The 54,935-nt window shown below is 68.1% G+C and carries 57 protein-coding genes and 1 pseudogene (1 of these 58 running past the window's edge); 24 read left to right on the top strand and 34 right to left on the bottom strand.

The window, feature by feature from the left end; genetic code table 11:
- Positions 1–1,135, bottom strand: the 5' portion of a protein-coding gene (locus KDH83_RS04610) for an acyltransferase family protein (RefSeq protein ID WP_212313093.1). It extends 56 nt beyond the left edge of the window; only the first 1,135 of its 1,191 coding nucleotides appear in the window; its start codon is at positions 1,133–1,135; the stop codon falls past the left edge of the window.
- A gap of 44 nt (positions 1,136–1,179) precedes the next feature.
- Positions 1,180–1,578, bottom strand: a complete 399-nt coding sequence (locus tag KDH83_RS04605) for a hypothetical protein (protein WP_212313091.1) — start codon at positions 1,576–1,578, stop codon at positions 1,180–1,182.
- Between the two features lie 117 nt (positions 1,579–1,695).
- Between KDH83_RS04605 and KDH83_RS04600 the strand changes: the two genes are divergently transcribed.
- Positions 1,696–1,986 carry an antibiotic biosynthesis monooxygenase family protein gene (locus tag KDH83_RS04600; protein WP_212313089.1) on the top strand — a complete coding sequence of 97 codons (291 nt, stop codon included), beginning with the start codon at positions 1,696–1,698 and terminating at the stop codon, positions 1,984–1,986.
- Positions 1,987–1,989: 3 nt separating this feature from the next.
- Here KDH83_RS04600 and KDH83_RS04595 read toward each other — a convergent pair whose 3' ends face one another.
- The 5 genes from KDH83_RS04595 to KDH83_RS04575 all read right to left on the bottom strand — a co-directional run bounded on the left by KDH83_RS04595 (position 1,990) and on the right by KDH83_RS04575 (position 6,221).
- On the bottom strand, positions 1,990–2,349 hold the full coding sequence (locus tag KDH83_RS04595) for a nucleotide pyrophosphohydrolase (RefSeq protein ID WP_212313087.1): 360 nt from the start codon (positions 2,347–2,349) through the stop codon (positions 1,990–1,992).
- A 29-nt stretch (positions 2,350–2,378) separates the two neighbouring features.
- Positions 2,379–2,945 carry a 3'-5' exonuclease gene (locus KDH83_RS04590; protein WP_349291600.1) on the bottom strand — a complete coding sequence of 189 codons (567 nt, stop codon included), beginning with the start codon at positions 2,943–2,945 and terminating at the stop codon, positions 2,379–2,381.
- Positions 2,942–3,163 carry a DUF1653 domain-containing protein gene (locus KDH83_RS04585; protein WP_212313083.1) on the bottom strand — a complete coding sequence of 74 codons (222 nt, stop codon included), beginning with the start codon at positions 3,161–3,163 and terminating at the stop codon, positions 2,942–2,944. The genes KDH83_RS04590 and KDH83_RS04585 overlap by 4 nt, the downstream gene beginning before the upstream one ends.
- Before the next feature lie 108 nt (positions 3,164–3,271).
- A complete protein-coding gene (locus tag KDH83_RS04580; RefSeq protein ID WP_212313082.1) occupies positions 3,272–4,735 on the bottom strand; it encodes a methyl-accepting chemotaxis protein in 1,464 nt (487 codons plus the stop codon).
- A 403-nt stretch (positions 4,736–5,138) separates the two neighbouring features.
- The gene (locus tag KDH83_RS04575; protein ID WP_249204838.1) at positions 5,139–6,221 is read right to left on the bottom strand and encodes a GlxA family transcriptional regulator; all 1,083 of its coding nucleotides are present in this window, start codon (positions 6,219–6,221) and stop codon (positions 5,139–5,141) included.
- A gap of 123 nt (positions 6,222–6,344) precedes the next feature.
- On the opposite strand from KDH83_RS04575, the gene KDH83_RS04570 reads away from it, so the two are divergent.
- The 6 genes from KDH83_RS04570 (at position 6,345) to KDH83_RS04545 (ending at position 11,823) form a co-directional block, all read left to right on the top strand.
- Entirely contained in the window at positions 6,345–7,397 is a 1,053-nt protein-coding gene (locus KDH83_RS04570) for an ABC transporter substrate-binding protein (RefSeq protein ID WP_212313080.1), read from the top strand.
- Between the two features lie 14 nt (positions 7,398–7,411).
- Positions 7,412–8,470 carry an ABC transporter ATP-binding protein gene (locus tag KDH83_RS04565; RefSeq protein ID WP_212313079.1) on the top strand — a complete coding sequence of 353 codons (1,059 nt, stop codon included), beginning with the start codon at positions 7,412–7,414 and terminating at the stop codon, positions 8,468–8,470.
- Entirely contained in the window at positions 8,467–9,315 is an 849-nt protein-coding gene (locus KDH83_RS04560) for an ABC transporter permease (protein WP_212313078.1), read from the top strand. The genes KDH83_RS04565 and KDH83_RS04560 overlap by 4 nt, the downstream gene beginning before the upstream one ends.
- Positions 9,312–10,103: an ABC transporter permease gene (locus KDH83_RS04555; protein WP_212313077.1), complete on the top strand. Its 792-nt coding sequence runs from the start codon at positions 9,312–9,314 to the stop codon at positions 10,101–10,103. The genes KDH83_RS04560 and KDH83_RS04555 overlap by 4 nt, the downstream gene beginning before the upstream one ends.
- Positions 10,104–10,138: 35 nt before the next feature.
- Positions 10,139–11,152, top strand: a complete 1,014-nt coding sequence (locus KDH83_RS04550; RefSeq protein WP_212313075.1) for a proline racemase family protein — start codon at positions 10,139–10,141, stop codon at positions 11,150–11,152.
- A 230-nt stretch (positions 11,153–11,382) separates the two neighbouring features.
- Positions 11,383–11,823 (top strand): CBS domain-containing protein, encoded by a 441-nt coding sequence (locus tag KDH83_RS04545; RefSeq protein ID WP_212313073.1) that lies wholly within the window; start codon positions 11,383–11,385, stop codon positions 11,821–11,823.
- A gap of 14 nt (positions 11,824–11,837) precedes the next feature.
- Here KDH83_RS04545 and KDH83_RS04540 read toward each other — a convergent pair whose 3' ends face one another.
- The gene (locus KDH83_RS04540) at positions 11,838–12,602 is read right to left on the bottom strand and encodes a sulfite exporter TauE/SafE family protein (RefSeq protein ID WP_212313071.1); all 765 of its coding nucleotides are present in this window, start codon (positions 12,600–12,602) and stop codon (positions 11,838–11,840) included.
- Positions 12,603–12,901: 299 nt separating this feature from the next.
- On the opposite strand from KDH83_RS04540, the gene KDH83_RS32445 reads away from it, so the two are divergent.
- A complete protein-coding gene (locus tag KDH83_RS32445; RefSeq protein WP_249204835.1) occupies positions 12,902–14,533 on the top strand; it encodes an FxLYD domain-containing protein in 1,632 nt (543 codons plus the stop codon).
- A gap of 175 nt (positions 14,534–14,708) precedes the next feature.
- Positions 14,709–17,300, top strand: a complete 2,592-nt coding sequence (gene acnB, locus KDH83_RS04525) for a bifunctional aconitate hydratase 2/2-methylisocitrate dehydratase (RefSeq protein WP_212313070.1) — start codon at positions 14,709–14,711, stop codon at positions 17,298–17,300.
- A gap of 144 nt (positions 17,301–17,444) precedes the next feature.
- Here the strand turns inward: acnB and KDH83_RS04520 are convergent, their stop codons facing one another.
- Entirely contained in the window at positions 17,445–18,008 is a 564-nt protein-coding gene (locus KDH83_RS04520; RefSeq protein ID WP_212313069.1) for a hypothetical protein, read from the bottom strand.
- A gap of 399 nt (positions 18,009–18,407) precedes the next feature.
- Here KDH83_RS04520 and KDH83_RS04515 point away from each other — a divergent pair, with 399 nt between their 5' ends.
- A complete protein-coding gene (locus KDH83_RS04515; protein WP_212313068.1) occupies positions 18,408–19,004 on the top strand; it encodes a hypothetical protein in 597 nt (198 codons plus the stop codon).
- A 22-nt stretch (positions 19,005–19,026) separates the two neighbouring features.
- On the opposite strand, the gene KDH83_RS04510 is transcribed toward KDH83_RS04515, so the two are convergent.
- The 7 genes from KDH83_RS04510 to KDH83_RS04480 form a co-directional block, all read right to left on the bottom strand.
- Positions 19,027–21,255, bottom strand: coding sequence for a TonB-dependent receptor (locus tag KDH83_RS04510; protein WP_212313067.1), 2,229 nt, complete (start codon positions 21,253–21,255; stop codon positions 19,027–19,029).
- 381 nt (positions 21,256–21,636) lie between these two features.
- Complete coding sequence (locus KDH83_RS04505) at positions 21,637–22,686, bottom strand: L-threonylcarbamoyladenylate synthase (RefSeq protein WP_212313066.1); 1,050 nt, start codon at positions 22,684–22,686, stop codon at positions 21,637–21,639.
- Positions 22,687–22,695: 9 nt separating this feature from the next.
- Complete coding sequence (locus tag KDH83_RS04500) at positions 22,696–23,886, bottom strand: 5-(carboxyamino)imidazole ribonucleotide synthase (RefSeq protein WP_212313064.1); 1,191 nt, start codon at positions 23,884–23,886, stop codon at positions 22,696–22,698.
- 5 nt (positions 23,887–23,891) lie between these two features.
- Positions 23,892–24,413: a 5-(carboxyamino)imidazole ribonucleotide mutase gene (gene purE / locus KDH83_RS04495; RefSeq protein ID WP_212313062.1), complete on the bottom strand. Its 522-nt coding sequence runs from the start codon at positions 24,411–24,413 to the stop codon at positions 23,892–23,894.
- An 81-nt stretch (positions 24,414–24,494) separates the two neighbouring features.
- Positions 24,495–25,067 carry a disulfide bond formation protein B gene (locus tag KDH83_RS04490; RefSeq protein ID WP_212313060.1) on the bottom strand — a complete coding sequence of 191 codons (573 nt, stop codon included), beginning with the start codon at positions 25,065–25,067 and terminating at the stop codon, positions 24,495–24,497.
- A 10-nt stretch (positions 25,068–25,077) separates the two neighbouring features.
- A complete protein-coding gene (locus KDH83_RS04485) occupies positions 25,078–25,236 on the bottom strand; it encodes a DUF5993 family protein (RefSeq protein WP_212313058.1) in 159 nt (52 codons plus the stop codon).
- A gap of 369 nt (positions 25,237–25,605) precedes the next feature.
- Positions 25,606–26,487: a phosphoribosylaminoimidazolesuccinocarboxamide synthase gene (locus KDH83_RS04480; protein WP_103275802.1), complete on the bottom strand. Its 882-nt coding sequence runs from the start codon at positions 26,485–26,487 to the stop codon at positions 25,606–25,608.
- A 310-nt stretch (positions 26,488–26,797) separates the two neighbouring features.
- Here KDH83_RS04480 and KDH83_RS04475 point away from each other — a divergent pair, with 310 nt between their 5' ends.
- Positions 26,798–27,256 (top strand): GFA family protein, encoded by a 459-nt coding sequence (locus KDH83_RS04475; RefSeq protein WP_212313056.1) that lies wholly within the window; start codon positions 26,798–26,800, stop codon positions 27,254–27,256.
- Positions 27,257–27,369: 113 nt separating this feature from the next.
- On the opposite strand, the gene fba is transcribed toward KDH83_RS04475, so the two are convergent.
- A complete protein-coding gene (fba, locus tag KDH83_RS04470) occupies positions 27,370–28,434 on the bottom strand; it encodes a class II fructose-bisphosphate aldolase (protein WP_212313054.1) in 1,065 nt (354 codons plus the stop codon).
- A 221-nt stretch (positions 28,435–28,655) separates the two neighbouring features.
- Complete coding sequence (locus KDH83_RS04465) at positions 28,656–29,555, bottom strand: SMP-30/gluconolactonase/LRE family protein (RefSeq protein WP_212313052.1); 900 nt, start codon at positions 29,553–29,555, stop codon at positions 28,656–28,658.
- Positions 29,556–29,884: 329 nt separating this feature from the next.
- Here KDH83_RS04465 and KDH83_RS04460 point away from each other — a divergent pair, with 329 nt between their 5' ends.
- The gene (locus KDH83_RS04460) at positions 29,885–31,195 is read left to right on the top strand and encodes a dicarboxylate/amino acid:cation symporter (protein WP_212313050.1); all 1,311 of its coding nucleotides are present in this window, start codon (positions 29,885–29,887) and stop codon (positions 31,193–31,195) included.
- 69 nt (positions 31,196–31,264) lie between these two features.
- Here the strand turns inward: KDH83_RS04460 and KDH83_RS04455 are convergent, their stop codons facing one another.
- The 9 genes from KDH83_RS04455 to phnG form a co-directional block, all read right to left on the bottom strand.
- The gene (locus tag KDH83_RS04455) at positions 31,265–31,699 is read right to left on the bottom strand and encodes a hypothetical protein (RefSeq protein WP_212313048.1); all 435 of its coding nucleotides are present in this window, start codon (positions 31,697–31,699) and stop codon (positions 31,265–31,267) included.
- A 134-nt stretch (positions 31,700–31,833) separates the two neighbouring features.
- Positions 31,834–32,382, bottom strand: a complete 549-nt coding sequence (locus tag KDH83_RS04450; protein WP_212313046.1) for an MOSC domain-containing protein — start codon at positions 32,380–32,382, stop codon at positions 31,834–31,836.
- A 17-nt stretch (positions 32,383–32,399) separates the two neighbouring features.
- Positions 32,400–33,587 carry an alpha-D-ribose 1-methylphosphonate 5-triphosphate diphosphatase gene (locus tag KDH83_RS04445; protein WP_212313108.1) on the bottom strand — a complete coding sequence of 396 codons (1,188 nt, stop codon included), beginning with the start codon at positions 33,585–33,587 and terminating at the stop codon, positions 32,400–32,402.
- Positions 33,587–34,321, bottom strand: a complete 735-nt coding sequence (gene phnL / locus KDH83_RS04440) for a phosphonate C-P lyase system protein PhnL (protein ID WP_212313044.1) — start codon at positions 34,319–34,321, stop codon at positions 33,587–33,589. The genes KDH83_RS04445 and phnL overlap by 1 nt, the downstream gene beginning before the upstream one ends.
- A gap of 3 nt (positions 34,322–34,324) precedes the next feature.
- Complete coding sequence (gene phnK, locus KDH83_RS04435) at positions 34,325–35,101, bottom strand: phosphonate C-P lyase system protein PhnK (protein WP_212313106.1); 777 nt, start codon at positions 35,099–35,101, stop codon at positions 34,325–34,327.
- Positions 35,102–35,157: 56 nt separating this feature from the next.
- On the bottom strand, positions 35,158–36,051 hold the full coding sequence (locus KDH83_RS04430) for an alpha-D-ribose 1-methylphosphonate 5-phosphate C-P-lyase PhnJ (protein WP_212313042.1): 894 nt from the start codon (positions 36,049–36,051) through the stop codon (positions 35,158–35,160).
- Positions 36,048–37,163, bottom strand: a complete 1,116-nt coding sequence (locus KDH83_RS04425) for a carbon-phosphorus lyase complex subunit PhnI (RefSeq protein WP_212313041.1) — start codon at positions 37,161–37,163, stop codon at positions 36,048–36,050. Before KDH83_RS04425 ends, KDH83_RS04430 begins: the two co-directional genes overlap by 4 nt.
- A gap of 1 nt (position 37,164) precedes the next feature.
- Complete coding sequence (gene phnH / locus KDH83_RS04420; protein ID WP_249204843.1) at positions 37,165–37,788, bottom strand: phosphonate C-P lyase system protein PhnH; 624 nt, start codon at positions 37,786–37,788, stop codon at positions 37,165–37,167.
- Positions 37,789–37,991: 203 nt separating this feature from the next.
- Positions 37,992–38,459: a phosphonate C-P lyase system protein PhnG gene (gene phnG, locus KDH83_RS04415; protein ID WP_212313040.1), complete on the bottom strand. Its 468-nt coding sequence runs from the start codon at positions 38,457–38,459 to the stop codon at positions 37,992–37,994.
- Between the two features lie 167 nt (positions 38,460–38,626).
- Here phnG and phnF point away from each other — a divergent pair, with 167 nt between their 5' ends.
- The 4 genes from phnF (at position 38,627) to phnN (ending at position 42,025) form a co-directional block, all read left to right on the top strand.
- The gene (phnF, locus tag KDH83_RS04410) at positions 38,627–39,349 is read left to right on the top strand and encodes a phosphonate metabolism transcriptional regulator PhnF (protein ID WP_103275813.1); all 723 of its coding nucleotides are present in this window, start codon (positions 38,627–38,629) and stop codon (positions 39,347–39,349) included.
- 122 nt (positions 39,350–39,471) lie between these two features.
- Complete coding sequence (locus KDH83_RS04405) at positions 39,472–40,677, top strand: alpha-D-ribose 1-methylphosphonate 5-triphosphate diphosphatase (RefSeq protein WP_212313039.1); 1,206 nt, start codon at positions 39,472–39,474, stop codon at positions 40,675–40,677.
- 5 nt (positions 40,678–40,682) lie between these two features.
- A complete protein-coding gene (locus KDH83_RS04400; RefSeq protein WP_212313038.1) occupies positions 40,683–41,426 on the top strand; it encodes a DUF1045 domain-containing protein in 744 nt (247 codons plus the stop codon).
- Complete coding sequence (gene phnN, locus KDH83_RS04395) at positions 41,423–42,025, top strand: phosphonate metabolism protein/1,5-bisphosphokinase (PRPP-forming) PhnN (RefSeq protein WP_212313037.1); 603 nt, start codon at positions 41,423–41,425, stop codon at positions 42,023–42,025. The genes KDH83_RS04400 and phnN overlap by 4 nt, the downstream gene beginning before the upstream one ends.
- On the opposite strand, the gene KDH83_RS04390 is transcribed toward phnN, so the two are convergent.
- Positions 42,022–42,984: a LysR family transcriptional regulator gene (locus KDH83_RS04390; protein WP_212313035.1), complete on the bottom strand. Its 963-nt coding sequence runs from the start codon at positions 42,982–42,984 to the stop codon at positions 42,022–42,024. The genes phnN and KDH83_RS04390 overlap by 4 nt on opposite strands.
- Positions 42,985–43,091: 107 nt before the next feature.
- Between KDH83_RS04390 and KDH83_RS04385 the strand changes: the two genes are divergently transcribed.
- The 3 genes from KDH83_RS04385 to KDH83_RS04375 all read left to right on the top strand — a co-directional run bounded on the left by KDH83_RS04385 (position 43,092) and on the right by KDH83_RS04375 (position 46,482).
- Positions 43,092–44,927: a gamma-glutamyltransferase gene (locus tag KDH83_RS04385; RefSeq protein WP_212313033.1), complete on the top strand. Its 1,836-nt coding sequence runs from the start codon at positions 43,092–43,094 to the stop codon at positions 44,925–44,927.
- A gap of 68 nt (positions 44,928–44,995) precedes the next feature.
- Positions 44,996–45,973 carry a tripartite tricarboxylate transporter substrate binding protein gene (locus KDH83_RS04380; protein WP_212313031.1) on the top strand — a complete coding sequence of 326 codons (978 nt, stop codon included), beginning with the start codon at positions 44,996–44,998 and terminating at the stop codon, positions 45,971–45,973.
- Positions 45,970–46,482, top strand: a complete 513-nt coding sequence (locus KDH83_RS04375; RefSeq protein WP_212313029.1) for a GAF domain-containing protein — start codon at positions 45,970–45,972, stop codon at positions 46,480–46,482. The genes KDH83_RS04380 and KDH83_RS04375 overlap by 4 nt, the downstream gene beginning before the upstream one ends.
- Before the next feature lie 30 nt (positions 46,483–46,512).
- On the opposite strand, the gene phnE is transcribed toward KDH83_RS04375, so the two are convergent.
- The 3 genes from phnE to phnC form a co-directional block, all read right to left on the bottom strand.
- Positions 46,513–47,307 (bottom strand): phosphonate ABC transporter, permease protein PhnE, encoded by a 795-nt coding sequence (phnE, locus tag KDH83_RS04370; protein WP_212313027.1) that lies wholly within the window; start codon positions 47,305–47,307, stop codon positions 46,513–46,515.
- A 113-nt stretch (positions 47,308–47,420) separates the two neighbouring features.
- Positions 47,421–48,407 (bottom strand): phosphonate ABC transporter substrate-binding protein, encoded by a 987-nt coding sequence (gene phnD, locus KDH83_RS04365; RefSeq protein WP_212313025.1) that lies wholly within the window; start codon positions 48,405–48,407, stop codon positions 47,421–47,423.
- A 30-nt stretch (positions 48,408–48,437) separates the two neighbouring features.
- Positions 48,438–49,277, bottom strand: a complete 840-nt coding sequence (phnC, locus tag KDH83_RS04360) for a phosphonate ABC transporter ATP-binding protein (protein ID WP_212313102.1) — start codon at positions 49,275–49,277, stop codon at positions 48,438–48,440.
- Between the two features lie 203 nt (positions 49,278–49,480).
- On the opposite strand from phnC, the gene KDH83_RS04355 reads away from it, so the two are divergent.
- The 3 genes from KDH83_RS04355 (at position 49,481) to KDH83_RS04345 (ending at position 50,910) form a co-directional block, all read left to right on the top strand.
- The gene (locus KDH83_RS04355) at positions 49,481–49,900 is read left to right on the top strand and encodes a GFA family protein (protein WP_212313023.1); all 420 of its coding nucleotides are present in this window, start codon (positions 49,481–49,483) and stop codon (positions 49,898–49,900) included.
- 112 nt (positions 49,901–50,012) lie between these two features.
- On the top strand, positions 50,013–50,378 hold the full coding sequence (locus KDH83_RS04350; RefSeq protein WP_212313021.1) for a metalloregulator ArsR/SmtB family transcription factor: 366 nt from the start codon (positions 50,013–50,015) through the stop codon (positions 50,376–50,378).
- On the top strand, positions 50,371–50,910 hold the full coding sequence (locus tag KDH83_RS04345) for an SRPBCC family protein (RefSeq protein WP_212313019.1): 540 nt from the start codon (positions 50,371–50,373) through the stop codon (positions 50,908–50,910). The genes KDH83_RS04350 and KDH83_RS04345 overlap by 8 nt, the downstream gene beginning before the upstream one ends.
- Before the next feature lie 37 nt (positions 50,911–50,947).
- Here KDH83_RS04345 and KDH83_RS04340 read toward each other — a convergent pair whose 3' ends face one another.
- On the bottom strand, positions 50,948–52,441 hold the full coding sequence (locus tag KDH83_RS04340) for a hypothetical protein (protein ID WP_212313017.1): 1,494 nt from the start codon (positions 52,439–52,441) through the stop codon (positions 50,948–50,950).
- Positions 52,442–52,489: 48 nt separating this feature from the next.
- Entirely contained in the window at positions 52,490–53,410 is a 921-nt protein-coding gene (locus KDH83_RS04335; RefSeq protein WP_212313015.1) for a hypothetical protein, read from the bottom strand.
- A gap of 662 nt (positions 53,411–54,072) precedes the next feature.
- On the opposite strand from KDH83_RS04335, the gene infA reads away from it, so the two are divergent.
- A complete protein-coding gene (infA, locus tag KDH83_RS04330) occupies positions 54,073–54,339 on the top strand; it encodes a translation initiation factor IF-1 (RefSeq protein WP_103275827.1) in 267 nt (88 codons plus the stop codon).
- Positions 54,340–54,469: 130 nt separating this feature from the next.
- Positions 54,470–54,790, top strand: coding sequence for a hypothetical protein (locus KDH83_RS04325; protein WP_212313013.1), 321 nt, complete (start codon positions 54,470–54,472; stop codon positions 54,788–54,790).
- 33 nt (positions 54,791–54,823) lie between these two features.
- Here KDH83_RS04325 and KDH83_RS04320 read toward each other — a convergent pair.
- Positions 54,824–54,935, bottom strand: a pseudogene (locus tag KDH83_RS04320) (M23 family metallopeptidase); the annotation flags it as partial.

Below are 54,935 nucleotides of genomic sequence, written 5' to 3'. Positions count from 1 at the left end.
ACGGTCGCAGCGGACCGCTGCGCAGCGCCAACACATAGGCCGCCCAGCATCCCGCCAGCGTCAACGACATGACCAGCGCGGGCTCCAGCACCGGCCCCGGCTGCCAGCGCTGCACCAGCCACCAGGCGCCGATGATGAAGGTCTGGTGAAACAGATAGAACGTGAAGATGGCCTGATTGACCGGCGCGCGCCAGGCGCTGTCGTGATCCAGGCCCGCGCGGGCATAGGCCAGGATGACGCAGATGACGGTCCAGGCATAGGCTTCACGCGCAAACGCCTCGCCCCAAACGGACGCGGACAGAGCCGGCCAGAGCTTGAGCACCACGATCAGCCGCAGCGCGAAACACGCCAGGGCAACGGCAAGGATCAGCCGCCGCAACCGGACCAGTTCCGGCCACAGGCGGTCGGCGCCCGCCGCCGCCAGCCCCAGCGCGTAGGCCAGGCCATAGTGCAGATGGGCATGCCAATCGTCGACCAGCAGATGCGTTTCCGGATAGGCGCGTCCCAGCCACGCGCGGGCCAGACCCAGCGCCACCACCGGCACGATCAGGAAAACCCAGGCGCCGATGCCCGCCGTCCAGCGCGCGCAGGCCTGCGTGAGCCGGCGCGGCGCCGCGGCCAGCACGGCGGCCGCCACCAGCGCGTAGGCCAGCACATACAGCACGAACCACATGTGGTTGTAGGTCGGCAGATAGAAACCCGCGGCCTCGGGCCCGTAGATCGGCGCCAGGTTGCCGAAGGTCAGGTAGCGCTCGACATAGAACGTCAGGAAATCGCCGCGGTAGTCAACCTTGTGCCACAGCTCCGCATACGATTGCAAAGGCACGACGATGAAGATCGCGAACAGCAAGGGCAGCGCCAGCCTGTAGCTGCGCTCGCGCGCAAAGCCTGCCGCGCCGAATTTGCGCAAGGCGTGGGCGGAAACCGCGCCGGACACGAAGAACAGCAGGGTCAGCCGCCACGGATTGAGCAGCAGCATCGGCGCCTGCAGGGCCGGCGTGGTCCAGCGGCTCTTGACATGCCACCCCCACCCCTGCACGTACAGCATGCCCAGGTGGTAGAGGATCAGCAGCGCGAAAGCGCCGGCGCGTATCCAGTCCAGGTCATGGCGTCGCGAGGCGAAGGCGGCAGGCACGGCGTCGGAGGCGTCGGGAGAGGATCTGGCCGGGAAAGGAAATGTCAGCCGGCGAGGGCCAGGAAGTACGCCGACTCCTTGCGAACCAGCCACAGATCGGCCGCCACCAGCAACAGCAGGATGCCGCATTCGGCCAGGTACGGCGCGGCCGCCACATGATAGCCGGCCAGCATGACAATGCCGGTCGTGGCGGCCAGGTATCCGGGCCAGCCCGGCGCGGCTTCCGCGCCCGCTCGCCCGGATCCGCGCCGGCGGCCGCACAGCCAGGCCAGGACGGGCAGGAAGGACAGGGACAAGGGCACGTAGGCGGCGATCGCCGTCAGCAACACGTCGGCCCCGAACTGCGTGTGCAGCTTGAAGGCGACCAGCGCAACCGTGCCAACCGCCGCATACCACAGCAGTCGGACAGCGATGAGGCGCGGCAAGGTGGCGACTCGGGTCATCGATGGGGCCGGAACGGGGTTGGCGCGCCTGCCCTCGGGCGACGCGTGCGGAGTTTTTCAGCCATACTACTCCGGCCGGCGGGATTGCGCCCGGCCCCATTCCTACGGAGACCCAGAATGATCCAGGAGATCGCCAGCATTCACGTCCGCGAAGGCCAGGAGGCGCTGTTCGAGGCCGGCGTGGCCCAAGCCAAGCCCCTGTTCCTGCGCGCCCGCGGCTGCCACGACATGCAGCTCTACCGCAGCATCGAACAGCCGCAGCGCTACACGCTCGTGGTCGATTGGGAAACCGTCGAGAACCACATGGTGGACTTCCGCGAATCCAGCGATTTCCAGGAATGGCGCAAGCTCGTGGCGGGCTTCTTCGTCGAGCCGCCCCAGGTGCATCACGAGCAGAAGGTGCTGTAGCGTTCAGTCCGTTTCGGGCGGATCGTCATACTTGCGCGCGCTGCCGCGAAAGCGATCCGCCGGATATTTCAGCGCGTTCTTGGCCATCTTCGCCGAGACCGCGCCGGCGATGTCGATGCCCAGCTGATCGGCCAGCGCAGCCAGGTACATCTGCACGTCGGCGATCTCGTCGGCCACCTCGGCCAGCCGCGCGGGCGACAGGCCGCGGGACTCTTCGGCGGTCAGCCACTGGAACAGGGCCAGCAGCTCGCCCGCCTCGCCGGCCAGGGCCATCGCCAGGTTCTTGGGCGTATGGAAGGGCTGCCACTCCCTTTCCTCGGTGAATCGCCGCACCGCCGCCGTGATCTCCCGCAAATCGCTCATGTCGCGCTCCCGCAGTCATCGGGCGGGCATCAAGCCCGCGCCAGCCTGGCCCCGGCGGCCAGCGCCACCGCCACCGTCGTGCGCACGTCGGCCAAGGCGCGGTGCGTCGGATCCGACGCGCCCACATGGCGGGCCAGGATATCCAGTTTATGGGACGGCAGTTCCGGCCAGGCGCGACGCGCCAGCGCCAGCGTGCAGTGCACCGGATTGGCGAAGGCCAGCCCGGTCTGGTCCGAGGCGGCCGCCAGGAAACGCCGGTCGAACGAGGCGTTGTGAAAGAACACCGGCAGGTCCTCGACGAAATCCAGGAAGGACGAGAACGCCTGCCTCACGGGGACGCCGAACCGGTCCACTTCGGCCTGCGTGATGCCGGTCAGCTGGCTGATGAACGGCGGCACCCGGCCCCGTGTGCGCACCACCTGCGCATATTCCCGCTCGCAAGCGCCATCGGCCTGCACGCGCACCGCGGCGATTTCAAGAATCTCGCAACTGGCGGTGGACAGGCCGGTGGTTTCCAGGTCGGCCACGACGAAAGGGCCGCGCAGCGCATGCAGCGCGGCGGCCAGGGTCGCCGGCAAGGCGCGCGCGCCGCTCACTTGGCGTCCAGCGGCGCGAAGCGCGGCGAACCGTCGGCCAGCTGGCCGAAGAACATCTCCGCCGGCCGCACCCACAAGCCGCGCGCATGCGGCCACAGGTGTTCGTACACCACCATGGTTTCCAGCGTTTCGGAATGGCGGGCTTCGCCCACATAGCGGTACAGGCCGCCCTTGTAATGGCGGTGCGAGGCAAGGGCCAGGGCTTCGGATTCGGTCATGGGCGTGGCAATGGCGGCGGGCCCGGACGGCGATCTTGCCGCCCGGGCCCGCGAAGTTCAGGCAAGACGCACTTTATAGCGCATCCCGCCCTCTGCCCGCCGCGCCCCTCAGTAGCGGACGTACTCCAGCACCGGCTTGGACGGCATGGGCGTATTGGCCGCGGGGCGCGCCCGCACGCCCTGCGCCACCGGCTTGACCACGGAGACCGGCCGCACCTCGCGCTCGGCCGTCGATTGCCTGAGCACCTGGGCGGCGTCGGCGGTCATCGCAGTGATGTCTTCGGTCACGTCGCCGAGCTTGGACGACTGCGCCAGCGACGCCTGGACCACCTCGCCCATGATCTCGGTGACCCGGTGCGACGACGTGACGATGTCATCCATGGTGCTGCCGGCCGACTGGACCTGTACCGCTCCCGCCTGGATCTGCTCCACCGATGTGGTGATCAACCCCTTGATCTCCTTGGCCGCCGCGGCGCTGTTCTGCGCCAGGCTGCGTACCTCGGCGGCAACCACTGCAAAACCCTTGCCGTGCGTGCCGGCCCGGGCCGCCTCGACCGCGGCGTTGAGCGCCAGGATGTTGGTCTGGAAGGCGATGCCGTCCATCACGCCGATGATTTCGGAAATGCGGCGCGAGCTGTCGGTGATGGCGGACATCGTGCGCACCACGTCCTGCACCGTGCGGCCGCCCTCTTCGGCCACCTTGCAGGCATCCTGCGCCAGCGAGTTGGCCTGGGACGCGCGTTCGGCATTCTCGGTCAAGCCCTGCACCGTGACCCGCAGCGTCTGCGCGGCGGTGAAGCGCTTGGTGATGTCGGTGGCGTACTTGACCACCTTGAAGGGCCGACCCTCGGCATCGAGGATGGGGTTGTAGCTGGCCTCGATCCAGACCTGCCGGCCGCCCTTGCCGATACGCAGATACTGCCCGGCGTCATGGCGGCCTTCGCGCAGCTTGCGCCAGAACTCCTGGTAGGCGGCGCCGCGCGCCTCCTCCGGCGTGACGAACATGCTGTGATGACGGCCCACGACCTCGTCGGCGCGGTATCCCATCGCGTCCAGGAACAGTTCGTTGGCGCGCAATATCGTGCCATCCAGCTCGAACTCGATAATCGCCTGGACTTTGGAAATCGCCGCCAGCTGGCCTTCGAAATCGGCCTGCCGCTGCTGCTGTTCGCTGATATCGGTCGCGTACTTGATCACTTTCAACGGGCGACCGCGCTTGTCACAGATCGGACTGTAGGTGGCTTGCAGCCAGATATCGCTGCCGTCCTTGCGCACGCGGCGATAGCGGCCGGAGTCGTAGGCGCCCTGCCCCAGTTTGTCCCAGAACTCGGCGTAGGCCGCGGAATCACGTTCTTCCGGGCGTATGAACATGCGGTGATGCTGCCCCAGGACTTCGTCCAGGGAATAACCCATGGTGTCCAGGAAATTCTGGTTCGCCATCAGGACATGACCCTGAAGATCGAACTCGATGACTGCCTGGGCCTTGTGGATTGCCGCGATCTGACCGTATAGATCCGCTTTCTGCATGCCGCGTTCAGCGCGGAGCAGGCGGTTGAGGGTAAGCCAATGCATTATGACGCCTCCTGCGAGGGATGGACGAAACTGCTGACACCGACAAACAACCGCAAAACAATCAGGAAAACCGTCTGCGCGCCCGCGATCCGGCTGTGCGCGCCGCGCCGCGCCACAGGCCGCCTACGTTTTCCGCCATCCCCGCGATGACGGTAGGTCTACTGAAAACAAAAAACAGCAGAATGTATCCAGTCGAAAATATTTAATCTCAAAAAGGCGCCATTCTCAATATTTTCCAGGCCATGGATTCCAAAAAAATATCAACGGGTTACAAAAATAGGAAAACCGGCCGCGCGAGGCTTGCGACAAGCTGAAAATACATTAATTTCCTAGGGTTATCACGGGTACGCCCCGTATATGCCGGCGAGCAACCGGCATGCGCGCCAGGTAAAACCTGATTGATTCAGACCGTCGCCAGACCGCCCATGGAATCGGGTTCGCGCGCGACGGCCGACCCGGATTGCAGATATTGGCGCGGGGACACGCCAAAATGCGCGCGGAAGTCCCGCGAGAAATGCGCGCCGTCGGCAAAACCGCAATCCAGCGCAACCTGGGTAATGCTGCCGGGTTTGTTCAGCAGCAACCAGCAGCCATATTCCAGGCGCAACTGGCGCTGGAATGCCATCGGCGATAAACCCGTGGCCATGCGGAACGCCCGCTCCAGCTGCCTGCGCCCGACGCCGACATAACGGGCGATGGCGTCCAGCGGCGGCGGATTGTCGATGCGCTGCTCGATGAAATGCGCGGCCTGCCTGACGCGCAGATCCTGGATGCCGGACAGGTCGCTGCGGAAATGCGCCTGTGGCACGCGCGCCGGCCGCACGCCCTGCAGCATCATGTGCCGCATGGCCTGCTGCGCCTTGTCGCGGCCACAATGGCGCGCCACCAGATACAGGCCCAGGTCGATCGCGGCAGTCGAGCCCGCGCAGGAAATCAGGTCGCCCTCGTCGATGAACAGCCGGTCGACCACGGCGCGGGTCTGCGGAAAGCGTTCGCGAAAGGCTTCCAGCACGTTCCAGTGCACGCAGACCGTGCGCGGCCCGACCACGCCGGCCTGCGCCAATGCGAAGGTGCCGGTGCAGATGCCCAGCAACCGCACGCGCCGCTCGGCGGCCAGCCGGAGCCAGTCCCGCAAGGGCTCCGGCATGTGCCCGTTGATGTAGTCGTTGCCGCCGCAGACCGCCACGTAGTCGAACTGCTCGGGATCGTCCGGCAGGCCTGCCGCCACGTCGATGGTCAGGCCCGCGCTGGAGCATCGCGGCTTGCCGTCCCAGCTCATCACCCGCCAGGACGTGTGGATCTGCCGGCTGCGTCCGCCGTGATCGCCGGCCAGGCGCAAGGCGTCGACGAAACCCGCGAAGGCGGCCAGCGTGAACTGGTCCAGCAGCACGATGCCGACCGCGAGCGCGGGTTTTCCCCGAGCCGGGGCATCGGCATCGTCTTCATAGGGAACGGGCTCGGTAGGGGCGGAAAGCGGCGGCTGCATGACGCAATTATTCAAATTTATGTCCCGCGCCTTCAAGCTGGTTTTCCCGGGCATCCACCAAGATGTTGATGTGGCTAGACAGTGTCCAGATCACGGATCGACAAACTACAAGGGGAATCCGACATGGCAACATTCGTCCGCGGCGCCGCTGGCGCCGCCTTGCTCGCCGCGGGGCTGATCACGGCCCCGCTGGCTGGCGCGCAGCAGCAGAAGATCACCGTCGCCTGGTACGGCGGCAACTGGGGCGACGCGTTCCGCGCCTGCGTCGCCGAGCCCTACACCCAGGCGACCGGCGTGCAGGTGTCGCCGGAGGTCGGCACCTCGACCACGACGCTGGCCAAGCTCCAGCAGCAGAAGGCGGCGCCCACCATCGACGTGGCCTGGCTGGACGGCGGCATCAGCGAGCTGGCCGAGCAGGCCGGCGTGCTGGACACGCTGGACCCGGCCGCCATCCCGAACCTGAAGAACGTGATCGACCAGGGCGTGTACCGCAAGGACGGCGCCGCCTACGCGGTCAGCTCCGGCTATTACTCGCTGGGCATCGTCTACAACACGCGCGAGGTCAAGCAGCCGCCGGCCAGCTGGAAGGATCTATGGCGGCCCGAATACGCCGGCGCGGTGGCCCTGCCCTCGCCCGCCAATTCCTCGGGCGTGCCCTTCGTGTTCTTCCTGGCGCGCGTCTGGTCGGTGGATCCGTCCAACCTGGCTCCGCTCTACGCCAAGCTCGCCACGCTGGACACGGCGCTGTACTTCGACAGCTCGGGCGCGGCCACCAATGCCTACCAGAGCGGCGAAGCGGTGATCGGCGCGCATTTCAACGTGGGCGCCTGGGACCTGATCGACAAGGGCCTGCCGATCGGCTTCGCCGTGCCCAAGGAAGGCGCCTGGGCCACCGACGCCCGGCTGCACCTGGTCAAGGGCGCGCCGAACAAGGCCGCCGCGCAGCGTTTCATCGACACCGCGCTCACGCCGCAGGCCGCGGCCTGCCTGGCGCAGCGGCTCTACCTGGGTCCGGCCGTCAAGAACACCCAGGTGCCGCCCGACGTGGCGCGCAAGCTGCCCTGGGGCGCCGAGGGCTCGGTGCAGAACCTGAGCCTGTTCGACTGGAACCTGATCAACAGCCGCCGCGCCGAAGTCACCGAGGCCTGGAACCGCCAGGTCGCCCGCAAGCGCTGAACGCAGGAACCGTCATGTCCGCTTTGCTATCCATAGAAGGCGTGTCGACGCGCTTCGGCGCCTACCAGGCGCTGGACCGCATCGATCTGGCCATCAACCAGGGCGAGTTCGTCGCGCTGCTGGGCCCCAGCGGCTGCGGCAAGACCACGCTGCTGCGCTCGATCGCCGGCTTCCTCACGCCGGATGCCGGCCGCATCCTGATCGAAGGCCGCGACGTCAGCCGACTGCCGCCCCATCATCGCCCGCTGAACACGGTGTTCCAGAACTACGCGCTGTTCCCGCACATGAGCGTGCTGGACAACGTGGCCTACGGCCCGCGCCGCCAGGGCGCGTCGCGCGCCGAGGCCGCCGAGCGCGCGCGGGCGGCGCTGGACATGGTGGGCCTGGCCGAGTTCGGGCCGCGCTATCCGCGCGAGATGTCCGGCGGACAGCAGCAGCGCGTGGCGCTGGCGCGCGCCATCGTCAACCGGCCCAAGCTGCTGCTGCTGGACGAGCCGCTGTCGGCGCTGGACCTGAAGCTGCGCAAGCGCATGCAGCTGGAGCTCAAGCACCTGCAAGCCAGGCTGGGCATTGCCTTCGTCTTCGTCACGCACGACCAGGAAGAAGCCATGACCATGGCCGACCGCGTGGTGGTGATGCGCGCCGGCGCCATCGAACAGGCCGGCGCGGGCGCCGACATCTACCGGCGTCCGGCCTCGCGCTTCGTGGCCGAGTTCATCGGCGACGCCAACCTGATCCCCTACGCCATCGAGGCGAACGGCTCGCTGCGGCTGCAGGCACAGGGCTTGCATGTGACGCGCGCGGCCGGCGACGCGCCGGCCAGCGGCCTGGCGCTGCTGCGTCCGGAAGACCTGCGCCTCGCGCAAGACGGCTCCGGCGCGGACTGCGCGCTGCGCGGCACGGTGCGCGACGTGATCAACGTGGGCAGCCACTGCATGATCCATGTCGACGTGGACGGACAGACGTTGGTGGCGCGGCACGGCGGCTCCGCGCCGGCGGGGCTGCGCGCGGGCGACGCCGCCACGCTGGCCTTCGCGGCCACGGACCTGCACCTGATCGGCGGCCAATCATGACGCGCCGCTCCCTGCGCGCGCCCGCCCTGCTGCTGGCTGCGCCCGCGCTGTTCTTCGCCGCCTTCTTCCTGGCCCCGCTGGCCGTGGTGGCGCTGGCCAGCATCACCGGAGGTCCGTCGGGCACGGCCTTGACGCCGGCCAACTACTTGCGCGTGCTGGCCGACCAGTACCACTGGGACGTGATCCTGGTGACGTTCCGGCTGGCCTTCTACACCACCGTGATCTGCGTGGCGCTGGGCTATCCGCTGGCCTGGTATCTGGTGCGGGTGGTGCGCTGGCGGGCATGGCGCAGGGCCTGCGTGATCCTGCTGGTGGTGCCGCTGTTCACCAGCAACATCGTGCGCGCCTTCGGCTGGATGGTGCTGCTGGGCCGCAACGGGCTGGTCAACCAGGCGCTGATGGCGACCGGCGCCGCCGACCGGCCGGTGCGCTTCATCGGCGCCGAGCTGGGCATCCTGATCGGCATGGTCTACGTGCTGCTGCCCTTCGTGGTGCTGGCCGTGGGCAATGCGCTGGCGCGCGTCGATCCGGCCTGCGAGCAGGCCTCGGCGGACCTGGGCGCCAGCCCTGCGGCCACCTTCGTGCACGTCACCTGGCCGCTGACGCTGCCGGGCGTGATATCCGGCGCCATCATCGTCTTCACGCTGGCGGTCAGCGCCTATGTGACGCCGGCGCTGCTGTCCGGCGGACGCGTCACGGTGCTGTCCATGCTGATCTTCCAGCAATACAGCACGGTGTTCGACTTCCATTACGGCGGCGCGCTGAGCATGGTGCTGCTGGTCCTGACCCTGATCCTGGTGGCGCTGGCCAACCGCGCCGCCGTTCCGCCCGGAGGCGCACGATGATCGCCCGCTGTCTGATCCGCCTGTCCGCCCTGGGCGTGCTCGCCTATCTGGCCTTGCCGCTGCTGGTGATCCTGGGCGCGTCCTTCACCGCCACGCCCTACCTGGCTTTCCCGCCGCAGGGATGGACGCTGGACTGGTACCGCGCCATGCTGGCCGAACCCGGCTACGCGGCGGCCTTCGCCACCAGCACCGTGCTGGCGCTGGCCGCCACCGCGGCGGCGGTGCTGCTTACGGTGCCCGCCGCCCTGGCGCTGGCGCGCCACGAATTCCCGGGCAAGGCGGAGCTGTCGTCGGTGCTGATGTCGCCGCTGGTCCTGCCGCACATCGTGCTGGGCGCGGCGCTGCTGCAGTACGGCGCGTACTTCGGCCTGACGCGCAGCTTCCTGTCGCTGCTGATCGGCCACGTCGTCATCATCGCCCCCTTCGTGCTGCGCGCCACGCTGGGCCTCCTGACGCCGGAGCAGCGCGCGCTGGAGGAAGCCTCGGCGGACCTGGGCGCCAATCCCTGGACCACATTCTTCCTGGTGACGCTGCCGCAGATCCGGCCCGGCATCGTGACTGGATCGATCTTCGCCTTCATCTCGTCGTGGATCAACGTGGAGCTGTCGATCTTCAACACCACGGCGGACCTGAACACCATTCCCGTCAAGCTTTTCAACTACGTGCAGTACACGATCGATCCGACCATCGCCGCCGTCTCGGGCGCCACGATCGCGGTAGCGGTGATCGCCATCGTCATCCTCGATTTGACCGTCGGGCTGGACATGCTGTCCGAACGCGGCAAATGAACCCTTACCCTACCCCCAAGCCTGGAGCACACGCCATGCGCAAGCAAGACGCGTTCGACGTCATCTATACCCACACCGAAGGCGAGCCCCTGTGCATCGTCCACAGCGGCATCCCCTATCCCGCCGGCTCGACCATCCTGGAAAAGCGCGCCTTCCTGGAGCAGCGCTATGACTGGCTGCGCAAGGCGCTGATGCGCGAGCCACGCGGCCACAAGGACATGTTCGGCGTGTTCCTGACGCCGCCGTCCAGCCCCGAGTTCGACGCCGGCCTGATCTATATCGACGGCACCGAGTATTCGCACATGTGCGGCCACGGCACCATCGCGGTCAGCATGGCGATGGTGGCCAACGGCCTGGTGCCGCGCGGCCCCGACGGCATCACCCGCATCCGCTTCGAGACCACCGCCGGCCTGGTCGTGTCGGAAGTCGCCTCGGAAGGCGAGCAGGTGCTGTGGACGCGCTTCGAGAACGTGCCCGCCTACGTGGCCGCGCAGGACATCCCGGTGGAACTGCCCGGCTACGGCACGCTGTCGGCCGACATCGTCTGGGGCGGCAACTACTTCGGCATCGTCGACCTGTCGCGCTGCGGCCTGCGCATCTCGCCGGACAACGGCACCGAGCTGTCGCGCATGGGCCTGATCGTGCGCGACCAGCTCAATGCCCGCCAGCGCATCCAGCACCCGACCGAGGCCCATATCAACAACCTGAACTTCATCACGTTCTGGCACGAGCCCACCATCGAGGGCGCCTTCTACAAGAACGTGCACGTGTTCAGCGCCGGCCAGCTCGACCGCTCGCCCGGCGGCACCGGCACCAGCGCGATGATGGCCATGTTCGAGGCCCGCGGCAAACTCGGCCTGAACCAGCCGATCCGCTCCGAGGGCCTGCTGGGCAGCGGCACCTTCGAGGGCTGCCTGCTGGGCGAGGTCGACCTGAACGGCACGCGCGCGGTGCGTCCCACGGTCAAGGGCACGGCCAGCATCCTGGGCACGGCGCGCTGGGTGATCGACCAGAACGATCCGGTCGGCGCCGGCTTCCTGATCCGTTGAGCCGGAGCAGGCGTCGGCGGGTCGCTACCCGACCCGCCGACGCCCAGACGCGCGATGTTGCCGCCGGATGACAGGTCCGAGTCGCCCGGACGCCCGGCTCCGCCGGCGCGCTTGCGGCAAGTCGGGGCTCGGGCTTAGGATGGAGCCAGGACCGCGCCTCGCGGCGATGACGGCATCAGCCGCGCGGGGCGGCCAGGGTTTGAACCCAGGCAGCGATTCGGGAGCGCATCGTGAAGAAAGTGGCTGAGATTCTCAGGGAAAAGTCCAACCCGGCGGTCGTGACGGTGGCGCCGGAATCCTCCGTCTACGACGCCATCCGCACCATGGCCGAACGCGGCATCGGCGCCGTGGTCGTGGTGGATGGCGAGACGGTGCTGGGCATGCTGACCGAACGCGACTACGCCCGCAAGATCGTGCTGCAGGACCGCTCCTCGCGCACCACCAAGGTCCGCGACATCATGACTGAATCGGTCTATTACGTGCGACCGGAAGACACCCGCGAGCACTGCATGGCGCTCATGACCGAACGCCATTTCCGGCACCTGCCGGTCATCCATGAACAGAAGCTGGTCGGCTTGGTCTCGATCGGCGACCTGGTCAAGGACGTCATGAGCGAGCAGAAATTCATCATCACCGAGCTGGAGCGCTACATCAGCGGCGAACACCGCTAGCGCGCCCGCATCGCCTATCCGCCCGCCAGCTGGCGGGCGGCGGGCACGACCAGCCCTGCTCCGGCCGCCAGCAGCAGCACGAACACCATGCGCCTGACGGTTTTCATCGATCCGGCGCTGCCGTAGCGGCGCGCCGCCCAGGTCACGGCGATCACCAGCGGCAATGCCTGCGCGCTCAGCCAGAAGGATGAGGCCTGGAACTGGCCCTGGCTTGTCACCAGGCCCAGCCTCGCGAGGGCGTTGAACGAAAACAGGATCAGCAGGCTGTTGCGGATGGACGCCAGCGGCAGCGGCTGGCGGTACAGATGATAGACCATGGGCGGCCCGGCGCTGGAGAACAGGCCGCCCAGCAGGCCGGACACGCTGCCGAAGAAGACGAAGGAGCCGCGCGAGGACAGGCGCGGCAAGGGTTCGGCGCGCGCCACCAGCAGGACGGCGCAGGCCATGATGGTCACGCCCAGCAGCAATTGCAGCGCCACGGCCATCGAACCGCTGATCCAGGCCAGCGCGAACACGCCCGCGACCACGCCGACAAGGCTGCTGCCCAGCGCCGGCGCCAGCAACCGCCAGTTGACCTGCGGCTTGGCGCGGGCCAGCGTGACGGCCGCGTTCACCAGCGACAGCACGCTCACCACGTTGGCCACCTCGGACACCGACGCCAGCTGGAACACCCCGGACAGGCCCAGCAGCACCAGGCCGAAGGCGAAACCGGTCATGGTCTGCGCATAGGTGGCGAGTGCCACGCAGGCCAGGAACAGCAGATGTTGGTAGATGCTCATGCGGGGAAAGAGCCTGACCTGCCTCGGCTCTGCCCGCCGCGCGGCGCGGCCAGGTAGGAAACGATTGGGAACGGCGGACGCGCTTGCCAGATGGCGTGTGGAAGACGGACGCGATGATAGCACCGGGCCTTGCCCGGCCCCTTCAGCAGACAGCTCCACATCTTTTGTCACAAATGGATGCGAGCGTCCATGTCTGATGGCCGCTCCACCGCTATCCTTGCCGGCCAGCGCAGCCGCCGCGCCCGCCCTCCCAGGCTCCGCGTGCGCACCAGACACCCATACGCCCGCAGCCCGCGTCCATGACAGCCAAACACGCCACCATCAATACCGTGACCCTGACCTGCTCGAACTGCGGCAGCGGCCACTTCACCAAGCTGGACCAGAACGAATACCGCTGCACCCACTGCCAGGCCGTGACGCTGGTCGAGGACAACGTCGCCGAGCGGCTGGAACAGATCCTGCGCGGCATGCAGGCGCCGGCAACGCCGCGCGTCAAGCCCAATCTGGCCATCACCGCCGCCGCGATCGCGGTGGCCGTGATCTCGATTCCCGTGGTCATCTCGCTGATGAACGGTTCCTCGCGCACCTCGTATCAGGCGGCGCCACGCATCCCGCCCATCGACGCCTCGCTGGTGAAGCTGACGGACACCCGGGAAATCGGCAACGGCAGCCGCAAGCAGCTGCTGATGATGATGCGCAACGAGACCGGCAAGGCCATCAACGCGCCCAGCGTCAGCGCGCAGTTCTACCAGGGCGACCTGGCGCAGAACTCGGCCAGCGGCTCGCCGCTGTCGCGCACCCTGCTGCCCGGCGAGTACAGCCCGGTGCTGATCGACCTGCCCAGCCAGCCCTACAGCCGCTACGAGCTGCGCATCGGCTCGGTCAGCCCCGCGATGAGCGCCATCACCCGGCAGGTCGCCGCCAGCAAGGTGCAGCTGGTCCAGAACGACGGCGCGCACCGGCTGGTCGGCATCCTGAAGAATGAAGGCGCCAGCGCCATCTCCACCGCGCAGGTCACGGTGATGCTGTACGACGCCGGCGGCAAGCTGATCGGCAGCGGCAACGGCTACGGCGCGGCGAGCTCGCTGGCGGCCGGCGCCGCCACCACCTTCGACGTGCGCTGCGAGCTGTACGGCGATGGCGCGGTCGCGTCCTATGAATACATGGTCCAGACCACGGCGTCCGGCGGCCAGGACGCCAGCGCGCAGGCCAACGCCGCCAGCCGGATGCAGCGCATCAGCCCGGCGGCCATCCGCGCGATTCCAAAGCCCCGGCTGACCGCGCTGGAACTGCTGGACGAGAATTTCGCCCTGTTCGATCCCGCGCAGCTCAAGCTCAGCGCGCCGCGCCGGCTGCTCGACGAGATCGACCGCCCCCGGCTCTACGCCGAAGCCAGCAACACCAGCGACCGCTATGTCGCGCTGTCCCCGCGCGCCTCGATCGCGGTGTTCGACGGCTCGCAGCCGCTGGAGCTGCGCCAATCCTGGGAGCTGCCCGCCTATCTGTATCCGGGCGAACGCGTGCCGGTGGAGCTGGTCGGGCGCGACTTCGCGCGCTATACCGAGGTCAAGACGGACTGGAATCCCGCCAAGCGCACCGAACTGCCCGGCCCGCGCCCCAAGCTGGCGGTGACGGTCGAAAACACCGAGGCCGCGGTCGGCACCGGCACGCTGAACTTCAGCTACCGCTTCCGCTACAAGTATGTGGTGGTCCACGGACGCGTGCGCAACGACGACCAGGCCGCGGTCAAGAAGGTCAAGGTCTGGATCAGCCTGTACGACGCCCAGGACCAGCTGACCGGCGCCCGTTCCGAGGAGCTGCGGCTGCCGCGCCTGGCGCCCGGCGACAGCGCGCCATTCCAGCTGGACGTGAAACAATACGGCGCCAATTTCAAGCGCGTCGCGGTGGTCTACGACGCCGTGCCCGAGTAAGGGCGACGCCTGAATCAACCGGGGTCGGATCGGCGGCGGCCATGCCGTCGCCTGCTGGCAACAGTCGCGTCGCCGCAAGTCTTATATAAGATATAAGACATTTGCGAGCGGCCGGCCTTGCCTCTACAATCCGTCCGGTAACCCTTCTTCCAACCCGACTTTGAGCAGGCCTTCCATGCTGGATACTTATCGTCAACACGTCGCCGAGCGCGCGGCCCTGGGGATCCCCCCGCTGCCCTTGACGGCCAAACAAACCGCCGAACTGATCGAACTGCTGAAGAACCCGCCCGCCGGCGAAGAGCAGAACCTGGTCGAGCTGCTGACGCATCGCGTGCCTGCCGGCGTGGACGACGCCGCCAAGGTCAAGGCCTCGTACCTGGCCGCCGTGGCGCTGGGCAAGGAAGCTTGTGCGCTGATCAGCCGCGCCAAGGCGACGGAACTGCTGGGCACCATGCTCGGCGGCTACAACATTGGCCCGCTGATCGAACTGCTGGACGACGCTGAAATCGGCACCATCGCCGCCGAGGCGCTGAAGAAGACCCTGCTGATGTTCGACTCCTTCCACGACGTGAAGGAAAAGGCCGACAAGGGCAATGCCAACGCGCGCGCCGTGCTGCAGAGCTGGGCCGACGCCGAATGGTTCACCAGCCGCCCCGAGCTGCCCGAGAGCCTGACGATCACCGTCTTCAAGGTGCCCGGCGAAACCAACACCGACGACCTGTCGCCGGCCCCGGACGCCACCACCCGCCCCGACATCCCGATGCACGCCCTGGCGATGCTGAAGAACAAGCGCGAAGGCGCCGCGTTCCAGCCGGAGGAAGACGGCAAGCGCGGCCCGGTGAAGTTCATCGAATCGCTCAAGGAAAAGGGCCACCTGGTCGCCTACGTCGGCGACGTGGTCGGCACGGGTTCGTCGCGCAAGTCCGCGACCAACTCGGTGCTGTGGTTCACCGGCGAAGACATCCCCTTCGTGCCGAACAAGCGCTTCGGCGGCGTGTGCCTGGGCAGCAAGATCGCCCCGATCTTCTACAACACCATGGAAGACGCCGGCGCCCTGCCGATCGAGCTGGACGTGTCCCAGATGGAAATGGGCGACGTGGTCGAACTGCGTCCCTACGACGGCAAGGCCATCAAGAACGGCGCAGTCATCGCTGAATTCGAAGTGAAGTCCGACGTGCTGTTCGACGAAGTGCGCGCCGGCGGCCGCATTCCGCTGATCATCGGCCGCGGCCTGACGGCCAAGGCGCGCGAAGCGCTGGGCCTGGCGCCTTCGACGCTGTTCCGCCTGCCCAAGGATCCGGTCGATTCCGGCAAGGGCTACACGCTGGCCCAGAAGATGGTGGGTCGCGCCTGCGGCCTGCCGGAAGGCAAGGGCGTGCGCCCGGGCACCTACTGCGAACCGAAGATGACCTCGGTCGGCAGCCAGGACACCACCGGCCCCATGACCCGCGACGAGCTGAAGGACCTGGCCTGCCTGGGCTTCTCGGCCGACCTGGTGATGCAGTCGTTCTGCCACACCGCCGCCTATCCCAAGCCCGTGGACGTGAAGACGCACCACACGCTGCCCGAGTTCATCAGCACCCGTGGCGGCATTTCGCTGCGTCCGGGCGACGGCGTGATCCACTCGTGGCTGAACCGCATGCTGCTGCCCGACACCGTCGGCACCGGCGGCGACTCGCACACCCGCTTCCCCATCGGCATCTCGTTCCCCGCCGGCTCGGGCCTGGTGGCCTTCGCCGCCGCCACCGGCGTGATGCCGCTGGACATGCCGGAATCGGTGCTGGTCCGCTTCAAGGGTAAGATGCAGCCCGGTGTCACGCTGCGCGACCTGGTCAACGCCATTCCGCTGTACGCGATCAAGCAGGATCTGCTGACCGTGGCCAAGCAGGGCAAGAAGAACATCTTCTCCGGCCGCATCCTGGAAATCGAAGGCCTGCCGGACCTGAAGGTCGAGCAAGCCTTCGAACTGTCGGACGCTTCCGCCGAACGTTCGGCCGCCGGTTGCACGGTGCGCCTGAACAAGGAACCGATCATCGAGTACATCAACAGCAACATCGTGATGCTGAAGTGGATGATCGCCAACGGCTATGAAGACGAGCGCTCGCTGGGCCGCCGCATCAAGGCCATGGAAGCCTGGCTGGCCGATCCCAAGCTGCTGCAGCCGGACGCCGACGCCGAGTACGCCGCCGTGATCGAGATCGACCTGGCCGACGTGCACGAGCCCATCGTGGCCTGCCCGAACGACCCCGACGACGTCAAGACGCTGTCGGACGTGGCCGGCGCCAAGATCGACGAAGTGTTCATCGGCAGCTGCATGACCAACATCGGCCACTTCCGCGCGGCGTCCAAGCTGCTGGAAGGCAAGCGCGACATCCCGGTCAAGCTGTGGGTGGCCCCGCCGACCAAGATGGACGCCACGCAGCTGACCGAGGAAGGTCACTACGGCGTGTTCGGCACGGCCGGCGCGCGCACCGAAATGCCGGGCTGCTCGCTGTGCATGGGCAACCAGGCGCAGGTGCGCGAAGGCGCGACGGTCATGTCGACCAGCACCCGCAACTTCCCGAACCGCCTGGGCAAGAACACCAACGTGTACCTGGGCTCGGCCGAACTGGCCGCCATCTGCTCGAAGCTGGGCCGTATTCCGACCAAGGAGGAATACATGGTGGACATGGGCGTCATCAATAAGAGCGGCGACCAGATCTATCAATACCTGAACTTCGACAAGATCGCGGACTACAAGGACGTGGCCGACGTCGTCGAGCTGTAAGCGCCGCCCTCCAGGCCCTCGGGCCTGGACCAAGCGAAAAGGCCCTGGAGCAATCCAGGGCCTTTTTTCATCTTGCGCGTCGCACGTCCCGCTGGCGGCCTGTCCGCTGCGCCGCGTGGCGCGATGGACAGTGGCCCGGCAGGCTTAGTAGTAGACGTCCACGTAGTCGGTCAGGCCGCCGCAGGCTTCCATCTTCTGCATGCGCCAGTACTTGCGCTTGCCCGTCGCGCGGAATTCGTAGTCGCCCGTGCGCTCGCAGCGGCGGCCCTTGTCCGGCGCGTCCAGGATCAGGATGGTGCCGCGCAGGACGAAGCGGTCGCTGCCGATGGACACGACCTCGCCCTTGATCTTCAGCGTGCCTTCGAAATTGGACTGCGTCCCTTCCAGGCGCACCACACCGTTCTCGTCCTTGGCGGTCAAATGGCCGCGCGAGGCCGACCAGAGCCATTGCAGCGTGATGCCGCTGTTGCCCAGCAGCCGCTCATACGCGGCCTGGTCCTTGACGTCGGTCTTCTGTACCGGCGCCAGGGCGCCGGCGCTGGCGGACTGTTCGGCGCGGGCGGCGGCGGCGGGCGCGGGCGCCGGCAGCGTCGCGGGGGGCTGGATCGCCGCGGGTTGGGCCGGCTGGTGTCCATGAGCCGATTGCGCGGCGCTGATGCCCGGCACGGCGACGAAGGCCAGGGCCGCGCTCAACGCCAGGGCGAGCATGCCCGGAGCCCATGTTTTCCGGAGAGAGACAGCCAGGGCGCGATCAACGTTCGTGTGCATGGTGTTCGACGAGTAGGAAGGGTGGGACCAAACGGCCCAAGCGCTTGCGCTCGGGCGCATAAATTAACACGTGTATCTGGCCCCGATAACATCGGACGCCGACGTCGTGTGTCCATCTGTTAGAGCGAGCCGGGTCGCCGCGCCCGACGCGAGCTTGTCGCCGAGGATCCGGCCGCAATCGTGCGCTGTCTGATGAGAAATGACAGTCCGAGCGATCTTTTTCACGATTTTTCACCGAGCCGGCGCATTTAAGACGAAACGTTTTTATACAATCCGGGCACACATTGACACAGATAGCCCGCCGGGACGCCGGCGGAGCGCCTGGAGGAACCCCCGCCAATGACCCGGCTCCTGATGCCGCCCCTGCTGCTGGCGCTCGCCGGCTGCGCCACCGCGCCGCCCTCGAACCCCGACAACATCTGCGCCATCTTCCGGGAAAAACCGGACTGGCACGACGCCGCCCTCAAGGTGCAGAAGAAATGGGGCGCGCCGGTCCCGATTCCCATGGCCATGATGTACCAGGAGTCCTCCTTCAAGCAGGACGCGGTGCCGCCGCGCTATTACTTCCTGGGCCTCATTCCCTGGGGCCGCGTCAGTTCCGCCTACGGCTACGCCCAGGTCAAGGACGAGACCTGGGACGACTACAAGAAGGACGCCGGGGGTTGGGGCTCCAGCCGCGACAACTTCGCCGACGCGATCGATTTCATGGGCTGGTACATGCACAAGACGCAGCGCCTGAACGGCGTGGCCAAGTCCGATGCCTACGGCCAGTACCTGAACTATCACGAAGGCTGGACCGGCTACCGCAACCGCAGCTACGACCGCAAGGCCTGGCTCAAGACCGTGTCCCAGAAAGTCAGGGCGCGCGCCGAGCGTTACACCGCGCAGTACAAGAGCTGCGAACAGGACCTGACGCGCGGCGGCTGGTTCTGGTAGGCCCGCCGCCGCGCATGCGGCCTTAGAAGTCCATGCTGGCGCTCAGCATGAAGGTGCGCGGGCCGCCCAGCACCAGATAGCCGTTGCCGGGATAACCGCCCACCGAGGACCAGTAGTTGCGGTTGGCGATGTTCTCGACGCGGGCGCGCAGCGTCACCACGTGGCCGTCCACGTCCATCATGTAGCGCAGGCCCGCGTCCAGGCGGGTCCAGCCGGGCACCTTGAGCGTGTTGGCATCGTCCGCGTAGGACGCGCCGGTGTACACCACCCGGCCATCCAGCGTCAGGCCCTGCACGCCGGGGATGTCCCATTCCGCGCCCAGGTTGGCCTGGAAGCGCGGCACGCCGATGACGCGGTTGCCGTCGATGGCGGCGTTGCCGGTGGCGCGCTGCTTGGCATCCAGCCAGGTCAACCCGCCCAGCACGCGCACGCTCTTGCTCGCCTCGCCGAAGACAGTCAGTTCGACGCCCTGGTGGCGGTCCTTGCCGGACGCCGTGAAGTTGTTGTTGGCGTCATACGCGGCGCGCGGCTTGTCGGTCGAGAACAGCGCCAGGCCGGCGCCCAGGCCATCGCCGTCGTACTTGACGCCGATTTCCTTCTGCTTGGAGACATAGGGCGACAGACTGGTGCCCACGTTGGGCACCGGCTTGCCATTGGCATTGGCCGGCGCGGTGTCGCCCGCGACCAGCGCCTCGATGTAGTTGGCATACAGCGAGACGCTGGGCGCCACCTTCACCACCAAGCCAGCCGCGGGGGAATTGCGGCTGTCGTCATAGGCGCCGTTTTCCTTGCCCGTGTTGTATGCATAGCTGCGCGAGGACAGCCGCTGATGGCGCAGGCCCAGCGTCAGCATCACCTTGTCGTCCAGGAAGGACATGGTGTCGCCGATGGCGTAGCTGCTGGTGCGCGTGCGGCCCTGCAAGGCGGGATTGTCGAGGTCGTTGCCGCGCAGCGCGCCGGCGCTGAAGGCCGGCTTGCCGTAGGAGACCGGATCGTAGATGTTGGTCGGGAACGTGTTGGCGTAGTCCATCACGTAGGCGTTCTTTTTCTTCAGGTCGAAGAAGGACGCCGAGACGACGAATTCATGGCCGACCGGACCGGTGCGGACCTTGGCGCGCAGGCCCAGTTCGCCGGTGTTGACGCTGTCCTCGCGCGTATTGTCGAAGCGGTAGAAATTGCCGGCGCCGGTGCGCGCGTCGGTCAGCGTGACGTTGCCCAGCGAATTGGCCTCGTCGCTGCGGCGCATGCCGAAGGCGGCCCAGCCGGTCAGCTTGTCGCTGAAGTCATGCTCGGCGCGCAGCGTACCGAACACATCACGCTCGTTGGAGTACGACCAGGGCTGGGCGTAGTTGGAGCTGGCGTCGGGCGGCGCGGGCACGTGATCCTTCAGGCCCGGCGCGAAGCTGACGTTCGGGCGGGCGCGCTTGAGCTTGTTCTCCTGCCAGCCCACGTCGGCCGACAGGCGCGTATCGGCCGAGCGCCAATCCAGGCCCAGCGACACCAGGCTGGTGCGCGAGTGCTCGTCGTCGATGGCGGTGTCGCCGCTGCGCTGCGCCACGTTCAGGCGCACGCCGGTGCTGTCGCCCGGACCAAAGCGGCGCGCGATGTCGGTGGAAATCTGATACTGGCCGCCGCTGGAGATGCCGGTGGTCAGGCGAGTCAGCGGCTCGTTGGGCGCGCGCTTGGGCACCAGGTTGATCACGCCGCCGATGCCGCCGCCATTGGGCACGGCGCCGGTCAGGAAGGTGGACGCGCCGCGCAGCACCTCCACCCGCTCGAACAGCTCGGTGGCGATGTACTGGCGCGGCAGCAGGCTGTACAGGCCGTTGTAGGCCACGTCGTCCGAGCCGAGGATGAAGCCGCGGATGAAATACGACTCCTGGAAATTGCCGAAACCGCGCGCCACGCGCACGCCGGGATCGTTCTGCAGCACGTCGCCGACGCTGCGCGCCTGCTTGTCCTGGATCAGCTCATTCGTATAGCTGGTGATGCTGAACGGCGTGTCCATCAGGTCGCGCGTGCCCAGCAGGCCGACACGGCCGCCGCGCGCCACCTGCCCGCCGGCATAGGGCTCGGCCAGGCCGCCGGCCGAGGCGTCGGCGCTGGCCTCGACCTTGATGGCGTCCATGGATACCGTGGGCGCCGTGGCTTGGGATGGCGTTGCGGACGGGGTTGCGGAAGGAGACAGGGACTGCGCATGGGCCAGGCACGGCAGGGCCGCGGCCACGCAGGCAAGAGTACGGATTTTCATGTCGGGATGTGGGCGGGAATGGACGTCCGCAAGGCGGAACAAGGAAACACTGAATCCCGATGGGGCCACGCGCGGTTCGGCTTATGCGACCGGTACTGCCGCAGGGTGGCTTGCGCCAGCCCTGACTAGCCCGTTTACCAAAGGGGGCTGGGAATCTTGCGGGACAAATGATAACAAATAACAATCATTATCATTACGTCCCTTAATTGAAATTCCAGCCTGCGTCGTCCCGTGGCAACAGCGACGCCCGCTCAAGAAGATGCGATGAAGTGTCCTTGTGTCCGGCCAGACCGGAAGCCGGGCCGGCAAATGCCGCCAGCGGCCCATGGCTGGCGCAGTCCCGCTCCGGACGCATGCCGGCAAGACGGGACTGTCCGGGAACTACAGGTCGGTGGTATCGAGCGTGAAGGCGGCGGCGGCGCGGCCGATGCGGTCGTTGACCGCATGCCATGCGTCATTGGCGGGCGGCGCCTGCACGACGATGCGGGCATAGCCCTGGGCGTCCAGCTCGCGCAGCAGCGCGTACAGCGCCTGCGCGTAGCGCGCCGGATCGGACGGCACCTGGCGCCATTGCACGCGGGCATCGGCCGAGGCCGGCGCGGGGTCGAACGACACCAGCGCCACCTGGCCCGAGGGCAGGCCGACGCCTCGCAGAACGTCGGCCACGCGCGCGTCGCCGGCCAGTTCCAGCTCGGTGCGCGGCGCGTAATGCGCCTTGAGCGTGCCCGAGGCGCGCGGCGCGGCTGCGTCAGGCGCGAACACCTGCGCGCCCAGCACCGCCTCGATCTGCGCGGCGCTGACGTGGCCGGGACGCAGCAGCACGGGACCAGCGCCCTGGTCCAGCCGCGACAGGTCCAGGATGGTGGATTCGATGCCCACTTCGGACGCCCCGCCTTCCAGCACCGGCATGCCGGCCGCGACCTCGTCGGGGAATTCCGCGCGTACGTGCTCGGCCAGCGTCGGCGAGACCTGCCCGAACTTGTTGGCCGACGGCGCGGCCACCCCGCCCTGCCCGTTCGGCTTGCCGGCGGCGAAAGCCGCCAGCAAGGCCTGGGCCACGGGATGCGAGGGGCAGCGCAGGCCGATGCTGTCCTGCCCGCCGCTCACGGTGTCCGCGATGTGCGGCGCGCGCTTGAGGATCAGCGTCAGCGGACCCGGCCAGAACGCATCCATCAGCAGCCGCGCCTCGGCCGGCACCTGCGCGGCCCAGTACGAAACATCGGCGCCGGGCGCGATGTGCACGATCACCGGATGATTGGACGGTCGGCCCTTGGCAGCGTAGATCTTGGCCACGGCCTGTGGATTCTCGGCGTCCGCCCCCAAGCCGTAGACGGTTTCGGTCGGAAAGGCCGCCAGCTCGCCGGCCAGCAGCAGGCCGGCGGCGCGGGCGATTTCCTCGGGCGTGGCGGAACAGGACGACGGGATCGACATGGACGCGCCCTACTCCGGCGCCTGCATGCCCAGCGCCGCGGCAACGCGGGCGGCATCGGCCTGCGCCTGCGCCAGCGTCGGCGCGACGATGGTGACATGGCCCATCTTGCGGCCACGGCGCGCTTCGCGCTTGCCGTACAGATGCAGCTTGGCGGTGGGCGTGGACAGCGCGCCAGCCCAGTCGGGCTCGCGCTGCGCGTCCGTATCGGCCGACTCGTACCAGATGTCGCCCAGGATGTTCAGCATGACCGCCGGCGCCAGCAGATCGGTGCCGCCCAGCGGCAGTCCGGCCATGGCGCGCGCCTGCTGCTCGAACTGGCTGGTCAGGCAGGCGTCCATGGTGTAGTGGCCGCTGTTGTGCGGACGCGGCGCGATTTCATTGACGATCAGGCTGCCATCCTTGAGGACGAAGAATTCCACGCACAGCACGCCGTGGTAGCCCAGGCCCTGCGCGATGGCCTGCGCCGCCGCCGTGGCGCGGGCCTGCCGTTCGGCATGGGCCGCGTCCTGGCCGGCGGCCGACGCGGTGGACACCGCCAGGATGCCGTCGCGGTGCACGTTGCGCGCCACCGGGAACACCACGCTGGCGCCGTCGAAGCCGCGCGCCAGCACCACGGAGATCTCGTAGTCCAGCGGCATCAGCGCTTCCAGCACGCAGGGCACGCCGCCGAATTCGGCGTAGGCGGCCAGCGCTTCCTCGCGCGTGGCGATGCGGGCCTGGCCCTTGCCGTCGTAGCCCATGCGGGCGACCTTGAGGATGCCCGGGAACAGGCTATCCGGCGCGGCGCGCAGGTCGGCCTCGCCGCGGATCGCGGCATGCGGCGCGACGGGGATGCCCTGCGCGGCGATGAAGGTTTTTTCCGCGATGCGGTCCTGCACCACGGCCACGGCATCGGCGGCCGGGCTGACGCGGCAACGCGCGGCCAGCGCGCGCAGGCTGTCGGCGGGCACGTTCTCGAATTCGGTGGTGACGGCGCGGCATTGCTGCGCCAGGCGCGCAAGGCCAGCCTCGTCGTCATAGGCCGCGCGGATGTGCAGGTCGGCGACCATGCCGGCCGGACATTCCTCGGCCGGATCGAGCACGGCAACCTTGTAGCCCAGGCTCTGGGCGGCATGACAGAACATGCGGCCCAGCTGGCCGCCGCCCAGCAGGCCGAGCCAGCCGCCGGGAGCGATGGAGAAAGCAGTCGATTGAGTCATGCGGATCAAGCCTCGGGCGGAACCTTCATGTCGCGCGCGGCCTGCGTCTGGCGCGCGCGGAACGCCACCAGCTTCTGGTGCAGGCCGGCATCGGTGCCCGCCAGCGTGGCGATCACATGCAGGGCGGCGTTGGCGGCGCCGGCTTCGCCGATGGCGAAGGTGGCCACCGGCACGCCCTTGGGCATCTGCACGATGGACAGCAGCGAATCTTCGCCGCGCAGGTACTTGGACGGCACCGGCACGCCGAACACCGGCACTTCGGTCAGGGCCGCCATCATGCCCGGCAGGTGCGCGGCGCCGCCGGCGCCGGCGATGATGCCGCGCAGGCCGCGCGCGTGCGCCGCGGCGCCGTACTCGGCCATGTCCTGCGGCATGCGGTGCGCGGAGATGACCTGCGCTTCGTACGGCACGCCGAAGTCTTCAAGCATGGCGACCGCGTGTTTCATGACCTCCCAATCGCTGGAAGAACCCATAATCACGCCCACCACGGGGGTGGCCTGCGCCGCTGCGGAAGTCTTGGCTGTCATGACCGATGTCGAGTGAAAAATAGTTGGGGAACCGCGGCGCGCGCCGCGAAACCCGGTATTTTACCCGGCGCCGGACGCCCCCTACCGCAGCCTCGGCGAATCCAGCCAGAGATAGCCCGTCGGATTGTCCGGGCAGGGCCCGAAACCGCATTCCAGCGTCGTGCCGCCCAGGTTGACCAGCACGATGACGAAAAACAGGGCCATGACGACCCAGCCCGCCAGCGGCACCTGCTTCTTGAGCATGCTGTCGCCCCATTTGCGGTCAGCCGACAGCATCAGCACGCAGAAGGCGATGAGCGCGACGAAGGCGATGAACGACCAGGTATAGAAATGCAGGCCGAGCAGCGTCGTGCCGTAGCCGGGATCGCCGGGCGCGATGTGCAACAGCACCTGCCGCCCCGAGGCCAGCATGCCGCCCAGCGCGGCGGCGATGACCATCGCATAGTGCATGGGCGACGGCCCCAGCCGCAGGTTCAGCAACAAGCCCACGCCGGCCAGCATGAAGGCGACGCGCTGCAGCAGGCATAGCGGGCATGGCGGCTCGTCGTGGACGATCTGCCAGACGAAGGCCAGGATCAGCACGGCCGTGACGCCCAGCAGGGCCAGGCCATTCAGGAAGCGCGAGCCGCGCGCGGGGTTCGGAGAGAAGATCATCGCCCCGCTCCTATAGCGACAACGCCAGCGGGCTGGTCATGTGGTACTGGCACCAGGCGGCGAAGATCCCCAGGGTGACGATCCAGAAGGCAACCGCGGGGCGGCGCTTTCCCAGCATGCCGAACCACACAGCGACCAGTCCGGTCAGGAAAGGCAACATCATTACCATGCGCAGCTCCTTTCTTGTTTCCGGCGGGCGGCGAGGCCCTGCTGCGGCGGCTGCGGGCCGCATCCGGTTGATGGCGAAAGAACTCCCGCGCGCGGCCTCGGCCCGGCGTCGGGAAGGAATGCGCTGGCGAGTATAGCGTCACATTAAGAAATAATTAGACGGAAAAATGCGGATTTTCCGGTTTTTATTGATCAATGAAGACGCGGCCGCGGGCAGGAGCATGCGGCGCAAACCATGGGGCGGCGCCGGCAATCTCGGACTTGTCCGATCCTGCGCCATCGCCTTTGCCCGACGGACTCCAGAAAAAAACCCCTCGCAGCGCGTTCCGCTGCGAGGGGTTCGGGTCGTGCCCGCGCCGGCGACCGGCGGTCAGGCCATCAGGCGGTCCAGCGCCTCGCGGTACTTGGCGGCGGTCTTTTCCAGCACGTCCTGCGGCAGGCGCGGGGCGGGCGGCGTCTTGTCCCAGGTCTGGGTCTCGAGCCAGTCGCGCACGAACTGCTTGTCGAACGACGGCGGGCTGATGCCCACGCGGTAGCCGTCGGCCGGCCAGAAGCGCGAGGAATCGGGCGTCAGCACTTCGTCCATCAGGTAGAGCGTGCCGTCGTCGTCCAGGCCGAATTCGAACTTGGTGTCGGCGATGATGATGCCCTTGGTCGCGGCAAAGCGCGCGGCCTCGGTGTACAGCTTGAGCGTCACGTCGCGGATGCGCTCGGCCATTTCCTGGCCGACTTCCTTGACCACGTGGGCGAAGTCCACGTTTTCATCGTGCATGCCGAACTCCGCCTTGGCGGCCGGCGTGAAGATCGGCTCGGGCAGCTGGCTGGCCTGCTGCAGGCCGGCGGGCAGCTTGATGCCGCAGACCGAACCGGTGGCCTGGTAGTCCTTCCAGCCCGAACCGATCAGGTAGCCGCGCGCGACGGCCTCGACCAGGATGGGCTTGAGGCGCTTGACCACCACGGCGCGGCCGCGCACCTGGTCGACCTCGTCGGCCGCGACCACGTCTTCCGGTTTCACGCCGGTGGAGTGGTTGGGCAGGATGTGGGCGAGCTTCTGCAGCCAGAACTCGGTCAGTTCGGTCAGCACCTGGCCCTTGCCGGGGATGGGATCGTCAAGGATCACGTCGAAGGCGGAGATGCGGTCCGATGCGACGATCAGCAACTTGTCGTCGCCCACCGCGTACATGTCGCGCACCTTGCCGCGCCCCAGCAGCGGCAAGGACTTGATGCTGGATTGATGCAAAGCAGAAGTCACGGGAATGGCCTATGGCAAAAATGAAGATTCCCGCCTCGGGCCGAGCGCCAGGGCGGGAACAAGACGAAACCGGGAATCCGCGGGGCGAGGCGGGCGCCGGAAGCGCGGATCCTGCAAAGGGCATAGATTACTGCAAATAGCCCCGCCTTGCCGCGCGCGCGGGGCCGGGTTAGCCTCTGTTCCGGCCGCCGGGTCCGGCGGCCGGCACCACACATTCGCGCCGACCGCCCGGACGTTTCCTGCCCAGACCGGCACCCAGGATCAGGCCAGGGCGCAACGGCGCATCCCCATTGCCCGGAGACAGAGTCGTATGCAGGATGCTTTCCAAAAACGCACCTCGAAGACTGACGCGCAGGTGCATTTCACCGGCGGCTGCCAATGCGGCGCCATACGCTACGCGGTAACCGACGAGCCGATCACGGCCGCCACCTGTCATTGCCGCGACTGCCAGTATTCCAGCGGCGGCGCGCCGGCCCATGCGCTGCTGTTCCCGGCAGGGTCCGTCACGCTGCTGCGCGGCGCGGCCAAGGAGCACCGCTATCGCGGCGGCTCGGGCCGCACCGTCATGCGCAGCTTCTGTCCGGACTGTGGCACGCCGCTATTCGGCGGCACCGAAGGCGCCAACTACGACGTGGTCCGCGCCGGCTCGCTGGACGACCCGGAAGCCTTCCGCGCGCGGGTCAGCCTGTGGACCGACTCGGCGCCATCCTGGCACCACGTCGATGCCGACGCGCCCAGTTTTCCAGGCAATGCGCCACCGATAGCCTGAGGCCGACGCGCTATGCGGCGGCAGAACAGCAAAAAGGGCGAGTCCTGCAGGACTCGCCCTTTTCTTCATGCCACATCAGGACTGCCATGGAGCGCAGTCCATCTTTGCATGGCTTACTGCACCACTTGCGCCAGCTTGCCCGAGGCGTACTGGGCGGCGATCTCGGTCAGCGGCAGGGCCTTGATCTTGCTGGCGTTGCCGGCGGTGCCGAACTCGGTGTAGCGGGCGACACAGATCGCCTTGGCGGCGGCGCGCGCCGGCTTCAGGTATTCGCGCGGGTCGAACTTGCCGGGGTTCTCGGCGAAGAAGCGACGGACGGCGCCGGTCATGGCCAGGCGGATGTCGGTGTCGATGTTGATCTTGCGCACGCCGAACTTGATGGCTTCCTGGATTTCCTCGACGGGCACGCCGTAGGTTTCCTTCATGTCGCCGCCGAATTCGCGGATCTCGGCCAGCAGTTCCTGCGGCACGCTGGAGCTGCCGTGCATCACCAGGTGGGTGTTGGGCAGGCGGGCGTGGATTTCCTTGATGCGGGCGATCGACAGGATGTCGCCGGTGGGCTTGCGCGTGAACTTGTAGGCGCCGTGGCTGGTGCCGATGGCGATGGCCAGGGCGTCCAGCTGGGTCTTGCGCACGAAGTCGGCGGCCTGCTCGGGATCGGTCAGCAGCTGGTCCATGGTCAGCTTGCCGTCGGCGCCGTGGCCGTCTTCCTTGTCGCCCTGCATGGTTTCCAGCGAGCCCAGGCAGCCCAGTTCGCCTTCGACCGTCACGCCCAGCTTGTGGGCGATGTCCACGACCTTGCGGGTCACGTCGACGTTGTAGTCGTAGTCGGCGATGGTCTTGCCGTCTTCCTTCAGCGAGCCGTCCATCATCACGCTGGAGAAGCCCAGGTTGATGGCGCCCTGGCAGATGGCCGGCGACTGGCCGTGATCCTGGTGCATGACCACGGGGATATGGGGGTAGGACTCCACGGCGGCCTGGATCAGGTACTTCAGGAAGCCTTCGCCCGCGTATTTGCGCGCGCCGGCCGAGGCCTGCATGATCACCGGGCTGTCGGTCTCCGCCGCGGCTTCCATGATGGCCTGGACCTGTTCCAGGTTGTTGACGTTGAAAGCCGGGATGCCATAGCCATGCTCGGCGGCATGGTCGAGCAACTGGCGCATGGAGACTAGGGCCATGAGTGGTCCTCCTAAGGGTGCAGTTTATTGAGAGATGATTGAAACCTGCTGATAAGGAGGGATTTTACGGGGGATTCGCGGAAAGGTCTTGCAACCCTATGTCCACATGCTTCCGGACGAGGGCGGCGGCGCCGGGAACGGCGCAGGGAGAAGCCCTCGGGGAACGCCGGACGGCGGCCGGCCCGGGGCGGGGTGAGGCGGGCTCCCCCCCCCCCCGACGTTCAGGGCAGGCCCGCGGGCGGGCCGGCGCCCCGGGGGGCCCGGGTGCGGCCCTCGGGCGTGGCGCGCCGGGTGGCCCCGGTGAAAGCCCGCGGGGGCGCCATGAACAGCGTGCGGCCATCCGGCCCGCCCAGCGCCGCCGCGAAGATGCCCAGTTCGCCGGTGTCGATCTGCTCCAGGATGCGGCCGCCGCGCGCCACGCGCACGATGCGCTTGCCGATGGCGTCGGCCACCCACAGCGCGCCCTCGGCGTCCAGCGCGCCGCCATCCGGGCCGATGGCCGAGGCGGCGATCAGCGTGTGCAGGTCGTCCGAGGCCGGCAACGCGCCGAAGTCGGCCCAGTCGCGGCGCGGGCCCAGGCCGCCGTCGGCCAGGATGTCGAATTCCGAGATGCGATTGCCGAAGGTCTCGTTGACGATCAGGGTCTTGCCGTCCGGCGTGATGAAGGAGCCGTTGGGAAAGCACAGTCCATCGGCCACGACGCGGGCCGAGCCGTCTGGATCGACCCGGACGACACCGGTGGTGGCGACGGGCTCGCCCGCCATCAAATCGAAGCCGAAATTGCCCACATAGGCCCGCCCCAGGGCGTCGACCACCATGTCGTTGATCGGGCCGCCGGTCAGGACGCTCAGGTCGGCATGCACGACCAGCGTCCCGTCCGCCTCCCGGCGCAGCACCTTGCGGTCCTTCATGGAGGACACCAGCATGCGGCCGTCGGGCAGCCAGCCCAGGCCGGACGGCTGCTGCGGCACCTTGCAGATCTGCTCGATGCGCCCTTCGAGGTCGACGGCGATCACCTGCTCGGTATAGAAGTCGGACGCCCAAAGGCGTCCGTCGCGCCAGCGCAGGCCCTCCAGGTAGGTATAGCCGGAGGCCAGCACGGACAATTCGCGTTTCGGCATTGCTCTGTCTCCATTATTTTTGCGTGACTGCCGCCGGCGCGCCGGCGGACCGGGCCCTCTCCCGCCCCTTCCGGGGCGGGTACGGGGACAAATGATTTTGTCATGACTCAACCGTCCCCAACCTTACAACTAACTGTCAGCTACTCGGGGTTAACATCGCGCCCCGAGGGTTAACCCGCGCAGCCGCAGCAGGCCGCGCAGGGCCGTTTCCACCCGTGGAACCCGCCTGGCCCACCCTGGCATTCCATCATCAGACCGCTAGTCCCGCCCCGTGCCGGCGGCAGGCTCCACGCCAGGCGACCCGGTCCTCCGTTTTGCGTTTTACCGATATGAATACGAAAAAACTGACGCGCTACATCGGCCTGGCCATGGTGCTCGGCGTCTTGGTGGGATACCTCTGCAACAAGTACGCGCAGAACGCGCAGGAGGCCACGCGGATCGCCTCGTACTTCAGCCTGATCACCGACATCTTCCTGCGCATGATCAAGATGATCATCGCGCCCCTGGTGTTCGCCACCCTGGTCTCGGGCCTGGCCAGCATGAGCGACGCCAGCGCCGTCGGCCGCATCGGCCTGCGCGCCATGTTCTGGTTCATCACCGCCTCGGCCATCTCGCTGCTGCTAGGCCTGATGCTGGTGAACGTGTTCCAGCCCGGCGCCCACCTGAACCTGGCGCTGCCGGACACGAGCCTCACCTCCGGCCTGAAGACCGGCGACTTCACGCTCAAGACCTTCATCACCCACGTCTTCCCCAAGAGCATCGCCGAGGCGATGGCCAATAACGAGATCCTGCAGATCCTGGTGTTCTCGCTGTTCTTCGGCGCGGCGCTGTCGTTCATCCGCGGCAAGGGCCACAACACCATCTTCAACATGATCGACGAACTGGCCAAGATCATGTTCCGCGTCACCGACTATGTGATGCGCTTCGCGCCGCTGGGCGTGTTCGCCGCCATGGCCGCCGCCATCACGACCGAGGGCCTGGGCGTGCTGGTCAGCTACGGCAAGCTGATCGGCGAGTTCTACCTGGGCCTGGCGCTGCTGTGGGCCATCCTGTTCGCGGTCGGCTACCTGTTCCTGGGCAAGTCCACGTTCCGCCTGGGCGGCCTGATCAAGGAGCCCACCCTGCTGGCCTTCTCGACCGCCAGCAGCGAATCGGCCTATCCCAAGACCATCGAGGCGCTCTCGCGTTTCGGCGTGTCCAAGCGCATCTCGGGCTTCGTGCTGCCGCTGGGCTACTCGTTCAACCTGGACGGCTCGATGATGTACCAGTCCTTCGCGGTGCTGTTCATCGCGCAGGCCTACAACATCGAAATGAGCTTCTCGCAACAGCTGACGTTGCTGCTGGTGCTGATGGTGACCAGCAAGGGCATGGCCGGCGTGGCGCGCGCCTCGCTGGTGGTGGTGGCCGCCACGCTGCCGATGTTCCACCTGCCGGAAGCCGGCCTGCTGCTCATCATGGGCATCGACCAGTTCTTCGACATGGGCCGCACCGCCACCAACGTGGTGGGCAACAGCCTGGCCACCGCGGTGATCGCCAAGATGGAAGGCGGCGAGGACGATCCGACCACGGCCACGGCCGGGGAAGCCGCCGCGCCGGATGCGCAGGAAGCGCCGGCGAAACCGGCCTCTCAGAGCGTGTAAGACAAAAAACGGGCCGAATGGCCCGTTTTTCTTGTACCGCCGTTCCGCCGCGCGGTTCAGTCGCGCAGTTCAGTCATTGACGGAACAGGCCACCGGCTCGCCGTCCTCGAACTCCACGTCGTAGGTATGGACCGGGTCCCAGGGCAGCGTGAACCAAAGTTCGTAGCCCTCGCCGTCCTCGTCGAACAGCCAAAGCGCGCGCAGCACCGCCTTGCCGGCCATGGCCTCGGCGGTTTCCTCGGCCAGCAGCTGGTCGTCTTCGTAGCCGTGCTTCTTGCACTGCTCGTAGGAATAGTGGTCGAGCAGGAATTCGGACGCGGCCAGGATGTGGTCGTCCAGCTTGTCGATGATGCTCTTGACCGCCTTGGACGCGCCGCTGCCCGGCTCTTCGCCGTCGGTCTGGATCATGACGTGGATGGGCGGACGTCCGGCGCCGGCCGGCACCAGCTCGGCCGCCCACAAATCGGGCTCTTCGGGATCCTGGGTGAAATTGAATCGCGCCATCGCGGGCTCCGTGTAAGGCTTGGGCATGCCAACATGCCATGCCCGCCATTTAAGCAGAACCGCGCCGCCGCGTCTGTGACCGAGGGCGACGTTTTTGCCTCGCGGCGCAACAGGACCGGACGACGCCGGCGCCGCTACACCCGTTCCAGCGCCCGGTGCGGCGGCGCGGGCAGCTCGACCAGGATGCGATCGCCGCCGGCCACCCGGCCGCCCGCCAGCACCACGCCCATGACGCCGGCCTTGCGGATCAGGCTGCCGTCGGGGTTGCGCCCCAGCACGGCGGCGGTCAGGCCCCGCTGATAGTCGTCCAGCTGCGAGCAGGGATTGCGCAGGCCCGTGATCTCGACGATCGCCTCGGGCCCGATGCGCAGCCGCGCGCCGCGCGGCAGGCCCAGCAGGTCGATGCCGCGCGTGGTGACGTTCTCGCCCATGACGCCCGGCCCGACCCGGAAGCCGGCGCCGGCCAACTCGTCCAGCAGCTCGCCGTGGATCAGATGCACCTGCCGCAGATTGGGTTGGGTGGGATCCGCCCGGACCCGGGAACGGTGCTTGACCGTGACGCCCATGTGCGCGTCGCCCTCCACGCCCAGCCCGGCCAGCAGCATGATGGCCGGCTGCAACGGCTTGCTGAAGCCATGCCCGGGACTGGCGGCCACGGCTTGCACAACGGCGTGTGGTGACATCGACGGCTCCTGCGGGATCAGGCGGCCACGGCCACGGCCGGCGCGTGCGCGCTGTCCGGATGATAGTGGGTCGAGAACACCAGCCGCCCGGCCGACCAGGTATGGCTGACCAGCGGCTGCTCGCCAACTCGCGCCACCGCGATCAGGTCCGCGCGCAAGCCCGGCGCGATGCGGCCACGATCATCCAGGCCGCAGGCGCGGGCCGGGTTGGCCGTCACCAGCGCGACGGCCTGCGGCAGGCTCAGGTCGGTCTGCGCCGCGACGGCATGGGCGGCGGCGATCATCGTGGACGGCTGATAGTCCGAACACAGGCAGCTGGCCACGCCCGCGCGGATCGCGTCGATGGCCCGCATCGAACCGCTCTGGCTCTGGCCGCGCAGCACATTGGGCGCGCCCAGGATGGTGGGCAACCCGCAAGACACGGCGGCGCGCGCCGTGTCCAGCGTGATGGGGAACTCGCTCATGGCCACGCCCAGGTTGCGCATGGTGGCGATGCGCTGGATGGAATCATCGTCGTGGCTGGCGGTGGGAATGCCCAGGGCATGCGCGTGCGCCAGCAGCGCCTCGACCCGCGCCACAGAGCCATCCAGCGCGCGCGTCTTGGCCCGCGCCGCCTCTTCGGCCTGCTCGCGGCTCATGGCGTGATTGCCCATCATGTATTGCAGATAGGATTCCAACGTCTTGAACTGGCCCTGCCCCGGCGAATGGTCCATCACCGACAGCAGGTCCACCGCGCCCTCGTCCATCAGCGCCCGCAGCACGTCCACCGCCGTGGGGTCGGTGACTTCGTAGCGGCAGTGGACGCGGTTGTCCACCAGGCTGTGGCGGCGGTGGGCGCGCAGCGCGCGCACCACCTCGGCGGCGGTCTGGTTGTTGCGCACGCCCCATTCGCTGTTGGCGAAGGACAGCGCGTGATAAGGCGTGGTGATGCCGGCGGCCGCGTTGCGGCGGTCGACCTGGGCCACGGCGAAATCCAGCGGAAACAGCACGCGCGAACGAGGCTCGGCCTCTTTTTCGATGGCGTCGCTGTGCAGGTCGATCAGGCCCGGCATCAGCGTCTGACCGCGCAGCGCGATCTCGCGGGCGGGCCGCGCGCCGGCCGGTTCGATCGCGGCGATGCGGCCGTCCTCGATCAGCACCGCGCTGTCTTCCAGCACGCGGTCTTCCAGCACCACGCGGGCGTGGGTGAGATAGGTGCCTTGCATCATTGCTCCAGTTCTTCCAGCGCGGCCAGGCTGGCCGCGGACGCCGGCTTCAGGGCCAGCGTGCGGGTGGCGACGGCGTCGCGCACCTCGGCATCGTGAAAAATCCCCAGCAGGCAGCGGCCCTCGGCCAGCGCCTCGCGGATCAGCGCGATCACCACGTTGCGATTATCCGCGTCCAGCGACGCCGTGGGTTCATCCAGCAGCAGGATGGGATGGCGGGCGATGAAGCCGCGCGCGATGTTCACCCGCTGCTGTTCCCCGCCGGAGAAGGTGGCCGGGGCCAGGCCCCACAAGCGCTGCGGCACGTTCAGTCGCGCCAGCATGGCGCCGGCGCGCTGGCGCGCCTCGTCCGCGTCCACGCCGGCCTGCCGCAGCGGCTCGGCCACCACGTCCAGCGCCGAGACGCGCGGGATCACGCGCAGGAACTGGCTGACATAGCCGATCACCTCGCGGCGCAACGCCAGGATGCGCTGTTCGGGCGCGCCGACCAGCTCCACCCATTCTTCGCCATTGCGCACGCGGATGCTGCCTTCGGTGGCCAGGTAATTGCCGTACAGGCAGCGCAGCAACGTGCTCTTGCCCGCGCCGGACGGACCGGCCAGCACCAGGCATTCGCCGGCGGACGCGGTGAAGTCAACGGCGTCCAGCACCGGCAGCCGGATGCCGCCCTGGTTGTGCAGGGTGAACATTTTTCCGAGGCCCCGCGCCTCGATCATGGGTATGGCGTTGGACATGAATCAGCTCTGCAGGATGGAAGACACCAGCAACTGGGTGTAGGGATGTTGCGGATCGTCGAGGATCTGGTCGGTCAGGCCGCTTTCGACCACCGCGCCGCCGCGCATCACCAGCGTGCGATGCGCCAGCAGCCGGGCCACCGCCAGATCATGCGTGACCACGATGGCGGCCAGGCCCAGGTCGTTGACCAGCTGGCGCAGCAGGTCCAGCAGGCGCGCTTGCACCGACACGTCCAGCGAGGCGGTGGGCTCGTCCATGAACACCAGCCGCGGATGCGTGACCAGGTTGCGCGCGATCTGCAGGCGCTGCTGCATGCCGCCAGAGAAAGAGGCCGGCGCGTCGTCCAGGCGGCCGACATCGATCTCCATCTTGGCGAGCCAGTTGCCGGCCACGCGGCGGAGGTCGCCGTAGTGCCGGTCGCCCACGGCCATCAGGCGCTCGGCGATGTTGGCGCCGGCGCTGACCTGCATGCGCAGGCCATCGCGGGCATGCTGGCGCACGAAGCCCCAGTCGGTGCGCGACAGCAGCCGCAGGCGGGCCTGCGACAGCGAGGATAGGTCGATCAGGCCCTGGTCGCGCGTGTCGTACCAGACGCTGCCCGAATCCAGCGGCGCCTGGCACGACACCGCCGACAGCAGCGTGCTCTTGCCCGAGCCGGACTCGCCCACCACGCACAGGACTTCGCCGGCGTGCAGATCGAAGCTGACGTCGCGGCAGCCATGCACCCCATCCCAGGTGCGCGTCATGTCGCGCACGGACAGCAGCGGCCGGGGGCTCACCGGATGCCCGTGGACGCCGCGCGGACGAACGTCCGCGCCGATATCGGCCTGAAGGTTCATGCCGCTTCCTCCTGCTGGCGCTGGCGCGCCTGCCTGTCGTTGCAATATTCGGTGTCCGAGCAGACGTAGCGGCGCGTGCCGGCGTCGTCCAGGATGATCTCGTCCAGGAAACTCTGGTGCGAGCCGCAAAGCTCGCAATGCTGGTCCCACTGCTGCACGGCGAAGGGATGGTCCTCGAAGTCCAGGCTCTTGACCGATGTATAGGGCGGCACCGCGTAGACGCGCTTTTCGCGGCCGGCGCCGAACAGCATCAGCGCCGGGCTCTGGTCCAGCTTGGGATTGTCGAACTTCGGAATGGGCGACGGCCGCATCATGTAGCGCCCGTTCACCATGACCGGGTAGTCATAGGTGGCGGCGATATGGCCATGCTGCGCGATGTCCTCGTACAGCTTGACGTGCATGCCGCCATATTCGGCCAGCGCGTGCATGGTGCGCGTCTCGGTCTCGCTGGGTTCGAGCCAGCGCAGCGGCTCGGGGATCGGCACCTGGAACACCATGATCTGGCCGGCGCGCAGCGGCGTCTCGGGAATCCGGTGGCGGGTCTGCACGATGGTGGCTGCCGGAGTCGATTCGGTGGTCGCCACGCCGGTCACCCGACCGAAGAAGCGGCGGATGTTGATGGCGTTGGTGGTGTCGTCCGAGCCCTGGTCGATGACCTTGAGCACATCGTCCGGGCCGATGATGGCGGCGGTGACCTGGATGCCGCCGGTGCCCCAGCCATAGGGCAACGGCATCTCGCGGCTGCCGAACGGCACCTGGTAGCCCGGCACCGCCACCGCCTTGAGCAGGGCGCGGCGCAGCATGCGCTTGGTGGATTCGTCCAGGTAGGCGAAGTTGTAGTGCGGGTCGCGTTCGACCGTCGCGGTGTGTTGCGTGGCTTGCGGGTTCATGGCGTGACGGCCTCGTCCATCATGTCGTTCGGCGCGGCGGCGGCCGCATGGCGTTCGCCGCGCATGCGGCGCAGCAGTTCCAGGTTGGCCTGGAAGTCCACGTAGTGCGGCAGCTTCAGATGCTGCACGAAGCCCGAAGCCTCGACGTTGTCGCTGTGATAGAGCACGAACTCGTGGTCGTTGGCGGGCGAATCACCGGCTTCCCCCAGGTCGCGGGCCTTCAGGGCCCGGTCCACCAGCGCCATCGACATGGCCTTGCGCTCGCCATAGCCGAACGTCAGGCCGTAGCCGCGCGTGAACTTCGGCCCTTCCTGCGCATTGCCCGAGAACTGGCTCACCATCTGGCATTCGGTGACCTCGATCTCGCCCACGGTCACGGCGAAGCCCAGTTCCTCGATGTGCATTTCCACTTCCAGCGCGCCGTAGCGGATCTCGGCGGCGAAGGGATGGGTATTGCCGTAGCCCCGCTGCGTGGAATAGCCCATCGACAGCAGGAAGCCTTCATCGGCGCGCGCCAGGTTCTGCAGGCGGGCGGCGCGGTCGGCGGGAAAATCCAGCGGCTGGCGCGTCAGGTCGAAGGGCTCGGGATCGCCGTCGGGCGGCAGCTCGGGATCGATCAGGTCCTCGTGCGCCAGCAGGTCGGTGACGCGCGGCATGGACGATTCCAGCGTTTCCTCGCCCGGCGGCAGGGCATCGGCCTCGCGCCCGGCTTCCAGCGAAAAATCCAGCAGGCGCTGGGTGTAGTCATAGGTCGGCCCCAGGATCTGGCCGCCCGGCACGTCCTTGAACGTGGACGAAATGCGGCGCTGCAGGCGCATGCGGCCCGTGTCCAGCGGCTGCGTGTAGCCGAAGCGCGACAGCGTGGTGCGATAGGCGCGCAGCAGGAACACCGCCTCGATCGCGTCGCCGGCGGCCTGCTTGAGCGCCAGCGCGGCCAGCTGCGGATCGTAGAGCGAGCCCTCGGACATCACCCGCGACACCGCCAGCGGCATCTGCTCACGGATTTGCGCCAGGCTCAGCTCCGGCACCTCGCGATCGCCGCGCCGGTAGTCGTCCAGCATGCGGTAGGAATTCAGGATGGCGCGTTCGCCCCCCTTGACGGCAACATACATGTCAATTCTCCACTCGGGTGCTTCTGGGCAGGCCGCAGATGCGCCGCCCCTGCGTCAGGAACAGGTCCACGCCCAACGGGAAGCGCTGATGGTTCAGGCGCCATTCGCGCCAGAAGCCCTCTTCCAGTCCATCGACATGCAAGGCGGCGCGTTCCTGGATGCCAGGGCCGGACAACGTCAGCGCGCGCCCCCGCTCCAGGTTCGCCACCTCGATCAGCAGCGTGGCCGACTGATCCGGATACGCCGGATCCCCCGGATTGAACAAGGACAAGGCAGGCACCCGATGCCCGCGCGGCAACGCCGCGAACCGCGCCTCGCCAGGCTCATCCACCATCGGACAACCACAGTGAAAGCGCAGGAACGCACGCACCTCGTCGTCGACGCCGGCAGGCAGCCACAGCGGCGTATCCACATCCACCAGCGTCAGCAACAGCGCGACCATCGCCGGCGACATCCCCGCCGGCACCCCGCAATCCGCCTCGATCTCCAGCACCCGTCCCGGATGCGCCAGCGCCTCCAGCGCCACCCGGAACGCCGCCTGCGCCCCGACCGCCGGATCCGCAAACCCCGCCTGCGGCGCCCGCCCGGCCAACGCCGGACTCAATGTGTGTGCATGCATGTCCATTTCCATTCCAGACTCCGATCCAACCACCCGCCCTGCGATCCAAACCCGCAAATCCGCAAGGCCGCATTCATCCCTGACCCACTACATAAGCGCCGCAAGCCCGCGACGACCTCCGCAGACCGGGGCCGCGCGGATCCGGCTCCGCCGGTCCGCAGCCGGCGCCCCCCTGGGGGGGAAGCGCCGCAGGCGCTTCGGGGGGGGACCTACTCCCCGCGCACCATGGTGAAGAACTCCACCCGGGTGCGCGCCGCCACCTGCGCCTGCCGCGCCACGCGTTCCTCGCGGCTGCGCGCCAGCGGCGCGATCAGCTGCCGTTGCACGGCCTCATGCCATTCAGGCAGCTGCAGCAGCGCGTCGACCACGGCGGCCTGCTCGGCGTGACGCAACGAGCGGCCTTGCACATAGGCGATGCCGACCACGCCGTTCTCAAGGCTCACCGCGCAACGCGTCAGCGTCATCTCGCCCAGGTTGAAACGCGTGCCGGTGCCGCCGCTGCGCGCGCGCACCATGGCCATGCCGGATTGCGCGGGCCGCAGCATGCGGTGCGCGGGCAGGCTGCCCAGGGCGCCGAAGGCGCCATCCAGCTCAGACGATTCGGCCAGTGCCAGCACGCGCATCCAGGCCGCGCGTTGCGCATTGGCCTCGGCCTGATCGGATTGTGGATGATTCATTTTTTCCTCTACACGTCTAGACGACTGGACAGAGTATGATCCGTGCTGAAGAGAAGTTCAACAGCCGGGCGTGAATTTTTGATGACAATCGCGGCCTACACGGGCGCGCCGGCTTGGTGCACAATCACTGCCATTCTTGATGACAAAGCGACAATACGAGCGCCCATATGGTTGAAAGAGGTTCCGGCATCGCCGTCTGGCGACAAATCGGCGAATCGCTGGCGGACGACATCCGCAACAAGCTCTATCTCGCGGGCGAACAGCTGCCCTCGGAGCCCGAGCTCGCCGCCAAGTTCGCCGTCAACCGGCACACCATCCGCCGCGCGATGGGCGAGCTGGAACAGAGCGGGCTGGTCCGCATCGAGCAGGGCCGCGGCACCTTCGTGCAGGAACACGCCATCGACTACGCCATCGGCAAGCGCACGCGCTTTTCCGAGAACCTGCGCAGCCAGGGCGTGCTGGGCCACCTGGAAACGCTGGGCAGCCAGACGCTGCGCGCCGCCGACATCGCCAAGCACCTGGGCCTGCCGCGCAACGCGCCGCTGCTGCGCGTGCATCTGGCGGGCAAGGCCGAGAACCGGCCCATCAGCGCGTCCGAACACTACTTCGATGAAAAGCGCTTTCCCGATTTCGCCGAACGCCTGACCGCGCTGAAGTCGGTGTCCAAGGTCTATGCGCACTACGGCATCGACGACTACACGCGCAAATGGTCGCGCATCACGGCGGCGCTGCCCTCGCCCGAGGTCGCGCGCCTGCTGGGCCAGCCCAAGACGCGCCCCATCCTGCAGGTCGAGGCGCTGAACGTCGACCAACAGGGCGCGCCCCTGCAATACAGCATCACCCGGTTCGTGGGGGACCTGGTGCAGCTGATGGTCAGCGACGACAACTGAGTACGGCGTGGCGGCAAGCCGGCCCTGGAAGCCGGCCGCCGCGGCGGGGATCGAACGAACCGGGCAGGCCCTTTAATTCATCTAGACATCTGGTTGTAACGCACAGCCGCTAACTTGCTTCCATGAACCCGCACGCACACGCCCCCTCGCCCCTGGCCGGCATCGCAGGCCAACGCATCCTGACCCCCGGCGGCATCGCGCCCGCCAGCCTGCGCTTTCGCGCGGGACGGATCGACGACAGTCCGCATGCAAGCTCCGACGCGCCCTGGTTCGATGCCGGCGGGCTGCTGGTGCTGCCCGGCATCGTCGACCTGCACGGCGACGCCTTCGAACGCGCCGTCATGCCGCGTCCCGGCGTGACCTTTCCCTACGACAGCGCCCTGTTCGACGTCGACCGCCAGTTGCTGGCCAATGGCATCACCACCGAATTCCACGGCGTCACCCTGTCCTGGGAAGGCGGCCTGCGCGGCGAAGCCTATGCCGAGCGCATGTTCGATTCGCTGGAACGCATGCGCGAGGCGCTGGGCGCGCGGCACTGCGTGCATCTGCGCTTCGAGACCCACCACGTCGGCGGCGTCGAGACCGCCCAGGAATGGATCCGCCAGGGCCGCGTGCGTTTCCTGGCCTTGAACGATCACCTGCCCAGCATGGCGCGCCGCCTGGGCGACGACCGCAAGCTGCTGCAATACGCCAACCGCGCCGAATGCGACCTGGACACCTTCCAGGCGCGCATCCGCCAGGCCATGGCGGCGGCCGACGCCGTGGCCGACGCCATGCGCGAACTCACCGCCTGCGCGCAAGCCGCCGGCCTGAAGGTGGCCTCGCATGACGACCCCGATGCCGCCACGCGCCGCTACTACCACCAGCTGGGCTGCGGCGTCGCGGAGTTCCCGCTGACCCGCGAAGCGGCCGGCGTGGCCCGCGACCTGGGCGACGCCATCGTCTTCGGCGGCCCCAACGTCGTGCGCGGCGGCAGCCACACCAATGCGCCCAACGCCACCGAAATGATCCGCGCCGGACTGTGCGACATCCTGACGTCCGACTACTACTATCCCGCGCCGCTGGCCGCCGCGATGCGCCTGGCCCACGACGGCGTGCTGCCCTTGCCGCAGGCCTGGGACCTGATCTCGCGCAATCCCGCCCGCGCGGCGGGACTGGACGACCGCGGTGCGCTGGCGCCCGGCCTGCTGGCCGACGCCATCGTGGTGGATGACCGCGTGCCCGGCCTGCCGCGCGTGTGCGCAACCATCGTGGGCGGCGAACTGCGCTACGCCACCGGCGCCTTCCTGGGCCAGGACGACGCGTCCGCCGCGCGCCAGGCGGCCTGACCCCCATGCCACTCGCCCACCGTTACGCGCTCTACCTGGCGCCGTCCGGTCCCTGGCAGGAACAAGGCAGCCGCTGGCTCGGCCGCTGCGCCGAAACCGGCGCCGCCCTTGAGCGCCAGCCCGGCATGCCCGCCGCCGCGCAGGAATGGACGCGCGCGCCGCGCCACTATGGCCTGCACGCCACGCTCAAGCCGCCCTTCCGCCTGATCGCCGGCGCCGCGCCGGCGGACGTGGACCGGGCCGCCGCCGCGCTGGCGGCTCAGCACAGCGCCTTCGCCATCGAACTGGAATGCGCGCCCCTGCGCGGCTTCCTGGCCTGGCGACTGACCGAGGGCGACCCGGCGGGCCGCGCGCGCATCCACGCGCTGGCCGACGCCGCCGTGCGCGAGCTGGATCCGCTGCGCGCCCCGCCCACACCCGAGGAACTGGCCAAGCGCCTGCGCCATCCGCTGGCGCCGGCCCAGCACGCGCTGCTGGAGCGCTGGGGCTACCCCTATGTGTTCGACCAGTTCACCTTCCACATCACCCTGAGCGAAAAGCTGGCGGACGCCGAGCTGCGCCAGGCGCAGGCCTGCATCGCGCGTTACGCCGATCCGCTCGCCGGCCGGCCCATGCCCGTCGACGGCGTCAGCGTCTACGTGCAGCCCGGCCCCGGCGAGGATTTCCTGGCCGCGCGCCATTACCGTTTCGACGGCGGCCGCGACGACGCGGCCGGCGCGGCCTATATGCAGGGAGCGGCGGCGGCATGAACGGCGCGCGCCTGATCTACCTGATGGGCGCGTCCGGCAGCGGCAAGGACACCTTGCTGCGTCTGCTGCGCGCACAGTTGCGCGCGGACGAACCCGTCATCGTCGCGCATCGCTACATCACGCGCGACAGCGGCGCCAGCGAAGACGCGCTGCGTCTCTCGGAAGATGAATTCTCGCGGCGCGAGGCGCTTGGCGGTTTCGCGCTGCGTTGGTCCAGCCACGGCCTGCGCTACGGCATCGGCGTGGAAATGGATGCCTGGCTGGCCGGCGGCGCCGTGGTCATCGTCAACGGTTCGCGCGCGCACCTGCCACAGGCGCATGCGCGCTATCCGGCGCTGACCGCCGTGGAAATCCGTGTCGCCCCCGCGCTGCTGGCGCGCCGGCTGGCCGGACGCGGCCGCGAAAGCGAAGCCGACATCGCGCAGCGGCTGACGCGCGCCGCCCAGGAATTTCCGGTGCCCGAGGGGTGCCGGCTGATACGGCTGGACAACAACGAGGCGCCCGACGTCGCGGCGGCGGCCCTGCTGGACCAGGTCCGCTCGGTCCTGCCCGGCGCGCCGAAGGCGGCCGTCACCGCGACCACGGCGGCCCCACGCTAAGGCCCGGGACCAGGCCCCTGGCGCTTCTGCCCCGCGCAGCATTCCAGCAGGATGGCGGCGAACGCCTCTTCCGCCACCAGCGCCCGGGCCTCGCGGCGCCGGATCAGGTTGATGGGCGGCAGCTCCCAGCCGAAATCCCAGGGCACCCCGCCCAGCTTGCCGTGCTGACAGACCTCCGCCGCGATGTCGTCCGGCAACACGGAAACCAGCGTCTCGTCGGCCGCCAGCATGTCTTCAATCACATCGGTCGAGTAGGCTTCCAGCACCGGCGCGGGCGCGCGCAGGCCCGCGTTGATGAAATGCTCGGCGATCAGCCGGCGGGTCGGCGTGCCGGATGCCGGCAAGACCCAGTCCATGCCAGCCACGGCCGCCCAGTCGGATTCGCGGCGGGCAAGCCGCCGCGCCGATGCCACATGGGCGACCAGGCACGGCCGCTGGCGGTAGAGCACATGGTGCGTCAGGTCGTCCGCCACCAGTGTCGAGGTGGCCCGGCTGATGACGCAGTCGAGCTCATGCCCGCGCAGCATCGGCACCAGCTGATCGGTGGTGGCCCGATGCAGGGTCAGGGTCGCGCCGTGCCGCCGGTACAGCCCGCTGGCGGCCGTGCTCAGCAAGGCCGCCGACACATAGGGCACCGCGCCCACCTGCAGATGGGCCGAGCGCCCCTCGTGCACCGACGCGATCTCGCGCGCCCATAGTTCCAGGTCGTGGCGCATGCGGCCGGCGCGCAGCAGCGCCAGCTCGCCCAGCGGCGTCGGCCGCAGGCCCCGTCCCGTGCGTTCGAACAGCGGCGCGCCGAAGATGTCTTCCAGTTCCGCCAGCGCCTTGGTCACGGCCGGCTGGCTGATGCCCGCCGCCGCAGCCACGCGCGTCAGCGACCCCAGCCGGGCGATGTCGGCCAGCAGGCGCAGATGCCTGGGCTTGAGCCGGTTGCCCAGCCGCGCGCCATCCCAATCCATGCAGGCCTCCTATAGCCATATGGTTATTCATATATGCCAATAAATATACGCGCAGTTATTTCACACTCCTATACTGGCCTGGTCCCCACCTTCAGGCGCAGACCGGCATGTCCTCCGCATTCACCGCCCGCCCCGAAATCCGCGGCACCTTCGGCGTGGTGTCCTCCACGCACTGGCTCGCCTCGCAGGTCGCCATGGGCGTGCTGGAACGCGGCGGCAACGCCTTCGACGCCGCGGCGGCGGGCGGCTTCGCGCTGCAGATCGTCGAACCGCACCTGAACGGCCCCGGCGGCGAGGTGCCGATCCTGTTCTGGAGCGAAGACGAGCAGCGCATGCGCGCGCTATGCGGCCAGGGACCGGCGCCCGCGCTGGCGACGCCGGCCTATTTCCGTGGCCTGGGTCTGGACCTGGTGCCCGGCATTGGCCTCTTGCCGGCGACCGTGCCCGGCGCCTTCAGCGCCTGGCTCACGCTGCTGCGCGACTACGGCACCTGGGAACTGGCCGACGTGCTCGCGCCTGCCATTGCCTATGCCCGCGACGGCTTTCCATTGGTGCCGCGCATCTCCCAGGCCATCCTGGCGGTGCAGGCCCTGTTCCGCGACGAATGGACCAGCTCGGCCGAGGTCTGGCTGCGCAATGGCCGCGCGCCGGCGCCGGATGCCCTGTTCCGCACGCCCGCCATCGCGGCCACCTACACACGCATCGTGGAACAGGCGCAGGCCGCGGGCCGGGACCGCCGCGGCCGCATCGAGGCCGCGCTGCATATCTGGCACGAAGGCTTCGTCGCCGACGAGATCGACGCCTACTACACGCATGCGGCCGTGCGCGACACCACGGGCCAGCGCAACCACGGCCTGCTACGCAAGGCCGACCTCGCGCAGTGGCGGCCCGGCTACGACGAGCCGGCGACCGTGCAGTACGGCCGCTACACCGTCGCCAAATGCGGCCCCTGGTCGCAAGGCCCCGCGCACCTGCAACAGCTGGCCATCCTGCGCCACCTGGGCATGGACGGGCTGGACCCGGAATCGCCGCAGTTCGTGCATCGCATCGCCGAAGCCGCCAAGCTCGCCTTCGCCGACCGCACCGCCTGGTACGGCGATCCCGCCTTCGTGGACGTGCCCTTGCGGGCGCTGCTGAGCGAGTCCTACGCGCGCACGCGCGCGGCGCTGATCAATGACACCGCCTGCCCCGACTGGCGTCCCGGCCAGCCCGAGGGACGGTCGCCGCGCCTGCCCGACCTGGACGCGGCAACGCGCGCGCTGGCGGCGTCCGACACCCGGTTCGGCGTGGGCGAGCCCACCTTCGCCGCCCTGCCGCCCGTGGCCGAATGGGCCGAACGCGAATTGTTCGTGGGCGACACCTGCCAGATCGACGTCATCGACCGGCACGGCAACATGGTCGCCGCCACGCCATCGGGCGGCTGGCTGTCGTCCAGCCCGGTGGTGCCGGCGCTGGGCTTTCCCCTGACCACGCGGCTGCAGATGACCTGGCTGGACGACGGCGTGCCGGGCCAGCTGCAGCCGGGCAAGCGCCCGCTGACCACGCTGTCGCCCGGCCTGGCGCTGCGCGACGGCAAGCCCTACATGGTGTACGGCACGCCCGGCGGCGACCAGCAGGACCAATGGACGGTGCAGTTCTTCCTGCGCCATGCCGCCGGCCTGAACCTGCAGGAAGCGATCGAAGCGCCGTCGTGGCACATCGACCATTTCCCGGGCTCGTTCTGGCCGCGCGCGTTCAAGCGCAACCGCGTCACGGTGGAATCGCGCATGCCCGCGGCCACCATTGAAGCCTTGCGCCAGGCCGGCCACGAGGTGGTGATCGGTCCGGCCTGGTCGGAGGGCCGCATCAGCGCCTGCACCCGCGAAGCGGCGCCGGAAGGCGGGCTGCTGCTGCGCGCGGGCGCGAATCCGCGCGGCATGCAGGGCTACGCGGTGGGTCGCTAGATCCCGGCCATCGGATATCGGATTCCAGCCGGCATCGAGACCGGCACACACAGCAAGGGGTAAACACAATGAAGCAAGCATTCCTGAAACAGCTGGCCGCCGCGGCCCTGGGTCTCGCGCTGACGGCGCCCGGACTGAGCCGGGCCGCCTGGCCCGACGACAAGCCGATCACCCTGATCGTGCCCTGGGCCGCCGGCGGTTCCACCGACATCCTGGCGCGCGTGCTGTCCGAGGGGCTGACCCAATCACTGAAGCAATCGGTGATCGTGGAGAACCGCTCGGGCGCGTCCGGCAACATCGGCAGCACCTATGTCGCGCGCGCCAAACCGGACGGCTACACGCTGCTGGTGGGCTCGATGAGCACGCACACGATGAACCAGGCGCTGTACGCCAACATGCCGTTCGACGGCGTGAAGGACTTCACGCCCATCGCCGAACTGGCGCTGGTGACCAACACCATGGTCACGCATCCCTCGGTGCCCGCGAACAATGTGCGCGAGTTCATCGACTACCTGAAGGCCAATCCCGACAAGGTCGCCTACGCCTCGGCCGGACAGGGCTCGACCAATCACCTGAGCGCGGCGCTGTTCGAGAAGGCCGCGGGCGTGAAGATGGTGCACGTGCCCTATCGGGGCGGCGCGCCCGCCGTGCTGGACACGGTGGCCGGCCGCACCCAGGTCCTGTTCAGCGCCGGCACGCAGACGCTGCCGCACGTGCAGAGCGGCAAGCTCAAGCTGCTGGCCGTCACCGAGGAACAGCGCTCGCCGCTGCTGCCGGGCACGCCGACCGTGGCCGAGACCCTGCCCGGCTACGAACTGTCGGTCTGGTACGGCGCGTTCGGTCCGGCGGGCCTGCCGCCCGACCTCACGGCGCGGCTCAACCAGGAAATCAACCTGATCCTGAAGCGGCCCGACGTCGTCAAGAAAATGGCGGACATGGGCGTGCTGCTGCTGGACACCACGCCCGAGCAGTTCGCCAAGACGCTGACGCGCGACGCCGACAAATACGGCAAGCTGATCAAGGAACTGGGAGTGACCGCCGAATGAGCGCCCTGCCGCCGCTTCCAGCAACGGGGCAAGACGAGTTGCGGCGGATCGAGCAGGCCTACGCCGATGCCGATCCGCTGGCCGCGCTCGCGGCGGTCGATGCCTACGCCGGCGCGGCGCTGGCCCACGCCTTGTTCACGGTCAACCGGCATGATGCGGCCCGCATGCGCGTGGTTCGGCTGTACAGCTCGAATCCGTCCGCCTACCCGCCGGGCGGCGGCAAGGACAAGGCCGGCACGGCGTGGGGCCGGCATGTCCTGCTTGAACACAAGGTGTTCGTGGGCGAAGGCGAGGACTCGATCCAGGCCTTCTTCGACGACCATGCCGCCATCCAGGCGCTGGGACTGCGCTCGGTGATCAACGTGCCGGTGGTGCTGGACGGCGCCTGCCTGGGCACGCTGAACTTCCTGATGCCGCGCCCGGCGGTGTCGGCGGCCGACCTGCACACGGCCCGACTGATGGGCCTGGTCGCCCTGCCCGCGCTGCAGGCGCTCTGCGCCGGGGCATGAACGGGGCCGCGACACGCGGCCCCCTCCGCGCTACACCAGGGCCTTGCGGATCCGCGCCGAGGTCATGTCGATCACCACCACGAAGGCAACGATGATGATCATGACGGCGCAGGTCTCCGCGTAGCGGAAGCTGCGGATGATGTCCCACAGCACGGTGCCGATGCCGCCCGCCCCCACGATGCCCACGACCGAAGCCGAGCGCACGTTGGATTCGAAGCGGTACAACGAGTACGAGATCCACAGCGGCAGCACCTGCGGGATCACGCCGTAGACGATTTCCTCCAGCGCGTTCGCGCCGGTCGCCCGCACACCCTCCACCGGACGCGGATCGATGGCCTCGACCGCCTCGGAAAACAGCTTGGCCAGCACGCCCGTGGTGTGGATCCACAACGCCAGCACGCCGGCGAACGGGCCCAGGCCGACGGCCACGATGAACAACATGGCGAAGACCATTTCGTTGATCGCGCGGCAGGCATCCATCAGTCGGCGCATGGGCTGGTAGACCCAGGCCGGCACCATGTTCGACGAACACAGCAGGCCCAGCGGCACGGCCAGCACAATGGCCAGGAAGGTGCCCCAGACGGCGATCTGCACCGTGACGATCATCTCGTCCAGGTACATGCGCCAGTCGCGGAAATTCGGCGGGAAGAAATCGGCGGCGAACTGCGCCATGTTGCCGGAATCGCGCAACAGGTCCATCGGCCGCATGTCGGCGCCGCGCCAGGACATGGCCAGCAGGGCCAGGATGACGGCCCACGTGATGAGCATGGGCAGCGACGAGCGCGGGGCGACGGAGGTACGGGAAGCCTGGAGGGCCATATTCATTGATCACGCTCCGCGGGGATGAAAGAGAACAAAGCTCACATGCCGGCGCGCCCCGCGGCGCGGCGGCATCGTCGCGGCGGACCGGGATGTCGGATCCGGTCCGCCGCCAGCGTTTACTGCTTGGCGGTGGGTTGACCCAGGTCCGCCAGCTTGCGATCCAGCTCGGCCAGCTGCTTCTGCTTTTCGGCCTGGCCCAGCGTGGTGTCGGCCTCGACCTTGGCCTTGGCGCGCGCCAGCTCGATCTGGCGAATCGGCACCAGTTGCTGATCGTCCGACGCACGGAAGCCCTTGTAGGTCAGCGCCTTCAGGTTGGCCAGTTCGCGCTCGGCGTCCTTGCCCTTGCCGTAGTTGACGAAGAAGTCGCGGATGCGGACCTTCAGATCGGCCGGCAGATCCTTGCGCATGACCAGCGGATCCGCCGGGATCAGCGGCGACTTCCACAGCACGCGCACGCGGTCGTTGGCGTCCTTGCCGGTGCTGATGCGATAGCGTTCCAGCGACTCGGTGTTGTTGACGGCCACGTCCACCTGCTTGTTGATCACCGACAGCAGGTTGGCTTCGTGGTTGCTGGCGCGCACGGTCTTGAAGAAGGTCTTGGGCTCGATCTTGTTGGCGGCCCACAGGTAATAGCCCGGCACGGCGGTGCCGGACGTGGAGTTGGGATCGCCCGCGCCGTAGCTCAGGCTGGCGCCGCGCTTGAGCACGTCGTCCAGCGTCTTCAGGTCGCTGTCCTTGTTGACGATCAGCAGCGACCAGTAGCCCGGGTTGCCGTCCTTGTCGATGACCGAGGCGAACACCTCGCCGTTGGCGCGGTCCACGGCCTCGATGGCCGACTTGTTGCCGTACCAGGCCATCTGCACCTTGTTGAAGCGCATGCCTTCGATGATGCCGGCGTAGTCGGAGGCGAAGAAAGGCTTGACCGGCACGCCGATGGCGCGGCTCAGGTCGTCGATGACGGGCTGCCAGACCTGCTTCTGGTTGGACGAGGACTCGGTGGAGATGATGCCGAAGTTCAGGGTCTTGCCGTCCTGCGCGGCCGCGGGCAGCGCGGCGGCGGCGAGGATGGCGCCGATGAAGGTGATGGCGGTTCTGCGTAGCATGAAAGGCTCCGGGTGAAAAAGTGAATGCGCTCAGGCGGCGGCCAGGCGGGCAAGCGGCGCCAGTCCCGGCATGGCGGGAGCGGCAATGGTGGTCTCGGGCAGCAGCTCGCTGAGTTCCGAGCCGTACAGCTCGCTCAGCATGGCCGGCGTCAGGTTGGCGCTGGGGCCGTCGTACACGACCTTGCCGTGCCGCAGCGCGACCACGCGCGGGCAATAGCGCAGCGCCACGTCGACCTGGTGCAGCGACACCACCACGGCCACCTTGCGGCTGCGGTTGATCTGCGCCAGCGTGTCCATCACGCGGCGCGAGGATTCGGGATCGAGCGAGGCGATCGGCTCGTCGGCCAGGATGACGCGGGCGTTCTGCACCAGCGTGCGCGCGATGGCGGCGCGCTGCTGCTGGCCGCCGGACAGGGTCGAGGCGCGCTGGAATGCATAGTCGTCTATACCAACTTGGGCAAGCGCGTCCAGGCCGGCGCGGACTTCGTCGCGCAGGAACCAGCGCGTCAGGCTGCGCCACAGCGGCACGCGCGGCAGCATGCCCGTCAGTACGTTGGTGATGACCGGCAGGCGGCCGACCAGATTGAACTGCTGGAACACGAAGCCGATGCTGGCGCGCGCGCCGCGCACCTGCCGGCTGAGCTTGCCGCGACGCTGGATCAGCTGGCCATTGACCGTGACGCTGCCCGAGCCCGCGTCGCCCGCGACGAAGCCGGCCAGGTGCCGCAACAGCGTGGACTTGCCGGAACCGGACGCGCCCAGCAGCGCGACCATTTCGCCGTCGGCCACCTGCAGGCTGACGTCGTCCAGCGCCTTGGCGCCGGCATGGAAGGATTTGCTCAGGCCCTGCACGTCGATGGCGTAATTCATCGCGACCCCCTTGATGTGTTCGTCGATGTCGGCATTCTGTTTTTGGGGCATGACAGCGCGATGACCCGAAGATGGAAACAATTGACCGAAAATCGGGGTCAGGCAACCGACTGAAAGACTCTTGTCATTTGCCGCCACGCCGGCGCCACGCGCCGCGGGTATATTCGAAGACGTGCCCTTACACACCTGAGCGAGGCGACATCATGATCAAAGGTTCCTGCCTCTGCGGCCGCGTGGCCTATGAAATCGCCGGCCCGCTCACCGACGTCGTCAATTGCCATTGCGGCATGTGCCGCAAGGCGCACGGCGCCGCCTTCCGCACCCGCGCCACGGTCCAGGCCGCCGACTTCAAATGGACCCGGGGCGAAAACCACATCACCTGGTATTGCTCATCGCCGGGCAACTATCGCGGCTTCTGCGAGGCCTGCGGCACGCCCCTGCTGAGCCGCCTGGACCAGACGCCGGAAGTCTATGGGCTGCCGCTGGGCGCGCTGGACGATGATCCCGGCGTGCGACCGTCGGCGCATTGCCACGTGGCCGATCGCGCGCCCTGGTTCGAGATCACCGACGACCTGCCCCGGCATGAAGGCGCGCTGGAAGCAGCGGCCGAATCCAATCCCTAGCGGCCTCGCCGCAACGCAGGTCTGCTCGGCAACGTGGGGCCTCAGCGCCATTTACAAATTAATTCAACCAATCGGTTGAGCTTTTGATCGGACTCCCGCTATATTCAACCTTATGGTTGAATCTATCCTCGCCCCCGATCTGGATGCCGTGTTCCGCGCCCTGGCCGACCCCACGCGCCGGGACATGCTGCGCAGCCTGTCGCAGGGCGACCTGACCATCGGCGAGCTGGCCGCGCCCCTGCGCATGAGCTTCGCCGGCGCCTCCAAGCATGTGCAGGCCCTGGAGCGCGCGGGACTGATCCGGCGGTCGATCCGCGGCCGCAACCACGTCTGCAGCCTGAATCCCGAACCCATGGCCGAGGCCATGCAATGGCTGCGCTTTTATGAACGATTCTGGTCGGACAAGCTGGACGCGCTGGAAACCGCGCTGCTGGCGAACCCGCGTCCGACACCGCAAACAGGAGAAAGCCATGAATGACCACGGCACCGTGCTGGACCCCGCCACCATCCGCTTCCAACGCCTGCTGCCGGCCGATATCGAAACGGTCTGGGCCTTCCTAACGGAATCGGACAAGCGCGGCCAGTGGCTGGCCAGCGGTGACATGGAGCTGCGCGTGGGCGGCGGCGTCACGCTGCGGTTCCTGCACAACCAGCTCTCGTCGGTGGACGAACCCACGCCCGAGCCCTTCCGCGCCTACGAAAACGGCGTGACCACGCAAGGCGTGATCACGCTCTGCGAGCCGCCGCGGGCGCTGGCATACACCTGGGGCGGTTCGCCCGGCCAGCCATCGGAAGTCCTGTTCGAACTGAAGGCTCAAGACAAAGGAACGCTGCTGACGCTGACCCACCGCAAGCTGGCCGACCGCGCCGCCATGGTCGACGTGGCCTCCGGCTGGCATGCCCATCTGGGCGTGCTGTCGGCCCGACTGGAAGGACGCCAGCCCGGCCCGTTCTGGTCCGTTCTGGCAACGCTGTCGCAAGACTACGAGGCCAGCGTGCCCGGCGCCTGAGGCTGGCGCGCCCGGATTCCGGCGGGCGCGCCACGGCTCATTTTCTCGACGCGGTCTTGCCCGCCGCGGCGGCGCCGAAACGCGCCTGGTAGAGGCGCCCCAGCTCTGTGTACAGCTTATCGAGATTGTCGGCCTGCACCCGCACGACCTTGCCGCCATAGTCGATTTCCGCGACGTGCTGGCGCGCCGCCATCTCCGAGCCGAACTGCTGGTAGAAGGCCTGGGATGATTGCTGCGCGTCGGCCATGTACTGGACGGCGGTCTGCATCGCCGTCATATTGGCCTGCAGGCCCGCCATACCCGAACCGGCGCCGCCTAGCGCGCCGCTGGCCAGGCCGGCGCCGGCCATGGTCAGCATGCTGGCCCAGCCCATCATCTGCTGCCGGTTGTAGGCCTTGTCCATGGCCAGCCGCGTGGCCCGGAAGCTCTTGCCGAACTCGCCGTCCAGCATGCGCTCCAGCACCGCCTGATCCTGCACCGCGACCCAGGCGCGCTCCGCGTCGGCCAGTTTCGCGATGAACTGCAGCCTGACCATGTCTGCCTGCGGAACCGGCCCGGCCCGCAAGCGTTGCGCCAACTGCGGGTCATATAGGCCGACATAGCTCCCCCACGCGACCTGCGTCGACAAAGCAGCATCGATGTGGCTCAACCCATCCGCCACCGTCTTCGCCAAGTCTTCCAGCGTGGGGTTGTTCAAATCCTGGCCCGCATTGAATCCGGCCTCGCCGGACTTTTCCAGATAGGCGCTCGTGAACGTCTCATAGGTCAGCGGATAGCCCACCGCCAAGCCCGGTTCCAACGGGACGCCGGGCTTGAGCGGCAGCGACGCCGAGAACTTGGGATCGCTGCTCGAAAAGCCATGTATCAGGTCCGGATGCGGCACGTCGCGCGCTTCCAGCGCGGCGCAATCCGCCGCGCCGGACTCCGGCATGATGTTGGATACAGGCTGGAATGCCAGCACGCCGCAGGTGGGCGCGGACGCCAGGCCCGCCGTGGACACGCTGAAGGTCGCCCGCATGTAAGCCATCACCGCGCTGAACGTATTGGGCGCCACCCACAGGTCCACGACCATCTGCGCAGGAAAGCGGTTGCGCACCAGCGGCCTGTAGACATAGCGGCCGTCCTGCACGTCCAGCGCCAGCGGCTCCAGCACAATATCGGCCGCCGGCATGCGGCGCGCGAGCAGGCGCGCGAATTCGGCCGCGTAGTAGGCGGAATCCGGCGCGATCTCCTGGTAGGCCTGCGGTCGGCTGTCGGATTCGGAGATTCCCAGCGGGTTGTTCCAGATCACGCGGTTGTAGTTGTTCACCCAGTACTGGCGCAGCAGGTCCTGCGCGGCGGGCGTCGTCGCCTGCGTCCAGCGCACCGCCACCCGCGCGCTGCCTGGCACAGCGGCCGGCAGGTCCTGCGGCTCCGCCTGCAGCCGGTAGGCGGGATTGCTGGACTGGAAAGACGTGGCGGTACAGCCGCCCAGCCCGACGCACAGCGCCAGGACCGCCAGCCGCCACGAAGGGATATCGCGTTCGAGCATGATGAGCCTCTTGAGGATCGTTGGATGAAAACTGCCGCGCGCGCCGGCCTATTGCCCCGCGCCGACGCGTTGCCGCAGGAAATCCTGGATGTCGGATGCCGATTGCGGCCGCCCTGCCTCGGCGGCGTCGCGGGCGATTCCCTCGGCCCGCCCGCCGCTGCCGCCCGCGATCGTGGAAATCGCCGCGTCCTGGCCCGCCGCCTGTTGCCGGAACTGCTGGCTGATGGTTTCCGCGCCCTGCATGATGGCCGCGCTTTGCTGGATGCGTTCGGCGCGCCGCTGCGCTTCACGCAGGCGGCGCTCCTGCGCCTGCTGTTCCGCCTGCCGCGCCGCCGCCTCGCGACGCGCCTGTTCCTGCTCGGCCTGCTGCTGGCGGGCCTGCTGGCGCCGCTCGGCCTCTTCGGACTGGCGCCGGAAATACTCGCGGCGGGCGGCCTCCCTCTGGGTCCCGACCCCGCCGGAATCGGGGACCCCCATGGCGGGCGGCTGCCCCGCCCGCCCTTCGGCGCGCTGCCGCTGCGCCGCCTGCCGCGCCTGTTCCTCGGCTTGCGCCCGGGCCCGCTCGCGGGCCTGCCTCTGCCTTTCGTCCGCGAGCCGACGCTCTTCGTCGGCGCGCTGCTGCGCATCGATCCTGGCGCGGTGGTCCCGCTCCTGCTGCGAAAGCTGACAATTGGCCGCCGGGCGGATGTCGGTAACATCCTGCGTCATCGGCCCCATGAACTCGTTCCACCGATTGCCAGGCAGGTTGTTGCCATAGGCATTGCCCTGCCGGGTGAAACCGCTGGTCGTGTAGACCTGCCACCCCACCTGGCAATCGACCGGGAAGCTCGTGTCCGGATAGACCTGAATGATGTAGTAGCCGCCCTGGATGCGCCATTTGACCTGCATGACCGCCTGCGCGGGTGCGGCGCCCAGCAACCCCGCCGCCAGCACGGCGAGCGCGTTCCCGATGAGCTTTCTAGATGTCATGTGCCGACCGTAGTCCGATGCCTGGCGCCTGATCCCGGATTGCACGGAAGCAGGCGAACTCCCCTTTGGCAACGACTTTGGCGCAAACGCCCGCGGCCGGCATCCCCAAAACGGGTGATGCGCCACGGCGGCATTCGGCCACGGGCGCCCACGAACGTCCGGGCGCCGTCCCGATGGCGCCAGCCACCACGTCCGCGGGCGCGAGCCGGCTGCGCGACCTTGCGCGTCGTTCAATTACTACTATCGTGGCTGTCGGCCGGATAAAAACTGGCTAAAGCAGGCGCGTTGCGTTAACATAAGCCCGTGATTTTTCCGCAAAAACCTGGTTTCGACGCCGCATCGCACCACGAGCGTCCTGGCCGGTTTTCCTGAGCGAGCGCCTCTTGCCCCAAGGCTTCGGCAACCGTTCCTACGCTTCTTCCAGCCTCGCGCGCAGCGCCCGGCTGCGACCAAGCCGCGCATCGCGCGCACCCCAGCGCCTCGCGGCGCAGGTATCCGTCATTTCAGACATCCACTCGGGATGCCGTGGCCCTTACCCGCGCCTGCCCGGACGTTTTGCGTTCCAACCGCCGGACCCGGCTTACAGCCTCCGGCACGCGTCGCCGCTCACGCGGCATGCCATGCCGCCCGCATGGCGCCGCGCATTGATCAAGGAGTAGACCATGGCAAAAGAAGAACTCATCGAACTGGACGGCATCGTTGACGAAGTGCTGCCCGACAGCCGTTACCGCGTGAAGCTGGACAACGGCATCGAAGTCGGCGCCTACGCGTCGGGCCGTATCCGCAAGCACCGCATCCGCATCCTGGCCGGCGATCGCGTCACGCTGGAAATGTCCCCCTACGACCTGACCAAGGGCCGCATCAATTTCCGCCACAAGGACGAGCGCGGTCCCGCCCCCACCAGCCGCCCGCCCGCGCATCGCCGCTAAGGCGCGCAATGACGGACGGCGCGGCCGCTTAACCCCGGCCGGCGCCGTGCCGTAATGCAGGATGCGGCGGTTCATGGAAAAATGCCGTATTCCCGCCCGCGCCCTGCCGGCGGCACACGCATGAAGCAAGATGGACCTGAACCAAGAGTTGCAAGCCGCCGCCGACCAGCTTGACCGCGCGCGCAGGAAATTCGCCAAGGGCGAAAACGGCTTGCGCCTGCTCAGCCAGTCGCGCGAGGCCTTCATCAACAGCCTGCGCAACACCGGGCTGACCTACGCCGACGCCAAGATCAAGTTCGACAACTGCCTGGACGAACAGGAAGCCGAACTGCTGCAGGTCCACGAACAGATGCTCTACGCCGAACGCGTGCACCAGTACGCGCTGCACCGGATCGCGCTGCAGCACTCCTCAGCCCAGCCAGACCCGGCCGAACCCGCGCTGGCGGGTTGAACGCCAGGCCGCCGCGCGCCTGCGCGGCGACAATCAGGGCTTGAAGGCGCCGATGAAGATCGCGGGATCGACCCGCGCATCGTTCAGGCTGACGTTCCAGTGCAGGTGCGGCCCCGTGGCGCGGCCCGTGGCGCCCACCTTGCCC

The sequence above is a fragment of the Achromobacter sp. Marseille-Q0513 genome (genome assembly GCF_018195695.1).
Lineage (GTDB): Bacteria > Pseudomonadota > Gammaproteobacteria > Burkholderiales > Burkholderiaceae_B > Achromobacter.
The sequence above is the reverse complement of the archived record's forward strand: the minus strand, read 5'-3'. Positions and strand labels throughout refer to the sequence as shown.

Coding starts and splice junctions, on each gene's coding strand:
- KDH83_RS04345 (WP_212313019.1), top strand. CDS start 50,371: ATGAATGACCACGGCACCGTGCTGGACCCCGCCACCATCCGCTTCCAA.
- phnH (WP_249204843.1), bottom strand. CDS start 37,788: ATGGACATGCATGCACACACATTGAGTCCGGCGTTGGCCGGGCGGGCG.
- KDH83_RS04455 (WP_212313048.1), bottom strand. CDS start 31,699: ATGGCGCGATTCAATTTCACCCAGGATCCCGAAGAGCCCGATTTGTGG.
- KDH83_RS04340 (WP_212313017.1), bottom strand. CDS start 52,441: ATGCTCGAACGCGATATCCCTTCGTGGCGGCTGGCGGTCCTGGCGCTG.
- phnF (WP_103275813.1), top strand. CDS start 38,627: ATGGTTGAAAGAGGTTCCGGCATCGCCGTCTGGCGACAAATCGGCGAA.
- KDH83_RS04425 (WP_212313041.1), bottom strand. CDS start 37,163: ATGTATGTTGCCGTCAAGGGGGGCGAACGCGCCATCCTGAATTCCTAC.
- purE (WP_212313062.1), bottom strand. CDS start 24,413: ATGACAGCCAAGACTTCCGCAGCGGCGCAGGCCACCCCCGTGGTGGGC.
- KDH83_RS04540 (WP_212313071.1), bottom strand. CDS start 12,602: ATGAGCATCTACCAACATCTGCTGTTCCTGGCCTGCGTGGCACTCGCC.
- KDH83_RS04405 (WP_212313039.1), top strand. CDS start 39,472: ATGAACCCGCACGCACACGCCCCCTCGCCCCTGGCCGGCATCGCAGGC.
- KDH83_RS04515 (WP_212313068.1), top strand. CDS start 18,408: ATGACCCGGCTCCTGATGCCGCCCCTGCTGCTGGCGCTCGCCGGCTGC.
- KDH83_RS04500 (WP_212313064.1), bottom strand. CDS start 23,886: ATGACTCAATCGACTGCTTTCTCCATCGCTCCCGGCGGCTGGCTCGGC.
- KDH83_RS04595 (WP_212313087.1), bottom strand. CDS start 2,349: ATGAGCGATTTGCGGGAGATCACGGCGGCGGTGCGGCGATTCACCGAG.
- acnB (WP_212313070.1), top strand. CDS start 14,709: ATGCTGGATACTTATCGTCAACACGTCGCCGAGCGCGCGGCCCTGGGG.
- KDH83_RS04565 (WP_212313079.1), top strand. CDS start 7,412: ATGTCCGCTTTGCTATCCATAGAAGGCGTGTCGACGCGCTTCGGCGCC.
- phnL (WP_212313044.1), bottom strand. CDS start 34,321: ATGTCCAACGCCATACCCATGATCGAGGCGCGGGGCCTCGGAAAAATG.
- KDH83_RS04550 (WP_212313075.1), top strand. CDS start 10,139: ATGCGCAAGCAAGACGCGTTCGACGTCATCTATACCCACACCGAAGGC.
- KDH83_RS04605 (WP_212313091.1), bottom strand. CDS start 1,578: ATGACCCGAGTCGCCACCTTGCCGCGCCTCATCGCTGTCCGACTGCTG.
- KDH83_RS04580 (WP_212313082.1), bottom strand. CDS start 4,735: ATGCATTGGCTTACCCTCAACCGCCTGCTCCGCGCTGAACGCGGCATG.
- phnG (WP_212313040.1), bottom strand. CDS start 38,459: ATGAATCATCCACAATCCGATCAGGCCGAGGCCAATGCGCAACGCGCG.
- KDH83_RS04375 (WP_212313029.1), top strand. CDS start 45,970: ATGAGCGCCCTGCCGCCGCTTCCAGCAACGGGGCAAGACGAGTTGCGG.
- phnD (WP_212313025.1), bottom strand. CDS start 48,407: ATGCTACGCAGAACCGCCATCACCTTCATCGGCGCCATCCTCGCCGCC.
- KDH83_RS04505 (WP_212313066.1), bottom strand. CDS start 22,686: ATGTCGATCCCGTCGTCCTGTTCCGCCACGCCCGAGGAAATCGCCCGC.
- fba (WP_212313054.1), bottom strand. CDS start 28,434: ATGGCCCTAGTCTCCATGCGCCAGTTGCTCGACCATGCCGCCGAGCAT.
- KDH83_RS04325 (WP_212313013.1), top strand. CDS start 54,470: ATGGACCTGAACCAAGAGTTGCAAGCCGCCGCCGACCAGCTTGACCGC.
- infA (WP_103275827.1), top strand. CDS start 54,073: ATGGCAAAAGAAGAACTCATCGAACTGGACGGCATCGTTGACGAAGTG.
- KDH83_RS04585 (WP_212313083.1), bottom strand. CDS start 3,163: ATGACCGAATCCGAAGCCCTGGCCCTTGCCTCGCACCGCCATTACAAG.
- KDH83_RS04390 (WP_212313035.1), bottom strand. CDS start 42,984: ATGGATTGGGATGGCGCGCGGCTGGGCAACCGGCTCAAGCCCAGGCAT.
- KDH83_RS04600 (WP_212313089.1), top strand. CDS start 1,696: ATGATCCAGGAGATCGCCAGCATTCACGTCCGCGAAGGCCAGGAGGCG.
- KDH83_RS04465 (WP_212313052.1), bottom strand. CDS start 29,555: ATGCCGAAACGCGAATTGTCCGTGCTGGCCTCCGGCTATACCTACCTG.
- KDH83_RS04575 (WP_249204838.1), bottom strand. CDS start 6,221: ATGCAGCCGCCGCTTTCCGCCCCTACCGAGCCCGTTCCCTATGAAGAC.
- KDH83_RS04400 (WP_212313038.1), top strand. CDS start 40,683: ATGCCACTCGCCCACCGTTACGCGCTCTACCTGGCGCCGTCCGGTCCC.
- KDH83_RS04380 (WP_212313031.1), top strand. CDS start 44,996: ATGAAGCAAGCATTCCTGAAACAGCTGGCCGCCGCGGCCCTGGGTCTC.
- phnN (WP_212313037.1), top strand. CDS start 41,423: ATGAACGGCGCGCGCCTGATCTACCTGATGGGCGCGTCCGGCAGCGGC.
- KDH83_RS04475 (WP_212313056.1), top strand. CDS start 26,798: ATGCAGGATGCTTTCCAAAAACGCACCTCGAAGACTGACGCGCAGGTG.
- KDH83_RS04430 (WP_212313042.1), bottom strand. CDS start 36,051: ATGAACCCGCAAGCCACGCAACACACCGCGACGGTCGAACGCGACCCG.
- KDH83_RS04485 (WP_212313058.1), bottom strand. CDS start 25,236: ATGGTAATGATGTTGCCTTTCCTGACCGGACTGGTCGCTGTGTGGTTC.
- KDH83_RS04555 (WP_212313077.1), top strand. CDS start 9,312: ATGATCGCCCGCTGTCTGATCCGCCTGTCCGCCCTGGGCGTGCTCGCC.
- KDH83_RS04385 (WP_212313033.1), top strand. CDS start 43,092: ATGTCCTCCGCATTCACCGCCCGCCCCGAAATCCGCGGCACCTTCGGC.
- KDH83_RS04460 (WP_212313050.1), top strand. CDS start 29,885: ATGAATACGAAAAAACTGACGCGCTACATCGGCCTGGCCATGGTGCTC.
- KDH83_RS04520 (WP_212313069.1), bottom strand. CDS start 18,008: ATGCTCGCCCTGGCGTTGAGCGCGGCCCTGGCCTTCGTCGCCGTGCCG.
- KDH83_RS04490 (WP_212313060.1), bottom strand. CDS start 25,067: ATGATCTTCTCTCCGAACCCCGCGCGCGGCTCGCGCTTCCTGAATGGC.
- KDH83_RS04450 (WP_212313046.1), bottom strand. CDS start 32,382: ATGTCACCACACGCCGTTGTGCAAGCCGTGGCCGCCAGTCCCGGGCAT.
- KDH83_RS04335 (WP_212313015.1), bottom strand. CDS start 53,410: ATGACATCTAGAAAGCTCATCGGGAACGCGCTCGCCGTGCTGGCGGCG.
- KDH83_RS04510 (WP_212313067.1), bottom strand. CDS start 21,255: ATGAAAATCCGTACTCTTGCCTGCGTGGCCGCGGCCCTGCCGTGCCTG.
- KDH83_RS04355 (WP_212313023.1), top strand. CDS start 49,481: ATGATCAAAGGTTCCTGCCTCTGCGGCCGCGTGGCCTATGAAATCGCC.
- KDH83_RS04560 (WP_212313078.1), top strand. CDS start 8,467: ATGACGCGCCGCTCCCTGCGCGCGCCCGCCCTGCTGCTGGCTGCGCCC.
- phnC (WP_212313102.1), bottom strand. CDS start 49,277: ATGAATTACGCCATCGACGTGCAGGGCCTGAGCAAATCCTTCCATGCC.
- KDH83_RS04350 (WP_212313021.1), top strand. CDS start 50,013: ATGGTTGAATCTATCCTCGCCCCCGATCTGGATGCCGTGTTCCGCGCC.
- phnE (WP_212313027.1), bottom strand. CDS start 47,307: ATGAATATGGCCCTCCAGGCTTCCCGTACCTCCGTCGCCCCGCGCTCG.
- KDH83_RS04570 (WP_212313080.1), top strand. CDS start 6,345: ATGGCAACATTCGTCCGCGGCGCCGCTGGCGCCGCCTTGCTCGCCGCG.
- KDH83_RS04445 (WP_212313108.1), bottom strand. CDS start 33,587: ATGCAAGGCACCTATCTCACCCACGCCCGCGTGGTGCTGGAAGACCGC.
- KDH83_RS32445 (WP_249204835.1), top strand. CDS start 12,902: ATGACAGCCAAACACGCCACCATCAATACCGTGACCCTGACCTGCTCG.